Below are 54999 nucleotides of genomic sequence, written 5' to 3'. Positions count from 1 at the left end.
TTAGTAGTAATTGCCATACTTTAGGCCGTATAAAAAACAAGGGTATAAAAAGAGCATAATACAGCACTTCATAGTTTAAACTCCAGGTAACAAAATTTATGATTACAGGAACTTTGTAGTGCCAGTAAGGAGAAACATTTTGTAAGAAAAGAAGATTACCTACCAAAACAGAAAAACTAACATTATTTGCTATAATTAAACAAAGCAAAATAGCAATTAGGTAAACAGGATACAGCCTGATTAAACGTTTTTTGAAATATGATTTTATGTTGAGCTGACTATAATCATTACTAACAGCAATAACATAGCCTGATATACAAAAAAATACAAGTACTGATAAATAACCTGCACCTGCGTAACGTATAAATTCTGGCCAACGGAAATCTGTTATCAATAAATTATTAATTCCTACTCCGTGGGTTATTAAAACAAGTAATGCGCACAATCCCCGATATTGCTCAATTTGTTTACCATAAGTATGTTTTAAAAGTGGTGGCTGAATTCTTTTGTTGAAGAAAGCGGTCATTTACTTAAATTTAGTTTAGCTTTTTCAAGTCTTTCCAAACACATAGAAAAATTTCTTTTCGTGCTTTTTTTTTAATTGATAATTTATAGTTAATGTAATAATGACAATCATACAGTTAAGCACTGAAAAGTCTTCTGCAATAATACTGTAGTCTCAATGCCGTTTTCCAACCAAATATTTTTTTGATCAGTTCTATTTCTTTTCCTCCTAAAACCGGAATTGAACTTGTACCTCCCAAATCTTCAATAACTTTTAATATTTGGTTGGTTAAAGTTTTATCTACATTAAAAGCAATAATTGCTAAATCCATAGCACTATGAGCTAATGCTTTTTTTGCGACAGGATTGTTTGTTGCATTAAGTAAATGCTCTTTTTTTAATAAAAAAGATTTTAATTTTCCCTCAAGCGATTCTTTAGTTTTTACTGCTGATAAATTCTTGCTGTTTGTATATTTTCTATAGTAATTAAAGCAACTATCAGCGTAAATAATACCTTTACTGGCAAGTACTGCGCGGCAAAAATAATCACCGTCTTCATCAGGCAAATAAAACTCCGACCATTTACCAGCTTTTTTAATTATATCTGTTGGCGTTAACCAGGCACTGGTTTGAACCATCGAACCGCGATTGGTATCACCACCATATAAGTTGATCAAAAATTCTGCTGGGTTATCCGTATCAAACAAAAACGAATCTTCGTAAGCAGAAGGTAAAGCTTCATACGGGTTTTGATTGTCGAAAAAATGTACCGTGCTACAAACTGCTATTTTCTCCGGGTTTTGTAAAAGTAACTTTACTTGTTCTGCAATCTTATTTGGGCTTAATAAATCATCTGCGTCCAAAAATTGTATAAATGCTCCTTTTGCTTCCTGTAATCCTTTGTTTCGTGCTTTGCTTGCGCCTTGGTTCTGCTTAGATAAAATTACTATATGTTCGTTTTTAAACTGTTTGGCAATAGCTAAAGAATTGTCCGTCGAGCCATCGTCAATTATTATAATTTCTATATTCCGCCAGGTTTGATTTAATGCTGAAGTGATGGTTTTGGTAATATATTTCTCAGCATTATAAACCGGAATGATGATGGAAACTAAAGGTTCAGGCATGGGCGCGTAAGTTTGGTTTAAATAGCCTGATTAGTTTCTCCCGAATCCAAATAGCATAAAAAGGACTGATGGCAGCTATTAGCGAAACTACTTTGTTCTGGTCAGAAGGTGGTTTTGCGTTTAAATTATTTAAAAGCAGGATACATTTTTTTACGTAATTCCAATCTTGAAATGATCCTAAAATTGTCATACAATTCCAAAGTTGATTTGCAATCACCTGCGGATAATTATTACCTACTTTTTCTGATGCTTCTTTTAGCACATAAAAATTGGCATGTGCGCATTTAAGTTGATTACTTGCCGACATGCTTTCTATATGTTTATAATTAATGCCTGTAATCTCTGGCATGTAATCAAAACGATGACCTAAACGTGCCAGTTTTTGGTGGAAAGCATTATCTTCATTGTATAAAACATTTTCATCGGTATTAAATCCGCCAGCCGTTAAAAAACTTTTACGTTTATAAATGCCAAAATTAATTATACAACGTTCTATGGTATATTTTATCGGATCTTGGTGTAATGCTGTTAAATCATGATCAGCTTTGCCCAGCAACTTTTTAGTATGGTAATCAACATAATCAAAATTTAACAATAATATTTCAAAGTTTTCTCCCTGGTTTTCAATCCAAGTATTAACAACTTTGGTGAAGTTTGGCAGCAGATCATCGTCTGCATCATGAAAGTGGAGCCATTCGCTTTGTGCAATATTGGCTAATACATTTTTACCAAAAGCACAACCTTGGTTATTTGTGCCTTTAATTACGGTAGCACTATGTTCTTCTGCAACTTGCATAGTGTTATCTGTACTGCAATCATCATAAACTAAAATTTCATGGAAAGGAATGCTTTGCTTTTGTGCAGAAGTTAGCAACTGCGGTAAATATTTTTCAGCATTATAAGCCGGAATACAAAGTGCGACTCTCAATTAAACTTATTTAAAATTTTGTTTTTAATTCTTTTTAAGTTATACTTTAATAACAAGCTTAACTGTTGCAAATCCAATAGATCATCCAGCTTATGTTTTCTGTTTGAAGGCAAATAAACTTCATTCAAAAAATCATTACTTATTGTAGGAATAAATTTTTTTATAGTGTTAAAATAGTATTCCAAATGTGCTGGTATCAACTGCTTTGGCGATAGCGAATTACAAACAGTTTCTTTCCCGTTATTTGCGATTTGTTCATATTCTTTTTGATTTAGCGAAGCTACTTTATTCAATACTTCAGACAAGGCTTGTGCATCTTGTGCTGTATATTTAAAACCATTAACACCGTTTTCAATTAATTCTGATGCACCTGCACCATCAGAGCATATTGTTAAAGTTCCTGCTGATAAAAATTCTAAACAAGTAAAATTAAACATGTCCCAAGTAGAGGGAATTAATCCAAATTTGGCTTTAGCTTGTAAATTATGTATTTCTTGGTTTGGAACAGGTTTATTTGTTTTTATACTTATATTCCAATTGTCTGGATATTGTTTATTCAAATATTCATTCATACTGGCCCCATGTTTTTTGTAAGCCATATCTCGTCCATACCAATGTACTTCGGGCATTTTATCTTTTAAAATTTCGGCTGCATCACATAAAATTTGTGGGCCTTTCCATTGCTGGATACGGCCGGTAACTAAACCAAAAGTTGTTCGTTCTGAATAAGGAATGGTTTTGGTAACTTTAGAATAAACAGGATAAAGTTGTACCACCTCTTTATCCTGAATTTGTTTTTGCCAAAAAGCCTGGTTTGCTTTACTGTAAGTTTGTAATAAATTACATTTAGCAAAAAATAATAATTCAGTTTGTCTTACAAAATCTGATGCCAGTTGTTCTTCGGGTTTGTAATCATAATTGCTGATTTGCCCTGTGCTGCCATGCATTTTAATTGCCACAGGTTTGTTGTGATGTATTAACCAGGGAATAAAACCTAATCCAAAATCAGTACATTCTATTAGATCAAAATCTTCATCTTTTACCTGTTCCCACATAGCCCATGCCGCTGCTATGTTTTTTTGCAACTCTGGAAAAATACTAAACTTGCTAAATTTTTGAAGATATTGCTTGTATAAATCAGGCTTTAGATAACTTACTTCAATACCATTATTTGTGAAACTTTCTATACTTTGCGTATAACCGCTGCCAACCAATACTTTAATAGAAGTGCAATAAGGTTTTAATGCCGGAATAAGTTCCAGGTAATAGGTAGAAATCCCTCCGCCAGAATGAGGATAATATTCAGGAAGTATAAAAAGTATTTTCATTTCAACTTATTCAACCACAAATCCCATCACCACCAACTTCGACCAGTGCACCTCATCCTCCAAAAAACCCTGCGTAAAAGAAACAACACTTGCATTTGAATTGCACTTCAACTTTTCTGTTAACGCAGATCCTTTCAACCATTTTTGCAAGGGAAAAGAAAAGCCCATTTTTTGACGGTTCCAAATTTCTTCGGGCAATAAATCTTGGTAACTTTTGATCAGTAAACCTTTTAAAAGCTTTTTATCAAAACGCAATTTTGGATGAATACGGTTGACGGCAGTTAAAAATTCCTGGTCTAAAAAAGGCATCCTGATTTCGATGCCATGTTGCATGCTCATCGCATCAGCATCGCGCAGCAACTGGTTTTTCATGTAGATGTTTTGTTCTAAGTAAGATGCGAACATATCAGGGTTTTCTGGATTAAAATCAGGAAATTCCAATTGGTCTAATTTTTCCCATACTTCTTTTACCGGTATATTTAAGATGGCTGCAATTTGCTTCGGAGCAAAGTAACCGCGCAAAGCCAGGTAATATCCAAGTTGGGAGCGGAGGGATAAATAAGTTAACTTTTGATAGGCTGCTTTTGGCAAATATTGGAACAATTTTAAAGCGGCCTTTGGTAGTAATTGACGTAGTTTTTTGAATAGCCTTATTCTTTTAAAAGACGGGTAACCGCCAAACAATTCATCGCCGCCTAAGCCGGAAAGTACGGCTTTTAAACTTTGTTTTTTGGCTAATTTGGCAACCAGCCAGGTATTGATGCCGTCGGCAGAAGGCTGGTCCATTGCCTTAAAAATTTCGTTTGATTGTTCCAAGAAAGCTTGTTCGGTAATTTGTTTGGAAGAATGTTTGCTGCCTAACTTCTTCACCATAATTTGCTGAAACTTGGATTCGTCAAAATCCGCATCATCAAATGTCAAAGAAAGGGTGTACAAATCGGTTCCTTTAAATTTCGATGCTTCCAAAGCAACAATACTCGAATCAATCCCACCGCTTAAAAAAACGCCAATGGGCGCATCGGCAATTAAATGTCGGTTTATGGCTTCGTGTAATTTTTCGCAGATCAATTGTTTGGCTTCTTCCAAATTTGTAATTAAAGTTGAAGCTTTGGGTTGAAGATAAGTCTTGATTTCACAAGTTTCCGCTGCAACATCCCACTCCAAAAAACTTCCTTTTGGCAACATCAAAACCTGGTTTAAAATCGTCATCGGTTCTGGGATAAAACCAAAAGCTAAAAGCCAGATTTTCCAATCGGGATGATTTTGGTTGATACCAATTGCACGAAAAGCACGGATTTCCGAAGCAAAAAGCAGTTCCTTGTTTTTGATTTGATAGTACAAAGGCTTCATGCCGCTTTGATCTCGAACCAAAAAAACTTTATTTAAACTTCGATCAAACAAAGCAAAAGCAAACATGCCGTTAAAACGATGGAAAGCCTGCGTTCCCCAAACTTCATAAGCCGCCAAAATAACTTCCGTATCCGATTGGGTTTTGAACGGATAACCCAAATTTTGCAGTTCAACTTTCAGCTCCCGGTAGTTGTAAATTTCACCGTTAAAAGTGATGGTATAAGCTCCGGTTGCATTGGTCATTGGTTGGTTGGCATCTGTAGAAAGATCAATCAAAGTCAACCTTCGGTGGCCAAAGCAGATGCTGTTTTTATCACCTAAAAATTGGCCTTTTCCGTCCGGCCCGCCGTGTTGCATTGAAGCGCACATGCGGTCAACCAATTGGCGTTTTTCATTGGCAGAAGTATTTAAAGAAACCTGTCCAGCTATCCGGCACATTTTTGTTTTGCGTTGCCGGTTTGATACAGCTTCGCCGCGTCAGTTACATTTTCGTTTTGTAACTGCTTGATTTTAAGTTGATTTTACTGCTTACAGTTTATCTACCAAAGCAGCATGGGCATTCACCAAAATGGATTGCCCCAGGTTTTCCAACCGGATGATCAACTGTTTTTGCGATTTGTAACTCACCAATTCGCCGGTCAAACCAATCAGCGGACCAGCTTTGATCACTACTTTTTCGCCCGGAGAAATATGGTCCGAAGTAACTTCCAAATCCATTTCTGTGGATAAAAGCATTTGTATTTCATTGATCTGCTGGTCGGGCATGTTGGCAATTTTCCCGGAATGGTACAGAAAACGCGCAATGCCTTTGGTCATCAAAATTTCGGTTTGCTGTTTCTGAAAAATCCGCACAAACAGGTACGATTTAAACAGCGGCTCGCTTACCCATTTTTTGCGGTCGCTCCATTGTTTCAGCGTTTTTTGCAAGGGCAGATACGCTTCAATCCCTTTTTTCAGGAGCAAGTCGTAAGCCTGTTTTTCGGCTCTCGAATGTGTATAAACCGGGTACCATTTTGGCGATGCTTCTTTTAGCATAGTATTTTTTTGTTAAACGATCCTTTTAATCCAGCGGTTCAATTTCCACCAGCTTGGCGACGAGTCATCGGTGTAATAGCCCGAACTTGCATAGCCGTTGTAATCGTTGTAGTAATAGCCGCCCTGCTGGTTTTTGCTGCCCGAAGTGTAAATCCTGGAATGAAAATTTTCTTCGGAATAAGCATTGAGCAGGATGACCGTATTATTCAGTCCATATTTTCCCGTTAACTGCTGCGGAATTTCGGCCGCATGAAAAGACGATTTCCCGGCACGGATCACAAAAATATTAATGTCGCTGCCGCGGATAACCGGGATCGAATCCGAAACCAAACCAACCGGTGCGGTATCAATCATAATCACATCATAACGCAATTTCAGGTTTTCGATCAGCAAATTCAGGTTTGGGTGATGCAACAATTCCGAAGGGTTTGGCGGGACCGGGCCGGAAGGAATAAAATCAATATTTGCATAATCTGTTTTAAAAATAATTTGCTCTTGCTTAGCTTGCCCGGCCAGGTAATTACTCAAACCAACTTGGTTATCCTGATCGAAAACATAATGCAATTTAGAACGACGTAAATCGGCCGCAATTAAAACTACTTTTTTATCAATCAGCGCCAACGTGCTTGATAAATTTACAGCGATAAAAGACTTGCCTTCGCCCGCAACTTCCGAAGTAATGCAGATGACTTTGCTCAATTTATCCGGTGCCATAAAACTGAGATTGGTACGCACCGAACGCACAGATTCAGCAAAAATAGATTTAGGTTTTGCCAGCGATAAAATTTGCGTGTTGTTTTGGTCCAGCTTGTACGGAAACTTTCGGATCATGCCAATCACCGGCACATTGGTCAGGCTTTCAATCGTTTCTTTATCATAAATGTACGGGTTCAGCATCCGCAGTAATAAAATCAGGCCCAAACCCAAAAGCAAACCCAGCAAAATAGATTTTTGGTTGATGCTGCTTACATCCGGCGAAACCGGGTTAAAATTGGCTTGTGCCGGTTCGATCACCGTTGCGCCGGCCAAAATCGAAGAACGGCTAATCTGTGCTTCCAGTTTCTTTTCCGACAAAAACGAATACACTTTTTCGTTGATCTCAAAATCGCGTTTCAGGCTTACCATATCGCGCTCGGCGGTTGGGAGCGCGGCAACTTGTTGGTTTGCGGTCTGCAACTGGCTGTTTAAATAAGTCAAGGTCGAGCCGATGCGTTTTACAGAAGCATCAATGTTGGCCAACGCTGAATTGCGAACTTGTGCCAACTGGTTGTTTACTTCGTTTACCGGCTCAGAATTGTTGATATACGTTTTTTGCAAAGCCGATTTTTCCGTCAGCAGAGTATTGTAGCGCACCAGCAAACCGTTCAGCAGCGGGTCAACCGTTCCCTGCATGTTAAAATTTAAGTTGACTGCATTTTTTTCATTGCTGATTTGCTGCTTCAACTGGTTAATCGCAATCAGTTGGATGTTGAGCAATGATTTCTGCGATTCTACTTCCTGCACTTTGCCCAGCACTACCGAAGCCGAAGAACTCACATCAAAAACCTTTGCGCTTTTTTTATAGCTTTCTAATGATTTTTCGGACGATTTTACCTGTTTGGAAAGATAATCCAACTGGTTATCAATAAAGCTTATGATTTGCGAGGCCGACTGCATTTTGCGGTTTTTGTCGAAATCCAAATACTCTTTCATCAGCGCATTTAAAATATCGGCAGCAAATTGCGGGTTCGGATCCGTTTCTTCCAAACTTACTACGTTGGAATTTTTGATGATCTCGTTCACATTTAAACCGGCAGAAACGCGCGGATAAAAATCTTCGGGCGAATTAAATTTAAACTGATAAACCGAGTTTACTGCAAAACGCGTGTTGTTTGGATGGATGATAAAACTTGTTTTGCCGATGCTGATTGGTTTGTCGTAAGCATATGCTGTTTTTACCGCATGATTTTCAGTATTGTACGTAAGCGAGAATTTATCCGGATTGATGGCTTGAAAAGTGATCAGATCTTTATAAAGCGATGCGCTGTCTTCCTGCAATAGCTCGATCGCCAAAGGTTTGGCCGGATAGGTTTCGTATTTGCGGACACGGCCGGCGATAAAAAAACTTACCTTATAATCCAGATCTTTAACCGCATTAATAATCAAACCGCGGCTTTTGATCACGTAACTTTCGCTTTGCACTTTGGCAGCGGCGCGGTCGGCTGTGTTCATCACACTAACCAATTCCGAAATTTCTGATTTTTTTTCGTCAAACTTCATCACCGCACTTGTGGCATATTGCTTCGGCGTGTACCACAAATACAAACGGGCCAGGGCAAAGCAAAGCAAAACCGCAAAAGCAACCAGATACCATCGGCTTAAAACAACCCGGAACAAGCGCGCATAATTGATGCGGTCGTTCGGTTTTTGTAAATCGTTGGCCAGGGCTTCCTGCATTATTTTTTGGTAAGCGTGTAGATGATAAGTGCCGTGTTGAGAAAAACCAAAGCCGCCTGTACAATGCCCGAAACGTTTTGCATGGATTCGTTCCGAACCGTGCGTTTATTTTGGGAAACGTAAATAATATCGCCGTTTTGCAGGTTCAATTCCGGGTTGGCCAAAGTTTTAATGTTGTTCAAATCGGCCAGAATCACCTGCGGGTTTGCTTTATCCCCACGGATAATTTGTATCGTTTTTTCGTTTGCTTTGTCGGTCAGCCCGCCTGCTTCGCCAATCATATCTACCAGGTTCGTTTTATCTTTTAGCAACAAGTAATTGCCTTGTGTACGCACTTCGCCCAAAATAGTTACTTTTAGATTAATAATTTTAAGGTCAATAATAGGGTCTTTTAACAGGTTCGATTTATATAGTTCTTCGATTTTTCGGGCAGCCTGCAACTTGGTTAAACCGGCAATTGCAATTCGGCCTAAAACCGGCAACGCAACGGTACCGTCTTCCTCAACCTGATAATTTGGGGTTTGGGTTGCAGTGGCAGAACCGGTTTGCTCTTCGGCAATGTATTTTATATTTTGCAGGTTCCGGATTTGGAGCAAATCGCCGGGGCTGATTTTATAAGTTGGATAAGTTGTGTTCGGCACAGAGGCAACAGGTGGCGGCACATTGGTTTTAAATAAAGCATGTTGCTGCTTATAGGCACAGGAAGACAAAAAAAACAGGGCTAAAAACAGTATCGGCTTGAGATGGCAGGGAAATATTAATTTCATAAATATGCGGTTAAACTATTAGTTAAAATTTGTAATGGCAAATATTTTTAACAATATTATTTTTCTTTTTATATTTTGCTGAATGAAGGTCTCTGTTATCACGGTTTGCTACAACGCAGTTTTTACCATCGAATCCTCTATCCGTTCTGTGATAGAACAGGATTACGAAGATGTAGAGTATTTGGTTATAGATGGCGGGTCAAAAGATGGCACGGTTGACCTGATTAAAGCATATCTTCCCCATATCCATTACTTTATTTCTGAAGCCGACCATGGGATTTACGATGCTTTAAACAAAGGCATTGCAAAAGCAAGCGGCGATATTATAGGTGTGCTGCACGCCAACGACTGCTTTGCAGGGCTAAATACATTGCGCATTGTTGCCGATAATTTTAAGGAAAAACAGGTTGACGCCGTTTATGGAAACCTGGTTTTTTTGAACGAAAAGCAGCAAATCGTGCGTAAATGGCTGTCCAAACCCTGTAAACGCATTTTGCTCGAGCTTGGATGGATGCCGCCGCACCCGGCTTTGTTCATCAAAAAAGAGGTTTATAACCGCTTTGGCAATTACCGCCTGGATTTCGGCACAGCGGCAGATTATGAACTGATACTTAGATTTTTTTACCGCCATCGCATCAAAACCCACCATGTTGACCAGATTTTTATAAAAATGTTAACTGGCGGAATAAGTAACAAAAGCATTTTAAACCACGTAATAGGAAACATCAACGATTTTAAAGCGATGAAAATGCACCTGCTGCGTGCTCCTTTTATCACAATTATTTTAAAACCGTTGCAAAAAATATTTCAATTTAAAATATTATTTTAATTATAAATTAATAAAATAATATTACTTTAGAAAAATTTGTTGTGCCATGGTGTTTTCTGAGATTTTGTACCTGCTTGTAACAGCAGTTTCGGTTTTATTTGTGTTGGTGATTATGCCTTTGGTCATTCGGGTTGCCAACCGGTATCAGTTATTTGATGATCAGTCGCCTTCCCGAAAAGATCATGGTTATGGCGTGCCGCGTTTAGGCGGTGTGGCATTTTTTCTAAGTATTGTTTTTACCGGCCTGTTTTTTAAAATCGGAATTTATGAATCGCTCCCGATACCTTGTTTATATGCCGCAGGCGCTGTTTTATTTTTAGTTGGTTTTGTGGATGATTTGTCGGGTGTGGCTTGTTTTACAAAACTCATTTTTCAAATCATAGCAGGTTGTTTAATTACCGTTCCGGGAAATATCCGCATCAACAATTTACATGGTATTTTAAATATGCATCAATTGTCATACACAGAAAGTGTTGGTATTTCGATATTCATCATCGTGTTTATCATCAATTCTTTTAATTTGATTGATGGTATTGATGGGCTGGCCGGTACTTTGGGTGTAATCGCTGCGCTAACTTTTGGTTATTATTTTATGCGCACCGGCCATGTTGGTTTAGCGGCTTTAGCTTTGCTGGTGGCCGGTTCATTGATCCCGTTTTTAGCTTATAATTATTCGCCCACTAAAATATTTATGGGCGATTGCGGTTCTCTTTTTCTCGGTTTAAGCTGTGCTGTTTTTGCGTTAAAATTTATCACGATAAACGAAGCATCCGCGTTAAACAACACCCAAGCGGCGCCAGCGATAGCCGTTGCCGCTTTAATTGTGCCTTTGTTTGATACGTTTACCGTCGTTATCACCCGCATCTGCAACAAAAAATCCCCGTTTCGGGCAGACAGGAACCACATCCACCACCGCTTGTTGCGTTTAGGTTTAAACCATATGCAAACTACCGCTTTGCTGGCCTTGGTTACGCTTTTCTTTATCGGCTTTGCCCTGCTGCTCCGCCATGCCGACAGCCAGTTGCTGTTAATGCTTTTTGCAGCCATCATGCTTGCACTCAACTTGGTGGTAAACCTGCTGCTCAAGGCAAAAAACAAACAAGTGTTTTGGGTTAGTGCCGAATAAGTTAGCGCTTTGGTAAGCAGTTTTGATAACTTTGTGCCGATAAAAAAAGCATGAAGATGAAAATTGCTGTTAACGGTTTCGGGCGCATTGGCCGCGTTTTTTTAAGGAATATTTTAAGCCATCCGGATATTGAGGTGGTTGCCATTAATGATTTGGCAGATACCAAAACTTTGGCCCATCTTTTTAAATACGATTCCGTCCATCGTGGTTTTAAGGGCGAGGTTAGGTTTGATGAAAATCATCTAATCATCAACAACAAAAGCATCCGGGTTTTCCGCGAATCCGATCCGTTGCAACTGCCCTGGAAAACTTTGGAAATAGATTTGGTGATCGAATCAACCGGAAAATTTATCACCGAAGCCAAAGCAGCTTTGCATTTGCAGGCAGGGGCAAAGCAGGTGATCATTTCGGCTCCTTCTCCCGATAAAAATATCCCAACCGTCATTTTGGGTGTTAATGATGATACGGTTGATCTCAGTTCGCCCATTCTTTCCAACGCTTCCTGCACCACCAACAACGTGGCGCCGATGCTGAAAATTTTGGACGATAACTGGGAAGTGCAGGATGGCTACATCACCACCGTCCATTCCATGACTAGCGACCAAAACCTGCACGATGCGCCCCACAAAGATTTGCGCCGCGCACGTGCCGCTTCCAGTTCCATCATCCCCACTACAACCGGCGCGGCAAAAGCGGTAACCAATGTTTTTCCGCATTTGGAAGGCAAACTGGGCGGTGCCGGTATCCGAGTTCCGGTTTTAAACGGATCGTTAACGGATTTTACCTGCACGTTGAAAAAGCCGACAACGGTAAAAGAAATTAACGCCGCGTTTTTAAAAGCTTCGCAAGGCTTTCTCAAAAATATTTTAGAATATACCGAAGACCCGATTGTTTCTGTTGATATTTTGGATAACCCGCACAGTTGCATTTTTGATGCGCAGCTAACTTCCATTGTTGGCAGTTTAGTTAAAGTAGTGGGCTGGTACGATAACGAAATGGGCTACTCTAGCCGTTTGGCAGATTTGGTGGCGAAAATTGCCCTGCTAAAAGAAGTATATTAAACAAAAAAAGGGGCCGGAATTACCCGCGCCCCTTTCCGAATCACTGCAAAAAATAAAAGGCTTTATTCTCCGATTCAGGTTTATAATTGGTATTTGGTTTTCGATTAAAGCACCAAGCGTAATTTGGTTTGCGGGAATTCTTTGAACCGGAATTCCTGTTGAACCGGCGCTTCTTTTTGGATATGGATTTTATAATAAGCCATTCCTTTTTTGGTGATGGAAGCCGCAACTTTCAAATATTTGGTGTCGCTTATTTTTTTTGCCTGCATAAACAATTCAACATCGCCGTGCAGCTCAACCAAGCCTTTTTTGTACAACTCGTTTACCAAAACTGATTGGTATTTGCCGAAAAAGAAAGTAATGCTCCAGATCATAAAAGGGTTGATGATATCCGTGTTGCGGTCAGGAACCGGGTTGTTCAGGATCATTTTGATGATTTTATCGCGTAATGGAGTGATGGTAAACATAGCTTTTTCGTTTTGTTGTTCTGTTGAGGAATAGCCAATAAAAATGCCAAAGCGGTTTCGGCAAAACCAAAAAACCGGCGGATGCTTCTTTTACCACCTAAAAATTGGTGTGGTGCCAATACTTTTTTTCGTTCCGAAGAAACAACCCCCGTTCTGTTATATTTGGGCTTTTTATGCGTAGAAACAGCATTTCAAGCATAAAAACCAACACAAACAACCAAAAACATGATCAAATTTATACCGGTAAAAGAAGTATTGGCCATCAGGAACGAAGTGCTGCGCGAAGGAAAATTAACTTTGGACGAATGCCGTTTTCCATCCGACCAAAATGAAGGCGCGTTCCATCTGGGGAATTTTGAGGAAAATTTGCTCGTTTCCATCGCCTCGTTCCATCCACAAAATGTGGAAGGCCACATTGGCCAAGGTTATCAGTTGCGCGGTATGGCCACAATTCCGGCTTTTCAGGGAAAAGGAAAAGGCAACCAACTGCTTAATTTCGCCATTGTTTACCTTCGTGGGCAGCAAATCAATTACTTGTGGTGCAACGCGCGCAAAGTTGCGCTAAACTTTTATACCGGCATCGGTTTTGAAATTATTTCGGATGAGTTTGATGTTCCCGGCATCGGCCCGCACTACGTGATGTACCTTAAAATCCGCTGATACTGTTTTTATCGGCATAAAAACAGCATCGGCAAAAAGGCGTTGTTATCAGCGTAGCTAAACTTAACAGCAATTTTGTACTTTTCCAACCTTAACCCATCAACATGAAAACAATTGACCAGGCAAATTTTGCCAACAAAAAAGTTTTAGTCCGCGTAGATTTTAATGTCCCGCTGGATAAAGATTTTAATATTACCGACGATAACCGCATCACGGCCGCTTTGCCAACCATCAAAAAGATTTTGAAAGATGGCGGCGCGGTAATTCTGATGTCGCATTTGGGCAGGCCGAAAAACGGACCGACGGACGAGTTTTCGTTAAAACACATCGTTCCGCATTTGTCGGATTTATTGGGCCAGCAGGTAGAATTTGCCAATGATTGCATTGGCCAGGAAGCAACCGACAAAGCAAAAGCTTTGCAGCCAGGCGAAGTTTTATTGCTCGAAAACCTGCGTTTTTATAAAGAAGAAGAAAAAGGCGACGTTGAATTTGCCAAAAAACTGGCTGCCCTGGGCAATGTTTATGTAAACGATGCTTTCGGAACGGCGCACCGCGCGCATGCTTCCACTTCGGTTATTGCCCAGTTTTTCCCGGATGCCAAATACTTCGGCTACTTAATGGCTTCGGAACTGGAAAATGCAGAAAAAGTGTTGAACAACCCGGCAAGGCCGTTTACCGCAATAATGGGCGGCTCCAAAGTTTCGGACAAAATAAAACTGATTGAGCGTTTGCTGGACAAGGTGGACAATTTGATCATCGGCGGCGGCATGGCCTATACTTTTGCCAAAGCGGATGGCGGCAATATCGGTACTTCTCTGGTAGAAATGGATAAGTTGGATCTGGCCAAAAGCTTGCAGCAAAAAGCAAAAGACAAAGGCGTGAAGCTTTTTTTACCGGTTGATAATGTGGTTGCCGATGCTTTTGCCAACGATGCGAACACCAAAATTGCCAAAACCGGCCAGATTGAAGATAAATGGATGGGTTTGGACATCGGCCCGGAATCTGTGGAAGCGTTTTCCAAGGTGATTGAAGAAAGCAAAACCATTTTATGGAACGGGCCAATGGGCGTTTTTGAGATGGACAATTTTGACAAAGGCACCAAAGCCGTTGCCGAAGCGATTGTAAAAGCAACCAACCATGGCGCTTTCTCTTTGATTGGCGGCGGCGATTCGGCAGCGGCAATTTCTAAATTCAACCTCACTTCGCAAGTAAGTTACGTTTCTACCGGAGGCGGCGCTTTGCTGGAATATATGGAAGGCAAGGAGTTGCCGGGCGTAAAAGCAATTAATGATTGATGCTGTTTTTATCGGCATAAAAACAGTACCGAAAGCCTTTGCCAATTTTGGCAGAGGCCTTTTTGTTCGATTAGGGTGGGTGTTTTTTCTTATCTTCATAAAAAAATGTAGTTATGCCAGAAGTTATTATCAAGTATGAGGATCCTAAAACTTTGAAAGTTTTAGAAGATTTATCAAAGACAATGAACTTTGAGATTGAAACTTTCAACGAAGAAAACACAGAACGGCAAAAAGCAATTGATGCTATTGCCGTTCAAGCAGATAAAAATGCTGATATAAGTCAATCAGTTTCACCGAACCAGAAATCCGAGAAAGAATATTCCATTAATGGGGTTACCATGATTGCGGGCGATCCAAGTGTGGATATTACTGAACTGATAGAAGTATTTACCGGTCTGAATTTAGATGCTAAAAAGTTAAGAGAAGCATGGAAACGGCCAAGGTAATTTGTGATACAGATGTAATGATAGACTATTTAAATAACAATAGTGAAAGGCATTTCAATACAAAAAATTTGATTGAAAATTTTATTGGAACAGAAAATGTAGTTCTTTCAGCAGTTACAAAAATGGAACTTATTATCGGCGCAACTAATAAAAAAGATATGGAAAGGATCAACAAAAGTATTCTTCGATACACCATTGCTTTCATAAATAATGAAATATCACAGGTTGGTATCAGGCTTTTACAAGATTATAAATTGAGCCACGGACTTGCAATGCCTGATGCCTTAATCGCTGCAACATCTTTAGTTACTCAAATTCCGCTATTCACTTATAATGTGAAAGATTATAAATTTATTGATGGAATGGAACTTTTTGACCCTGGAAAAGGATAACCAAAGCATCGAACTCTTTTTCAATTGCGTTTAGTAACACCTTTGTTTCCATCAGAACAAATCCATAAAACGCAGCTTTTACAATAAATCCGTTTTATGAAAAAAATAGCCGCGATGCTTCTTTTATGCCTGTTTTTTAGGCAGGTTTCTGCGCAAGTAAATGCTGATTCTGTTTATGTAAAAGCCAACTACCAGAAGTTGGAATACCAGATCCCGATGCGCGACGGCAAAAAGCTGTTCACTTCAGTTTATGTGCCGAAAGATCAGTCCAAAAAATATCCGGTGATGATGGACCGAACGCCGTACAGCGTTGCACCTTACGGAGCCGATCAATACAAACGTTCTTTAGGCCCTTCTCCATTGTTTTTGCACGATGGTTATATTTTTGTTTATCAGGATGTGCGCGGTCGGTGGATGAGCGAAGGGATTTACGAAGAAATGACACCGGAAAAAGACACACATCCCACCAAAAACGATGTGGACGAAAGCACAGATACTTACGACACAATTGACTGGCTCCTCAAAAATATCCCGAACAACAACGGAAAAGTAGGCGTTTGGGGGATTTCTTATCCCGGTTTTTACACCACAACCGCTTTGCTGAGCCGTCATCCGGCCTTGGTTGCCGCTTCTCCGCAAGCACCAATTGCTGATTTGTACCGCGATGATGCTTTCCACAACGGCGCTTTTATGCTGGTGGCCAACTTTGGTTTTTATCCGGGTTTTACCAACCGGCAGGACGATAAACCAACGCAGCGGCAGGCAACAGAATTTATCGCCGGAACGGAAGACGGCTACGATTTTTTCCTGCGGATGGAAACGATGAAAAACTCGAACGCTTTGTATTATAAGGATACGATCCGTTTGTGGAACGAAATGCTGGACCACCCGGATTACGACCAGCATTGGAAAGACCGCAACGTATTGCCGCATTTAACCAACATTAAAACCGCGGTTTTGGTAACCGGTGGCTGGTACGATGCGGAAGATTTGTACGGGGCCATCAATACGTATAAAACTTTAGTTAAGAACAATCCAACAACGCCGGTTTATTTTGCCATGGGCCCCTGGGTACATGGTGGTTGGGCGAGAGGGAACGGCGATCATTTGGGCGATGTAGGTTTTGGCTCGGCAACGGCAGCTTTTTATCGGGAAAATATCGAGTTTAAATTTTTCAGTCATTGTTTAAAAGGAACGCCAATGGATTTGCAGCCGGTTTCTGTTTTTGAAACAGGTGCCAATCAATGGAAAACTTACAAAACCTGGCCGTCGAAAGAGGCGCAGGAAAAAAACCTGTATTTCTTGCCCAACGGAAAACTTTCTTTCGATCCGCCAAAAACCAATGCTTCTTTTAACAGCTATATTTCTGATCCGAACAAACCTGTCCCTTTTCTTAACAACACTTCGATGGACATGGACCGCGAATACATGACGGCCGACCAGCGTTTTGCCGCCGCCCGCCCGGATGTTTTAACTTATCAAACCGATGTTTTGAGCGAAGATTTAACTTTGGCCGGAAATATTTGGGCGAATTTAAAAGTTTCCACTACCGGAACCGATGCCGATTGGGTGGTAAAAGTGATTGATGTTTACCCGGATTCTACCAAGAATACTTCTTTTACCGGGCCAAATGTGCAGCTTGCACATTACGAGCAAATGGTGCGCAGCGAAGCCATGCGCGGCAAATACCGGAATAGTTTTTCTAAACCCGAACCTTTTATTCCTGGAAAAGTTACGCCGGTTAATTTTGAATTGCAGGATGTGTTGCATACCTTCAAAAAAGGCCATCGGATTATGGTGCAAGTGCAAAGTACCTGGTTTCCGTTGATAGACCGCAATCCACAAAAGTTTATGAATATTATGCAAGCGGAGCCGAAAGATTTTCAAAAAGCAACCATGAGGGTTTACACTTCAAAAGAGCAGCCGAGTTTTTTAAAGGTGCGGGTGATGTAGCCAAAGGGATTTTGGCCAATGAATTTATGCCGGTAAAAGAAGCATTAGATAAATCCCAACAATGCTTCTTTTATCAACCAAAATTTTATTTAAAAGCATATTTGATGCCCACACTTGGCGTTAAATTAAAAATTGGCCCGCGGAAAATTTCGATGCGTGGGTCAAGGTCAACACTAACCGCAATCGGCGAATCGGGGATTACATATTCTAAACCGATTACGCCATCGGCACCTAAAAGCAACGAAGAATTGTTGTAAACTTTGTAATCACCGTTGTAAACGCGGTAACCGCCGCTGCCCACGCCGCCAACGTGCCCACCAAAACCATAATAAAACTTTAGTTCGGCTACGTTAAAAGCCGGTTGGTGTTTCTCAATTAAACCCGTAAACACCACGCCTTTGGTGCGGAAACCCAAAACGCCTTCCAAAGCCGTTGTCGGGTCGGTAAAGTACTTGATGGAAACGCCGCTTTCGTAACTAAAACGCAAACCGGCAGCCGTTTGATAAGATTGTGCGCTGGCCGTTTTGCTGCAAAATAAAACGGCAGATATGAACAACAAACTGAGACAAATTTTTTTCATGCAAATTGATTTATTCGGCCCGGTTGTACTACCCGGCTTTCTGCAAAAATGAAAATTTTAGCAATACCAAAACGGTATTTTCAAAATATAATTCAACTTTAAAAATAGCAACAGCAATCGGTTGGCTGATTTTTATGCAGGAAATAGGTTATTTTTAGCAAAAATTAGAAGAGTTATGCGCATCAAAAAAATACCTGCTAAAAGAAGCATCAGGCTTTTCCTGGTGATCAATGCCGTTGTGTTTTTGTCTTCAGGCTGTGCAAAAGGGCAGTTGGGCAACAATAATGGCCAGGAATACCGAAACGGCATGGTGGTTTGCGCTTATCCGGATGCGGCAAAAGCAGGTTTGGCCGTGCTGAAAAAAGGCGGCAACGCGGTTGATGCGGCCATTGCTATCCAATTTGCTTTGGCTGTAACGCACCCAACAGCAGGCAACATTGGCGGCGGCGGTTTTATGGTTTACCGGTCGGGCAAAGGCGAAACCAATACATTGGATTACCGCGAAAAAGCTCCTGCCGCGGCCAGTGCCAACATGTATTTGGATTCGGCGGGAAATGTGATTGCCGATAAAAGTTTGCACACACACCAGGCTTCGGGCGTTCCTGGTTCGGTGGATGGCATGGCGGAAGCACACCGGAAATACGGTAAATTAAAATGGGCGGAGTTGGTTCAGTCGGCAATTGATCTGGCGGAAAACGGCTTTGTGCTGACAGAAAAATTGGCATCAAACTTAAACTTGATGCAGGACAACTTCCGCAAACTCAATCCCGGAAAAAATTATTATTTAAAAGAAGGCGGCTGGAAAGCGGGCGATAAAATGGTGCAGCAAGATTTGGGCGCCACGCTGGAACTGATCCGCGATAAAGGCCGCGCCGGTTTTTACGACGGCAAAATAGCTGACGAGCTGGTGGCCGAAATGAAAAGCGGGAACGGCCTCATCACCAAAACCGATCTGAAAAATTACCATTCGGTTTGGCGGAAAGCGATCACCGGAAATTATAAAGATTATAAAATCATCACGATGCCGCCGCCTTCCAGCGGCGGGATTGCGTTGCTGCAACTGCTGCGTTCGGTAGAGCCTTTTCCGCTGAAACGCTGGGGTTTCAACCAGGATTCGACGGTGCAGGTGATGGTGGAAGCCGAGCGCCGTGTGTATGCCGACCGTTCTAAATACCTCGGCGATCCTGATTTTTATAAAGTTCCGGTGGATAGTCTGCTTCAACCTAAATACACCGATGCCCGGATGAAAAGCTTTAACTGGAACCAGGCCACGCCAAGCAGTGCGATACAACCCGGAACATTTGTGGGCTACGAAAGCGACCAGACCACGCATTTGGTTGTGGTGGATAAAGAGGGAAATGCGGTTTCCATCACCACTACTTTAAACGGTTCTTTCGGTTCGGGCATCGTGGTAAAAGGCGCGGGTTTTTTGCTGAACAACGAAATGGACGATTTCAGTGCCAAGCCCGGCGTGCCCAATATGTTTGGCTTGATAGGAGGGAAGGCCAATTCGATCCAACCGGGCAAACGGATGTTGTCTTCCATGACGCCAACGATCTTAGAAAAAGGCGGCAAATTGTTTATGGTGGTTGGCACGCCGGGCGGTTCTACCATTATTACTTCTGTTTTCCAAACGATTTTAGATGTGGTTGAATTTGACCAAAGTATGCAGCGCGCCGTGGCTTCCAAACGTTTCCATCACCAATGGCTGCCCGATGATGTAAAGGCAGAAAAAGATGCTTTGGACAGTGCCACCATCCAAAAATTGGAACGCAAAGGCTATAAGATTATAGTTGATGGCCCGATTGGCCGCGTGGATGCGATCCTGAAAACGAAATGGGGCTATTACGAAGGCGGTGCCGACCCGAGGGGCGACGATACCAAGCTGGGCTGGTAATTTGTGATACTGTTTTTATGCCGATAAAAACAGTATCACCAGCACCAGCATCTGTTAAAATATGTTAAGCCGCGGTTTTTGCAGATTAAAACGATAAATTTGCATTTTACGCTGTTTTTGCACATGAAGAAGTTGTATGTTGTTTTCGCGTTGATGCTTGCCCTTTCGGCATGTAAAAAAGCGGCTATAGACAGGACGGCATATTTTGCGCAAATCGGTATAGACAGTAATAAAATCAGGGCTTACCTCATCGCCAACAATATACCGATAAAAAAAGTAGGCGATACGGTTGGCGTTTATTATCAGGTTTTGGATTCGGGCAATGTGGCCAGTTTGTACACACAATCAACCTTGGTTACGCTTGGTGCTTCGGCAAAAATATTAGGCGCAAAAGATACGCTGACTAAACCAAGCATTTTCCACCCGTCTTATACTTTGGGAAGTGTGATCCGTGGCTGGCAGGTAGGTATTCCGTTGATCAAAAAAAACGGCAGGATACGGCTTTTTGTGCCTTCGCGTTATGCTTATGGTATGTACGATCACCAAAACCCGTTTATTCCGGCCAATTCCTGTCTCGATTTTGATATTACATTATATAACGTTACCAATTAAAATTAAAAATTACTTATAATGAAGCAACTTGCTTTCGCCTTTTTATCCGTACTTGTTTTAGCCATGTTTTCTTGTAAAAAAGAATACGACACGATCCAAACTGTTGACAACAATTCCATACAAAGCTATATTTCTGCCAATGGTTTAAATATGGCCAAAGGTGATAGCGGCATTTACTATCAAATTATCAAGCCCGGCGATACTGGAAACCCGATAACCGATTCGGACATGATTTTTTACTCTTTTTCTATTAAAACTTTGGATGGAAAAGTTGTTTCGGCCGATACCGTTTTAAACCGCGTTAGCAATTACGCCGGCCTCAACCAGTTTAATTACCGTTACTATAACACAACTACATTTTCTCCAACCACCGCAGGTTTCCCGCTGCCTGTTGGTTTGCAGTTTGGGATTAAAAAATACCTGCAAAAGCGCAACGGCATTATCCGTATGCTTATCCCTTCCGGTCAGGCTTATGGTTTATCCGGTTATACGTTTCCGGATTTGCGGGTTAAAATCCCGGGAAATGAATCTTTGGACTATACCGTTTACCTTTATAACGTGGATAGTCAGTTGGCTTATGATACCATACAAATCAGAAACTACATCAAAAAAAACAACCTGACAGGGTTCCAAAAAACGCCTTCCGGTTTGTATTATAAAATCGTTGACCCCGGTTCCGGCAAAGACCAAATCTACATTTCTTCAACCGTAACACTTACTTATACCAAACGTTTGTTGTTGAGCCAGTCTGCGATAGAAACGCAGAGTTTAGCTGCCGCGCCCCTTTCGTCTTATATTTCTGGCTGGCAGGAAGGCCTGCAATTTTTAAATTCGGGCGGAAAGATCCGTTTGCTCGTCCCTTCCGGCCTGGCTTATGGCCCTACGCCGCAATCGGCTACCCCAAATACCAGAACTTATAACGTTCCGCCAAATTCTATCATGGATTTTGATGTGAACGTAACGGCAGTAACTAACTAATTTTAAGGCGATAAAAGAAGCATTGCCGTTAGTCATCCTGAATTTATTTCAGGATCCCTCTTCCAAGGTTTTAGCCTTTCTTGTGGGATGCCGAAACAAGTTCGGCATGACAAAAACAGAAACACACCAAATTTTAGGTGGTAAAAGAAGCATTGCATTAGTCATCCTGAAATTTTTTCAGGATCCCTCTTCTAAGTCAAAACCTTTCTTGTGGGATGCCGAAACAAGTTCGGCATGACAAAAACATGAACACAATGATTTTTAGGGGGTAAAAGAAGCATTGGTTTGTCATTCTGAACTTGTTTCAGAATCCCTCTTCTAAGTCAAAACTTTGCTTGTGAGATGCCGAAACAAGTTCGGCATGACAAAAACCTAATTTAGGTGATAAAAGAAGCATTGCCATAAACTTTATCCGTTCAAAGCTTTTTTAAACGCTGCCAAACACCGTTCCCGAGCTTCTTTATGGTCAACAATTGGTGCCGGGTATTTTTCCGGGTCTAAATATTCGGGCACCCATTTTTTAATGTATTCAAATTTTGGGTCGAAGCGTTTGGTTTGTGCTTCCGGGCTAAAAATCCTAAAAAACGGAGATGCATCGGCACCGGTCCCTGCTGCCCATTGCCAGCCGCCCACATTGCTGGCCAAGTCATAATCCAGCAGTTTTCGCCCAAAATAATGTTCGCCCCAACGCCAGTCAATCAATAAATGTTTGCATAAAAAGCTGGCCGTAACCATGCGCACACGGTTGTGCATCCAGCCTAACGCTTGCAATTGTCGCATCCCGGCATCCACAATCGGGTAGCCGGTTTCGCCTTTGCACCAGGCTTCAAACTCCTGCTCGTTGTTGCGCCATTGGATTTTATCAAATTCAGGCTTGTAAGCATGATTGGCAGTTTGCGGGAAATGCCAGATGATCATCGCATAAAAATCCCGCCAAATCAATTCATTCAGCCAGGTTTTTTCTATCTGTTTATTGGCTTCGGTTGCCAGTTCGCGGATGCTGACCGTGCCAAAGCGCAAATGTACGCTGATCCGTGAAGTGCCTGCCAATCCCGGAAAATCGCGCGTTTTGGCATAATCGGCAATGATGGATTTGTATTCATTTTTTGGGACTTGGATCGAACTGGCTTCAAAACCAATATCTTTTAATGCAGGAAAAGGAAGTTGGGTTTGATACAGGTTTTGCAGGTATTTTTCTACCGGATAAGGCTTCAGGTAAAAACCGTTCAGCTTTTCTTTCCATTTGCGAGAATAAGGTGTAAAAACAGTGTACGGGCTGCCATCCGGTTTCATCACTTCGTCCCGGTCAAAAATAACCTGGTCTTTATACGTACAAAATTTGCTTCCTTTAGCCGCTAAAATTTGGGCAATTTCGGTATCGCGCTCTTTGGCATAAGGTTCGTAATCGTGGTTGGTAAAAACAGTATCAATGTTATATTCATCCAAAATTTCATCAAATGCTTCTTTTGGCGAGGTATTTTTGATGAGCATCGAACTGCCCAGCCGCTTCAATTCCTCGTTCATGTTTACAAGCGACTGGTGGATAAACGTTACGCGCGCATCGTCTTTGTCTTCCAGCTTGTCCAAAATCTCGGTATCAAAAATGAACATCGGCAAAACCGGTTTGCCACTTTTGAGCGCATGGTAAAAACCGGCGTTATCGGCTAGCCTTAAATCTCTGCGGAACCAAAACAGGTTAATGCTTTTTTTATCAGGCATAAATTTCGCGGATAGCTTCTTTTATCGTTGGATATTTAAATACAAAACCGGCTTGTTCTGTTTTTGCTGCCGAAACTTTTGTGCTGGCCAAAACTACAGCGCTCATTTCGCCCAGGGCTAATTTTAAGGCAAAAGCAGGTACTTTGGGCAGCCATAATGGCCTGTTTAATTGTTTTGCCACAGTGATAGTTAGCTTGGCATTAGTTGCCGGGTTTGGCGCAACCATATTGTAAACACCGGTCAGCTCTTTTTCGATTCCAAAAACGTATAAGTCAATGGCGTCTTGCAAATGGATCCACGGAACCCATTGTTTGCCCGAACCGAGTATCGTGCCGAAACCAAATTTGATGGGCAAAGCCAATTGTTTTAAAGCACCGCCTTCATCGGTCAAAACTACGCCGGTCCTTAATTTCAGGATTTCTAAGCCTAAAGCTGCACCTTCGTCCACGGCTTTTTCCCAAGCTACACAACACTGGCCTAAAAAATCTTTTGCCGGAACTGAAGTTTCGGTTACCAATTCATTTCCGCAATCACCGTAAAATCCGGTTGCCGAAGCAGAAACCACTTTTTTTATTTGGTGCGGATGCTGTTTTAATAAATTGTAAATCAGTGCGATAGATTTAGTCCGGCTGCTGATGATTTCCCGTTTCCGCCCGTCCGTCCAGCGTTTATCGGCTACGCCCGCGCCTGCCAAATGGACGATCAAATCAACACCGATAATACAATCGGCATCAATGCTGCCTTTGGCCACATCCCACAAAAAGGTTTTCACTTTTGGGTTGTTGCCTGTTTTTCGGCTTAAATGGCTTACGGTATAGCCTTTTTCGAGTAAAAGGCTGGTCAGGTGTTTGCCAACCAGCCCGGTTCCGCCGGTAATTAAAATGTGCTTGCCCATTGGGCTGATTAACTTTTTTTGCAGGTTTAAGTTTGCCGGAAATGGAACTTTCATTTTTTAAACCAATGCTTCTTTTAGCACACAAAAACCTATATTACTATTGTAACGCAGATTTCTAAGTTTTTGTCATGCCGAACTTGTTTCGGCATCCCACAGGCAATTAACTTTAGTATTTATCCTGAGGGATCCTGAAACAAGTTCAGGATGACAGAGAAATGCTTCTTTTAGCACCTAAAAAAAGAGGGCAGGTAATTAAACCAGCCCTCTTTTTTGTTTTTAAACTTAAAACGAAGAACTACATTTTCATGGTAGTGTCTTTTTTCATTTTTTTCATTTTGCCCATTTTGCCATGATGTTTCATTTTGCTTTTTTTCATGGTGTCCTGAGACATGGAAGGAGTTCCTTTTACAGGAGCGGCATTTACAGTTAAACAAGTGGCAACCATCATTGCACCGGCCATCATCATTGCTTTAAGAGCTGAGATTTTCATAGTTTTAATTATTAGTTTTTAGTTTAGCATAAATATAGAAACATCTACTTCAATATGTTCAACATTTTAAAAAATATTTTTAAACAGGCCATTATTTAGCTCCTGTTTAAATTATGGCATAAAATTTTACAATGCTTCTTTTATGCCTATAAATTTGGTGTGCACGTGTACCTTACTAAAACAAAAACCACAAAAAGACAATGATTTTTAGGTGGTAAAAGAAGCATTGAAAATAAGTTTAACAAAATATAAACAAGCCCTTAATATTTATATGAAAGAATTTTTAGAAGCCGCTTATGCCGAAGCTGCGGCCGGTTTTGCCGAAGGCGGCATCCCGATTGGTTCTGTGCTGGTGCACCAAGGCAAAATTATTGGCCGCGGCCACAATCGCCGGGTACAAAAAGGCAGCGCAATATTGCACGGAGAAATGGATGCTTTAGAAAATGCAGGCCGCTTGCCCGCAGCCGTTTACCGCGAGTGCGAACTGTACACCACGCTTTCGCCCTGCCCCATGTGTTCTGGCACTATTTTGCTGTACGGCATTCCAAAAGTCATCATCGGCGAAAACAAAACGTTCATGGGCGAAGAAGAACTGCTGCGTTCGCGCGGGGTGGAAGTGGTTGTTGCCGATGATGCAGCCTGCTACCAGTTGATGCAAACTTTTATCGAAAAAAGCCCGGAACTTTGGAACGAAGATATCGGGGTTTGATCAGCAGATGCTTCTTTTATCTGCCTAAATTTTGCAAACAACAAAGCACAAAAAAAGCCTCATTAAAAAAATGAAGCTTTTTTTGCCGGTAAAAGAAGCATTAGCTTTTTGCCGCGTCGCGCAATGCTTTTACTTCGTTGTGTGCCGATAAAATGCCTTGGTTTTGGCTATTGATGGTGCTGCTGATATTAGAGTCCCAGGTAATATCGGTATCTGCCAAAGCTTCTTTATAAGCTTTTTTGGCTACGTCTTCGCCATATTCGCAATCTGCCAAAATAGAGTGGCGGTCTTTTCCGGTAAAAGTAGATTTAACATCCATCCAGGCATGGTAAAACTTGCCTGCTGTTGTAGTGGCATCTGTTGGCGTGCCTCCCAAAGAGGTAACCAATGCTTCCAACTCTGTTGCGTTTTTTTGGCTTTGGGCGATGTAGCCGGAAAACAGGGATTTCAAATCGGCATCTTGTGTGCCTTCCAAACCTTTTTGATAACCTACCACGCGGTCGTTGTTAATTTTGATCAAGTCATTTAAAGCAGATATTTGGTTTTCTGCTGATTTTGTAGCTGCCATAGTTTTAAAGTTTTTATTGGTAACAAGATTTTAAAAGTAAAGTTTTGAAAAAATTTGGAGAACATGATTTGTATGTGATGCTTCTTTTACCGGCATAAAATCAGGGTGTTAAGCAGAAATCAAACTTAAGTAACAATAATGCTTTTGTACAAACAAAAAAGGATTTCTTGCTCTTCTTGATAAGGTAAAACCAAATCTTAAAACAGTCAGTTTATTACTGAAATCAGGTCAATAAAAGCAGTACTCAATCTATCAAATCATTTACAAGTGCCGAAAAAATAATCGTATAGCAATCAAATGGAAAATAAAAATCAGCAAAACAGAAAAGAAACCAACAAAAAATTGCAGGATTTGGAGCAGGATACTTCTTATGCCGACGGCAAGTTTTTGACAACCAATCAGGGCTTAAAAGTAAACGACGACCACAACTCCCTGAAAGCAGGTGAGCGCGGCCCCACACTTTTAGAAGATTTTATCCTTCGGGAAAAGATCACCCATTTTGACCACGAACGCATTCCGGAAAGAGTAGTGCACGCCCGGGGAGCCGGTGCGCATGGCTATTTTCAGGCGTATGAAAACTCGATGGCGCAATACACCAAAGCCGCTTTTTTAACTGATTCGTCACGCCAAACACCCATTTTCGCCCGTTTTTCTACCGTTGGCGGTTCGCGCGGCTCCACGGATTTAGCCCGCGATGTACGCGGTTTTGCCGTTAAATTTTATACCGAAGAAGGCATTTATGATTTTGTGGGAAACAATATGCCTGTGTTTTTTATCCAGGACGCCATCAACTTTCCGGATCTGATCCATGCCGTAAAACCCGAGCCGCACAATGAAATCCCGCAGGCTTCCTCTGCGCATGATACTTTTTATGATTTTATTTCGCTGATGCCCGAGTCTATGCACATGCTGATGTGGCTGTTGAGCGACCGTGCCATTCCGCGCAGTTTGCGGATGATGGAAGGTTTTGGTGTGCATACTTTCCGTTTGATCAATGAAGAGGGCAAAGCAACGTTTGTAAAATTTCATTGGAAACCTTTGCAAGGCGTGTTTTCTGTTGCCTGGGACGAAGCACAGAAAATTTCGGGCAAAAACCCCGACTTCCACCGCCAGGATTTGTGGGAAGCAATAGAAAACGGGGATTTCCCGGAATGGGAGCTGGGCGTGCAGTTGATCTCTGAAGAAGACGAGCACAAATTTGATTTTGATATTTTAGATTCGACCAAAATTGTGCCCGAAGAATTGGTTCCGGTACAACGCATCGGCAAAATGGTATTGAACCGAAACCCTGACAGTTATTTTGCCGAAACAGAGCAGGTTGCTTTTCACCTGGGCCACATTGTCCCCGGGATGGATTTCACCAACGACCCGCTGCTGCAAGGCCGTTTGTTCTCTTATACCGATACCCAATTAACGCGTTTAGGCAGCCCCAATTTTCATGAAATCCCGATCAACCGTTCTATCGCACCGGTTGTAAACAACCAGCGCGACGGGCATATGCGCCAGGTGATCAACAGCGGGCGTACAGCTTATGAACCAAATAAAATTGCGGATGGTTACCCTAAACAGGCAAAAATTTCCGAAGGCGGTTTTACTTCTTACCAGGAACGCATTGATGCCAAAAAAATCCGTGCACGCAGTGATAGTTTTCGCGACCATTTCAGCCAGGCCACTTTGTTTTTCAACAGCATGTCTGAAGTAGAGCAAAACCATATTATTGATGCTTTGCGTTTTGAACTGGGCAAAGTAAAGCTGGAAGAAATCCGGATGCGCATGCTGGGTTTGTTATCACAGATTGATGCAACTTTGGTAAGTAAAGTGGCCGAAGGTTTGGGGATGGCCGTTCCTTCAAAGCCGGAATCGCCGATGAATTTTAGCCATGGTGCAGATGCAGACCCGGCACAATCAGAATCTGTAAAAGGCAAATCGTCTATCAAAAAGTCGGAAGCTTTAAGCATGGCCAAAGTGGTCAGCAAAAGCATCAAAACACGCCAAATAGCTGTTTTAGCGGCCAACGGCGTAGATGGCGATGCTTTAAATACGATGAAATCTGCCTTAAAAGCAGCAGGCGCGACGGTGAAAATCATTGCCCCAAAATTGGGCACAATCAAAGACAGCAAAGGCAATGCAATCCATGTGGACGAAAGTTTTCTGGTTGCTGCTTCTGTTTTGTTTGATGCAGTTTATATTCCCGGTGGAAAAGACAGCATTGCAGCTTTGGAAAAAGAAGGGGATGCTTTTCATTTTGTGGACGAAGCCTACCGCCATTGCAAACCCATTGCGGCCGACAAAGAAGCCATCGAACTGTTGAAAGGTTCTTACCTCGGCAAAAAAGTATTGTCCGGCACGCCTGATGAATCAAGGTTGGTAAGCAAAGGCTTGGTGTTTAACCAACCGCCTGCTACATTTATTGATGCCATTAGCAAGCACCGTTTCTGGGAACGGGAAAAACCGGAAGAGAAATTTCCGGCTTAAACTGATAAGTTGAGATACTGTTTTTATCGGTATAAAATCCGCGTGGCTGTTATGGCAACGCGGATTTTTTGTTGGTAAAAGAAGTATTCGCTGAGATTTGTCATGCCGAAATTTTTTCGGTATCTCATCAGAAAGGTTACAAATTGGAAGAGGGATCCTGAAACGAGTTCAGGATGACTAACGCCAATGCTTCTTTTATCGCCCAAAAATCAGAGTATTTAGGTTTTTGTCATGCCGAACATGTTTCGGCATCCCACAAGAAAGGTAGTTTTTAGAATATCAGGAGGGATCTTGAAACAAGTTCAGGATGACTAAAGGCAATGCTTCTTTTACCACTTAAAAGTTGGTGTGTTTATGTTTTTGTCATGCCGAAATTTTTTCGGCATCCCACAAGAAAGGTTTTGACTTAGAAGAGGGATCCTGAAATAAATTCAGGATGACAATACTTCTTTTACCACCTAAAAGTTGGTGTATTTATGTTTTCGTCATGCCGAACTTGTTTCGGCATCCCACAAGAAAGGGTAGTTTTTAGAATATCAGGAGGGATCCTGAAACAAGTTCAGGATGACAAGTAAATAAGTACTATAATTACTAAATTAGCTTTATGAACAAACAAGGCCATGTTTATATTATGTCTAACCAATACCGAACTACTTTTTACATCGGTGTAACCAGTGATTTGGAAGCAAGGGTTTGGCAGCATAGTAATGGCGAAGGTTCTGTTTTTACCAAAAAATACCGTTGTTTTGATTTAATTTATTATGAATACTTCCCCTTTATTTTAGATGCAATTGATCGGGAAAAACAACTGAAGAATTGGCACCGTCCATGGAAAATAGCTTTGATCGAATCTGTAAATCCAACAATGAGAGATTTAAAGGATGAAATTAAGACCTGACGTATTTTATTAGGCTAACCACTATATAACCCTAAAAGGTTTTTGTCATCCTGAACTTGTTTCAGGATCCCTCTTCCAAGGTCGTAACCTTTCTTGTGGGATGCCGAAACAAGTTCGGCATGACAAAAAAAATCATGTCTTAATTAATTAACGTGGGTTTTTGTGTGATAAAAGAAGTATTCGATAACCGAACTAATTAGTCATCCTGAATTTGTTTCAAGATTTCCCTTTCAAGGTCGTAACCTTTATAGTGGGATGCCGAAACAAGTTCGGCATGACAAAAACCAAAAAAAACCGCGTTACCATTTAGTAACGCGGGTTTTTATATGGTAAAAGAAGCATCCGTTATTTACGCTTCCAAGGCTTCCAGTTCCTGTTCTTTAACTTTAATCTTTTCTTTTTTACCAAACAACCTGTTCTTCAAATTTACGCGGATGAGGTACATACAAGGAACTAGGATCAGGGTGATGATGGTTGCAAAACCCAATCCGAAGATCATCGTCCAAGCCAACGGTCCCCAGAAAGCCACATTATCGCCACCGAAGTAAATATGCGGCTGGAAATGGGTAAACAAACCAACAAAGTCAATATTTAAACCTACGGCCAAAGGTATCAAACCTAAGATAGCGGCAGTAGCAGTCAGCAATACCGGTGTCATCCGGGTATGGCCGGCTTCTACCACGGCATCGTGTACACTGGTGCCTTGCTCTATCAGCATATCGGTAAACTCGACCAGCAAAATTCCGTTCCGTACCACCACGCCTGCCAGTGCAATAATCCCGATACCGGTCATTACAATTGCCATCGTCATCCCGAAAATACTTACCCCAAGCAATACACCAATGATACTAAAGAAAATTTCGCTAATGATGATCAAGGTTTTGCCAATAGAATTAAACTGGATCATCAGGATGATCAGGATCAAACCAAAGGAAGTGGCCAAAGCACCGCCCAAAAAGGTAACGGCTTCCATTTGGTCTTCCTGGCCGCCGCCCTGTCGGATGATCACGTCGTCAGGTTTTTTAAAGTTGTCAATTGCTTTTAAAATATTGGCGTTTACTTCGTTGGCATTATAAGGTTTGATCACACTTGAACCCAAAGTTAATACCCTGCGTTGCTGCTTGCGTTTAATATTGCTGTACGTATCAGTGTAACGGACATTTGTAAAAGCGGAAATAGGCACCTGCCGGATGATACCGCCCGAACCCATATCGCGGTAAGTGATTTTCATATTGCGTATTTCGTCAATATTGCCGCGCTGGTTTTGCAATGCCCGCACTTTGATTTGGTAGTCATCTTCTTTGGTATTCCTGAAATCGCCTGCTTTTGCCCCAAACACGGCCGTACCTAATGCCTGGCTGATTTGTGCTGTGTTTAAACCTTCCCGGTTTGCCCTTTCGCGGTCAATATCAAACACAATTTCAGGCTTGTCATTTTGCACATCGGCAGTTAGGTTTTCAATACCCGCGATGTTTTGTTTTGCAATAAAGTTTTTTAAATGGTTACTGGTTTTGACCAAGGTGTCCAGGTTATCGCCAATAATTTCGATACTGATATCTTTTTGAACAGGCGGTCCACTGTTTTCCTGTGCCACGGCAATTTTAACGCCCGGAATACCTTGTACAGCGTTGCGGATGTTTGTTAAAACCTGTTTGGTGTCCTTGCCGTTGCGCTTGCCGTACTCCACAAAGGCAACGGTTATTTTACCTTTGTTTTCATAATCGCCCTGGTCTTCATCCGTTGGGTCGGTTACGCCTTTGGTAACGTTGGAAATGATAGATGAAACGATGTTTTTATCAGGCTCAACTACCTGTGCCACACGCTGCTCCAGCTTTTTGGTAACTTCATTTGTAGTAGCCTGATCTGTACCAATGGGCATGGTGATGTAAACGTAAGCAAAATTAGGATCGCCCGACGGGAAAAATACCGGTGTTTTGCCTAACACCACCATGAGCACAATAGCCAGTACAAATAAACCAAACGTTCCTAATAAAACGGTTACTGGCCTACGCACAGCACGTTCCAACCATTTGGCATACCAGGCCTGGAAACGCGGCCAAACATTGTTTTGGAACCGGTCTATCACTTTTAACAAAAAGAAGTGGTTGAACAGGTATAAAACAATCATCACAACCATAAAATTACCAAAACCAAAATTGATAAAATAGCCAACTGCAGTAGCTATGGCCAAGTAAATAAGCGTGCGCCTAACGCTTTTATCAAATGTAGGATGATCGTGTTCGCCTTCGATATGCGGTTTCATAAAATCAACCGCAAAAACAGGGTTCATGATATAAGCCACCACCAAAGAAGCCAGCAAAGTGATGATTAAAGTAATAGGCAAAAAGAACATAAAATGGCCTATCAAACTATTCCAGAAAGCTAAGGGAATAAAAGGTGCCAGTGTAGTCATTGTTCCTGAAAAAACCGGCAAGAAAACTTCGCCTGCCGCTATTTTCGCTGCTTCTTTTATCGGTACTTTTCCGTTGTCAAAAATACGGTGTGTGTTTTCGATCACCACAATGGCATCATCCACAACAATACCTAAAGCAAGCAGGAACGAAAACAGCACGATCATGTTTAGCGTAAACCCGATTGCCGGCATTACTAAAAACGCAATGAAGCAGGATAATGGCACCGATAACGCAACAAAAATAGCGTTGGTTGTTCCCATAAAAAACATCAGGATAAGGGTAACCAATATAAAACCAATAATGATGGTGTTGATCAAATCATTAAGGGTTGTACGGGTTTTGTCGGATTGATCGCCGGTTACGGTAATATTTAAGCCTTTCGGGAAAACAGTTTTTTCTTTTAGCTTGATTAACGCGTTGATCTTGTCCGATGCCTGGATTAAATTTTCTCCCGCTCTTTTGCTTACATTTAAAGTAATTACGTTTTTAAACTTCGGGTTATCGTTCGTTTTCAAACGGGCATAACTTTCTTGCTCTAAAAATGAATCTTTTATTTCGGCAATGTCGCGTAGATAAACGGTTTGGCCTTTTGGGTTCCTGATGGCCATGTCAGCTACTTCGGCCGCATTTTTAAAATCCTGTTTGATGTCTATGCTGCGGCGCACACCATCTGTTTTTACAGTGCCTGCGGTGGTTAAAATATTTTCTGAACCGATTGCCTGGATGATATCGCCAAAACTAACCTGTGCCGCGGCCATCTTGTTCAAGTCAACATTCACCTGGATTTCGGGTGTCAAGGCGCCTACTTCGTCAACTTTTGAAATTTCCTTGTAGCCTTCTATTTCATCTTTCAAAAGATCGGCATATTCCTTTAAGCGTTTCAAATCATAATCGCCAGAAATGTTGATGTATAAAATAGGCAAATCCGCAACGTTGATATCTGATATAACAGATTCTTTTAGGTTGTCGTCATTCTGCGGCAAATCCTGTTTGGCTTTGTCCACCGCATCTTTTACATCAATTTTAGCATCTTTGATCTTGATGTTCGCCTGAAATTCCGCGGTGATAATTGATACGTTTTGAACCGAGTTGGACGTAACTTTTTTCAGCCCTTTCAAGGATTTTAATTGTTTTTCAATTTGCCTCGTTACCAGGTTCTCGATGTTTTGCGGCGATTGGCCGGCAAACGTGGTGGTAACAAATACTTTTGATTGCGCAATATCCGGGAAGTTTTCTTTCGGTAAATTGTTATAACTGATCAGCCCTAAAACCGTGATCAAAAAGATGAGCACGTAAATAGCCGTTTTGTTGTCAATGGCCCAGCTTGAGGGCGCAAATTCTTTTTTGAGATCTTTCATAATTAACAGATCAAGTGGTAAAATATATTAAGAGCCTGTTTAAGTTTTATTCAGTTTATTTCTATGCTTCTTTTAGCACATAAAAATCATTGAGTTTATTATACTTTTTTGTATCGGTGCAGCATTTAAAAACAGAATTTACTGGCATAAAAGAAGCATTGTAAATTTTAATGGTAAAAGTTTAAACAGGCTCTAATTGGCAGCGTTCAAAACTTTGATTTTATCGCCATCTTCTATGTCTTCTGCGCCTGCTGTAATCAACTGGTCGCCGGCATTCAGGCCTGATATTATTTCAGACTGGCCGCCGTAAGTAGCGCCAACTTTCACGGTTTTGCGTTTGGCCGTTCCGCTGTTGTTTACAAACACATAATCGCCGTCTTCTGATTTTTGGATGGCTTTGATCGGGACTGTAATGGCATTGGATTTAGAATAATCGGCAATTTTTAAAATCGCAGTCATGTTTGGGCGAAGCGTTTTGCGTGCAGGCAATTTGATCTCGACTGCAAAACTGCGCGAAGTCGGGTCAATAGCTTTGGCCGCAAAAGTTACTTTGGTTACCAGCGAATCGTTGGCATCCGGCACTACAATTTTTACATTGTTGCCCGTTCCAACACTTGCAGAATACGATTCAGGCACATCTGCCTTAACTTTTAAATTATCGGCATTAACAATACGGATGCCGGTTGTACCGGGCTGTGCAACCTGGCCCAGTTTCAAATCCATCTGGTCAATCGTTCCGCTGATTGGGGAAGTAATGCGGTACAATCTTGATTGCTCGTTTAATGCTGCCACTTGTTTTTGGGCACTTTGCAAATTGGTTTGCGCTTGTAAAAACTGTACTTCAGTACCGATTTTCTGGTCCCAAAGGTTTTTTTGGCGCTGAAATAAAGTATTCAAAAGAGATACCTGCGCTTGTGCCTGGGCAATTTGCTGTTTTAAAACACTGTTGTCCAACTGTGCCAACACCTGCCCTCTGGATACATGCTGGCCAACCCGCACATTAATAGCGATTATTGTTCCTGGCGCTTGCGGATAAGCCGTAACATTATCCTGCGCATCAATTTTACCTTGTATCTGTACGTAGTTGGTAAAATGGCCCGGTTTAACCTCAACCGTACTTACCTCTGCGGATTTGGTAGAATCTGTACCGCCAACTTCGGTTTGCAGTTTTGTAATTTTTGAATTTATTTCTGCCTGTTGTTTTTGCAGGTCGGCCAGTTCTGTTTTTTTATCTTTTGGCTTATTAGAACATGCTGCTAAAAACAGCATGGCGGCTATGTAAAGTATTTTTTTCATGGTATGGTATAATTGTATATCTAAGTAGGTTTTTTATTTAATTCTGCCGTAGGCTCTGTCCAGGTCAACTTTGCTTACCAGGGCATCATATAAGCCTTGGATGTAGTCATTGTCTGCCGTTTCGAGCGCCGTTTGTGCCTGGGTAACTTCAATACTTGAGCCTACGCCCTGCTGGTATTTTATTTTTGATACACGCAGTACTTCTTCGGCTAGCTCACGGCTTTTTTTCTGGTTGTTTAATGTTTGTAAGCCGTTGATAAAAACAATTTTAGCTTGGCTTGCCTGTAAACTTAATGCGTTCTTAAGGTTATCTAAGTTGTTTCTATTTTTTTGTACAGTAATTTGTGCTTGCCTGATTTGATTTATACGCTGTCCGCCAGTGTAAATTGGCAAACTAAGTGATAGGCCAATATAAGTAGTAGGAAAAGTAGTTCCGAATAAATTACCAAAATTATTATTTTGATAAGCCAATGCCGTACTTCCGTTAGCACTTAATTTAGGCAGATATTGACTTTTTAAGCGTTTTACATCGTACTCTGTCAACCGCAAATTGCTTTCCAATAAACCGTATTCAATCCGGTTACGGTAAAATGTAGTGTCAACATTCAGTTCTGCCAGGTTATCATTAAGGTTAACGTCTGCCAGCTTATCTTTCAACGTTAAGTCGAATTCAATCGGCATCCCCATTTGAAACTTCAATAGCTGATAATTTAATGCCAGTAAACGAACTGTGTTTTCCCTGTTGGTAACCAGATTATTATATTGAACAGTAATCCTGTCAACATCTATCTTCTCTACAAAACCCTGTTTGTTTTGGGCTACAGTTTGCTCAACTTGTTGTTTAAGTTGATTAATGTTGGCATCCAATAACCGGATTTGCTCATTGCTCACCAAAACCTGATAGTAAGCTTTAGTTACATTTACATCAGTTTGGATTTTTGTACGGGTATAACTGCGGTCAAAAAGTTCTTTGTAGGTTCGTCTCGCTTGTAACCCAACAAAGTAACTGGCATCAAATATAATTTGATTTAGCGTCAAGCCCAGGTTTGAATTATATTTTTGGGTAAAATTTACAGCTTGAAATCCACCGGCACCGTCAGGAACAGTAGTTATTGTGTTGCCTGTACCGTTTTTTACTTTATTATCTATCAATACACCATAAACTGCAGGTGTTATAAAATTAGGGAATAAAATTACCGGTGTTTTTAAATAGTCTTGAAAAGATGCTGCACCATTGATTTGGGGCAATCCTTGGGCTGTTGTTTCTTTTACTCTATACACAGCACTTTTAACATCCAATTTCGCATTGAGGATCGAGTCTTGATGTTCATAAGCATAGTTCACACAATCGGCTATGCTAAAATTGTAGGTTTGATTAGGTGCCTGCGTTTGAGCAAACAAATGAAAACTGGTCAAAAAACAAATCAGCAGGGTAGTAATTTTTTTCATTTAATGAGGTTGGGTAAGGTGCTCTAATTTTTTGTAGTTTACAACTTATTTAATTGTTGATACTGTTTTTATGCTGGTCCAATAACTGGTGGCCTTTCAACGTGCAAACGCCATAATTAAAATGTTCCAGCAACTGGTACTGTACTTTCCAGGTACTAAAGTGTGCAACCGGAAAAATGGTGTGGTTAAAGCCCATTTCTACTTGTTGGACCCGCATTTTCGCTAAAATTTTTACGTCCAAATCAGGCCGGATAAAACCTTGTTCCATGCCTTTGGTTAAAAGTTCTTCCAAGGTTTTGATCAAAACATCCGATTTAAACTTTTGAAATTCGCCCCAGGCTTCGGGGTGGTATTTTTGCATATCATGGATCACCACCGGGTTGATCCTCGAAAATATTTCTTCCGAACATTTCATCATGTTAATCATTTCTTCAATTACATTGACCGAACTTTGTATGATCAATTTCATCTGGCATTCATCCTCGTCCAGTTTTTTTTTAACCAGTGCAATCACCAACTCATTTTTATCATTAAAATAATGGTAAATAGTTTTTTTGGACATGCCTAAATGTTTAGCTATATCGTCCATCGTTACACTTTTTATCCCGGCCTGTAAAAAAAGTTCGTTGCCGCCTTGTATAATCCGATCTAATTGACTTAATGACATGATGGAGCAAAACTAAAGAAACATTTTTAGGTTCCAAAGTTTCCTTTTCATTTTACCTGTTGCTGACACTGTTCTTCTTCTTTTCGGCTTTTACGGCAATGCTTCTTTTATGGCCTAAAAATTAGTTTTTTTATTTTGATTATGAAAACCTGCTTGCAAAATGTTTCCATTAGTCTAAATTAAACCGGTAATGTTACTTAGAGCCTGTTTAAATTTATATCATAAATTTTACAATGCTTCTTTTATGCCTATAAAATTGGTGTGTACGGATATTTTACGGGTACAAAAAGACAATGATTTTTATGTGGTAAAAGAAGCATGGCAAATAAATTTAACAAAATTTAAACATGCTCTTAGGTTTATAAATTATTTAAACCTTGCATCAAAATTTGGAGCAGCAGTTTCTTTTGTGCATAAATAGTTTCCAATTGCACCGCATCGGGGAAAAATGCTTGCCTTTGCTTATCAGAAGAATGTTGAACGCTGTCTAACGATTTAAAAACCAGTTCGATGATTTCCTGCAGGTCATGTGTTTCGGCAAAAGCATCGCTCACCTGCTTGCGGTAAAGTGCGGTCAACAGGTTAATTTCGGTTTGATGGATTTCGCGTAAAACGTTCCAAATCACATCCGGGATGTTTTGCTGGTTTAACCTAAAATAATCGAAGAAATTATAATGGGAAGAAATCGTCCGGTGGATCCTTTGCAGGATAAAATAAAATGCTTCGTTTATCGTGCAATTTTGGTCAACTTTATGCTGAAGCGCCAGGAGGTATTCGGCAGAAAGTTTTCGGATAACGCCGGTATAAAGCTGGCTTTTGTCCGGGAAATAATAATACAGCAAGGCTTTCGACATCAACAAATCGCTGGCCAGATCATGCATGGTGGTTTTAGAATAACCCAATTGCGAAAACCGTTTGTAGGCAGCATCCAAAATTTGGTTTTTCTTGATTTCCTGCGGATCAGCAACGTTTTCCATGCAATTATTTTAAACAATAAAACTCTTTTGGCAGCAGCCAAAAGAGCTAAAAAAGCACCATACTGTTTTTATCGGTATAAATTTTGTATCAATATTCCAACAAAACATGCGGCCGGAAAGTATCTGTCCGCACTTCTGCTTTCAATTCATGCAAAATATTGTACAAACCAAAATTTGTACGGTTAACGTAGATAAAATGTTTCACGCCGCGCGCTTGTTTAAACTCCGGCATCCGTGCAATTTTTTCGCCGAAGGAATACAAACGGTCGAAAAAATCAGATTGGCTGAAATCGAAACTGTCGGTCATATAAGGTTTGGCAAAAAGCCCGATCATCTCTTTGTACGCCTGGTAATAAAACTCAATTTGCTGCGGATTGTCTTTCGGCAAAATCATTTCCAACTGTCGGAAGGCTTTGATCGTTTCTTCTTTATTCTGCAGCAAATCCGAAGACGTGGTAGAGAAAAAAGGATAATAAAAATCGTCGGGCATTTCTTTGATGCAGCCAAAATCAATCACGCCCAGTTTCCCTTCCGGCGTAATCATAAAATTTCCCGGATGCGGATCAGCATGAACCGCACGTAATTCGTGCTGCTGGAAATTGTAAAAATCCCACAACGCCTGGCCAATCAAATTCCGCTCTTCCTGCGATGGGTTGGTTTGTAGGTATTCTTTCAGATGCTTGCCTTCCAGCCAACTCATTGTAATAATTCGTTTTTTTGAAAGTTCCGGGTAATAAGTCGGGAAAACCACGTTTTTTAAACCGGCACAAGCCTGCGTAAACTCGATGGAACGGCGCACTTCCAGTTCGTAATCGGTTTCTTCCAGCAAACGTTCTTCCACTTCGCGCATGTAAATATCCAGTTCCTTTTCGCTCATGCCCAACAGGCGGAAAGCAAAAGGCTTAACGAGTTTTAAATCCGAAGAAATAGAATCGCCAACGCCCGGGTATTGTATTTTTACGGCCAGCTTTTGCCCGTTCAGTTCTGCTTCATGTACTTGTCCGATGGAAGCCGCATTGGTAGATTTTAGGTTGAACTTGTCAAAAATCTGGTCTGGCGATTTCCCAAAATACTTCCTAAAAGTCTGCACAATCAGTGGGCCCGAAAGCGGCGGCGCATTGTATTGCGATTGCGAAAATTTATCCACGTAAGCTGTTGGCAAAATATTTTTGTCCATGCTTAGCATCTGCGCCACTTTTAACGCCGAACCTTTCAATTCACTTAATGATTCGTAAATATCTGCCGCATTATCTTCATTCAGCTCATCGTTGTTCAGGTTTGGGTTGAACAGTTTTTTAGAATAATGCTTCACATAATTGCCGCCAATCTTAAAACCCGTTTTTACAAACTTGGCTGATCGTTGTACTTTGGAAGTTGGTATGCTATTTTGTTCTTTATTTTCTTCGCTCATGCTGTTTTTATCAGTATAAAATTGGTGTGGTTTTTAGAGCGGAGAGCGGGGAAAGAGGAGCGGCGGCAAATCGATACAAGCTATATTTTCGCTACGTCTTCGCTCTTTTTTCTTCACTCGCTCTTTTTTTTATTTGGGCGTGCCCGGCTTGGGCCGGTCGGGCTATCCGCTGCAAGTCCTCGCTTCGCTGTGGGCTTTCCGCTGCTATCCCTCACGCTCTTTCTGGCGCAGCACTATCCTTTGTGCTAACTGCATCCGCTTTTTCCGGCTTTGATGCTTTATCCCAACAGGATTTTGGAAATACACTTTCCCGTTTGTTTACATATTCTTTTAATTGTTCAAAACTCATGTCTTGAATATCAAGACTAATTTTATCGCGGATGCTTCTTAACTCTTCAACGTAAGATATTTTGTTTTCAATTTTCGTTTTCATATTCTAAAATTTCACGAGGTGATCGAATTTCTAAAAGCCGGTGGCCGTTTTTATAATTGACAGAATTGTAACCACGGATGCGATTTACGTTTACAATATGTTTGAAGTTCCAACTAACTAAAATATCTGCATGATTAAGGGTTGCTAAAGCAATATGAACACAGTCTGAAATACTTGTTTTTCCAACAACTTTTTCATCAATGTATTGCGCTGCTAAATTATTTGCCTCTTCAGAAATTTCAATAAATTCTATATTAGCTTCACTAAGTTTTAAGGGTAAATTCCTAACTTCTTTTCGAGCTGGAGAAAGTTCTCTTGCTGTTAGTTCAGAATAAATAACCTTATATCTTCCCTCAACAATTTTATCAAACAACATCTTAGTCCAAACTTCAAACTCAGCATCAAAATAACCGCCAAATACAGAAGTGTCAAGATAAAGCCGCTCCATTAAAACTTCATCTTCTCCTTAAACCCGCCGTTTTTCACCAAAAACTTGCCATAATCCAGCAAATTGTCAACCGGCGAACGTTGAAACAAATCAAACGTAACGTTGACGCCTTTTTCAATCGCTTCATCCGTTCTTTCAAAACCTTTGGATTCATCGTTCACCCAAAAATTCAACACAAAACCAAACTGGATCCACAAAGCATCTTTATAACGGTTAGCCAAAAATTTACGGTCGGCCAGTTCGCCAGTTTCGATGCCTTCCTGCAAAATCTGTACGCTGAAGTTTTCAAATTCTTCTTTCAAACCCGTCCAGATTTTTGGCGTGCCCATACCTTTTGCTGAACGTTTACTGCTGAAAACGGCAAAGCTTCTTTTGCCTTTCAACAACTCGAAAAAGCTGTAAAAAAACGACAAAGCCTTTTCGCGCGATGAATATTGCGGCCAAACTTCCTGGGTTTTAATTTCGGCGATGGTTTTTAAGGCGAGGTCTGTCCAGATGCTTTGCTCCAAACCTTCAAAAGAACCAAAATGCTGGTAAAATTCTTCTTCTGAAAACTCGTGCTTTTTGGCAAAAATATAAACGGATTTAGGCTGCTCGCCTTCTGTTAAAACATAATTAATATAATCGTTCTGGATTTTTTCTGTTGCTACCATAATTTTTATCGGATAAAAGAAGTATGTAAAATGAAAGTATTAAGTTACGGACAATTTTGCTGCCAAAGCCGCTCGCCGCAAGGTTTGATGTTGGGCTGACAAATGCGGCTTCACCAAAAAATAGGTGGTAAAAGAAGCATTACGTTTATCCTATTTAACGTCCAATTCCTCCGGAAATTTCTCCGGCTTGGCATAACTTAAACGCGCCAGTTTTTTGGTGGTGTGATAAGAATCCAAACCGGAAGCGGTAACAGAACCGGCTTTTTCCAAATCAACAAAACCGTCTTCTGCAACAAACGCCTCGTCAACCTTTACCCATTTAATTTCGCCGATGATGATGCTGGTTTCGTTTAAGGTTACCGGCATAATTTCCTTCAATTCCAAACCTATGGACAAAGAAGATTCGGCAACATAAGGCGCTCTAAAACCTTCTACATAAGCTTCGGTAAAACCACAATGTTTAAACTCCGAATTGCCGGAAGGATAACGCGCACTTGCCTGATGTGCCTCCTTGTAAAAATCGGCCAGCACATTGTTCAACGTATAAAAACCGGTTGTTTTGATGTTTTTCAGCGTATCGTGTTGCGGGCCGGGCGGGCGTGCAACCATGCCAACCAGGGGCGGATTGGCGCCCAAATGAAAGATCGAGCTAAAAACAGAAAGGTTGGTATTTCCGGCTTCATCAACCGTGCCCAGCAATTGCAAACTTTTAAATCCGCCCAAACTGTTGATAAACATGGCGCGAAACTGCTTTTCCATCTGCATCAACGCATCGTAATCGTAAATCATTTTAAAGCGGTTTTAAAGACGACAGGCCGCCATCAATACCAATAATTTGTCCCGTAATCCACGAACTTTCATCCGATAATAAAAACCTGGCGGCGTTGGCCATATCGTCCGGCTGCCCGTATTTTCCCAACGGATGCCTTTTTGCCGAAGCTTCCTGCTTTTCTTCCGTATTTAATAAGTGTTGTGCAAGCGGCGTATTGGTGAGCGATGGCGCAATTGCATTGACGCGGATTTTGCTCGATACAAATTCTGCCGCCAAAGAAACTGCCAAACTTTCAATCGCACCTTTTGAAGCTGCAATGCTGGTGTGGTAACTCATTCCGGTTCGCGCTGCAACCGTGCTGAACAAAACCACCGAAGCCATTTCTGCATTTTTTAAAGCCCGGAGCGATTGCTGCACCAGTGTTACCGCGCCCAGAACATTCAGCGTAAAATCATTCAAAAAATCTTCGCGCTGCAAACGCTGAAAAGGTTTTAGGTTGATAGAACCAACCGAATAAACCAAACCGTGGATTTTATCGGGCAATTGGCCGGCAAAAGCAGTATCCGCAGTGGTAAAATCATGCGGGATATGCGTTACGCCTTCCGGCAGTTCCGTTCCTGCATTCCTCGAAACCACAAAAACTTTGGCGCCTGCCGCAACCAATTGCTTTACCAATGCCAATCCGATGCCCGAACTTCCGCCGGCAACAACCATATTTTTTTGTTCAAAACCCATACTTCTTTTATCGGCTAAATTTTGTTAGCAGTTGTTAAGTAACATAACTTGTATTTGTTTGTTCGTTAATTACTTAAAGCCTGTTTAAATTATATTCAATTTATTTTACATGCTTCTTTTATCACCTAAAAATTGGTAAGGACTTAGTTTTTGATTGAGCTAAATTGATGCAACCAATTTTTATAGTGTAAAAGAAGCATTGTATTTTTTATGGTATAATTTAACAGGCTCTTAGCTTTCCCGCAGTTAAATTAAAATAAACATGCCCGAAACCAAAAAGCACACCAAAGCCAACCTGCCCGTTAAAATTTGTTCGCATTGCCAACGGCCTTTTGCGTGGCGAAAAAAGTGGGAGAAATGTTGGGAAGAAGTAAAATATTGCAGCGAACGTTGCCGCCGCTCTAAATAAAGATCATTAAAAATAACCATTTTATGCTTAATTTGTACTGATATTATGGCAGGCGGTAAAGTAATTTTAGTTTGGTTTAGAAACGATTTACGGATTAACGATAACGAGGTTTTAACAGAAGCCGTAAACAAAGCGGATGCTGTTTTGCCAGTTTATTGTTTTGATCCGTTTTATTACCGTGTTACTTCTTTTGGCACACAAAAAACAGGAAACTTCAGGGCTCGTTTTATCAACGAATCTGTGGCCGATTTACGCCAATCGTTAAAAAATTTAGGCGGTGAATTGCTAATCCGCGTTGGCGATCCGGCCATGATCATTCCCGAACTGGCGCAGCAATACCAGGTTTCCGAAGTTTACCATCACCGCGAAGTAGCTTTTGAAGAAACCAGTATTTCGGCCAAAGTAGAAGCTGCGTTGTGGAAACTGAAGCTGAATTTGAAGCATTTTATCGGCCACACATTGTACAACAAAGAAGATCTGCCGTTCCCGATCAAAGATATTCCGGACGCTTTTACCACTTTCCGCAAAAAAGTAGAACGTGATAGTCAGGTTCGGCTTTGTGCCGTATCTCCAACAAAAATAAAAACGCCCGAAATTACCGATGCAGGCGAAATACCAACTTTGGCCGATTTAGGTTTGACCGAACCTTTTGATGACGAGCGCGCCGTGATGCGTTTTGTGGGCGGAGAAACGGAAGGTTTAAAACGGTTGTATAATTTTTCCGGGACAGAAAATCAGGATAAAGTAACTCAGGTTAGCCCTGCTTTAGGTGCCGATTTTGCCAATACCATGTCGGTTTGGTTGTCCATGGGCTGTATTTCCCCGCGGCAAATTTACTGGGAAGTGCAGCAATACGAAAAGGCTAACGGCAGCAATGCCCTAACTCACGCCATTGTGCTGGAGTTGCTGTGGCGCGATTATTACCGGTTCATGTTTAAAAAGCATGGCGACCAGTTTTTTCAGAAAGAAGGCTTTAAAGGCCAGGCTCCGCCAGAAGCTGCCAACCAGGACGAACTTTTTGAAAAATGGAAAACCGGGCAAACCGGCGTTCCTTTTATTGATGCCGTAATGCGCGAAATAAATGCAACAGGCTATACCAGCATCCGCGGCAGGCAAAATGCAGCCAGCTTTTTAGCAAAAGATTTGCAGGTAAACTGGACTTGCGGTGCCGCTTATTTTGAAGAAAAACTGATTGATTACAGCCCGGCAACCAATTGGGGAAACTGGGCCGCGATTGCCGGTGTAGGCAATGACCCTAAGGAAAACCGAAGCTTGAATGTAATTAAACAAGCCGGCGAAATTGACCCGAAAGGGCAATACGTAAAACTTTGGGTTCCGGAATTAAGTGTCATTTCCGGCAAGCAAATCCATACGCCATTCTTTTTAACGCCTGCGGAATTGGCAGTTTACGGGATTCAATTGGGTGTTGATTATCCGAAGTTGATTATCGAACCTAAATGGCAAAAGCTGGCGGATAAGAATGCGAGTATTTTTTGAGGGAAATTTATGTCTTTCGGTAATTGCAAGTTTAACATTATTTCTGTCGACGTCAATAATGTACAAAGTTGAAATTTTCATTTTCGGTTAAAATTTATTAATTTGCAAAAATTGTTAGCAAAATAGTCAGCAATGGAAATCTTTGGTTCAGACAATCATAAAATCATTCACAGTGACGTATTAAAAGCATTGGAGACGCAAGTTTCGGATAATTCGGTTGACTTAATATTTGCAGACCCTCCTTACAATATAGGTAAAAACTTTAATGGCCACATTGAGAAATGGACTACAGAAGAAGATTATTTGATGTGGTGCTATAAATGGATTGACCTTTGCATAAAAAAACTCAAGCCTAACGGTAGTTTTTATGTAATGACTGCTACACAGTTTATGCCCTTTTTTGACATTTATATTCGTAAAAAAATGAATATTTTATCAAGGGTAATTTGGAGTTATGACAGTTCTGGCGTTCAGGCGAAAAATTATTATGGTTCTATGTATGAACCAATCTTGTTTTGTGTAAAAGATAAAAGTAATTATACATTTAACGCAAGTGATATTTTGGTTGAAGCTAAAACGGGTGCTAAAAGAAAATTAATTGACTATCGCAAAGCTGTTCCAACAGTGTATAACACAGAAAAAGTTCCAGGAAATGTTTGGGAATTTGCAAGAGTTCGTTATCGCATGGACGAATACGAAAACCATCCTACTCAAAAGCCAATTGCTTTATTAGAAAGAATTATCAAGGCAAGTTCTAACAAAGGTGATTTGGTGATGGATCCTTTTTCAGGAACTTTCACAACTTGTGCTGTTGCAAAAGATTTAGAAAGGAATTGCATTGGTATTGAATTACAAGACGAGTATGTAAAAATTGGTTTAAGAAGATTACATTTAGCCGAAGAATATAAAGGTGAAAAGCTTCAAAAAGAAATAAGAACTTTTGAAACTGAAAAAATTGTAACAAGCAATAACTTAAAATTATTTGAAGAACCTGATGGAACACACATTTACGGTTAATATAAAATCAATCTTAAACAATAAGTTTGGAACTGATGCAGATGAAATATTTAGAAATAGCAACTTAATTCAATACATAAATTTCAAAACTCGATCGGCAAATAAAGGCTCAAAAGCTCGTTCAAGTTTTGCTAATCTTTATGCTATCTATGTGTTAGCTGAAGATTATATTGATAACGGTTTTGACCAGAAAAATACTTACTCTAATTATGAAGGAGCAATTTATAATAAATTATTTACTCGTCAGAGGCAACTTCCATTTGGTGGAAGTCTTCAAAACCATGCTTTAGATAACCGCATGAATGCAGAATTTAAAAAATATTTTCCAACATCAGATATTATCCCAATTTTAAGAAAACTTGATACAAACAGATATTGGATAAATGAAAATTTACTAAAAGTAAAAGTAGGTAAGAGAGAATATAATTTAGCTTCTGTTATCATTGAAATCATTGATGCTTACACCAGAACTAAACAAGATGCTTTTCAACGTTTTATTAAAGCATGTGAAGAATTACAAGAAATTGAAAGTTCAAAACCTGAAAAAGTTATAAATTTTATTAACGGTTTGCTTGAACCAAATGTTGACGCAAGACTTTTTGAAATTGTGAGTTATTCTATTTTAAAATTTTATTACCATGAACAAAACGTTTTTTGGGGCTTTGAATATGATAATCTGGCGAAAGAAAATTTAAAACTTTACAAGACAGGAAGAACAAATGCAAACGATGGTGGAATTGACTTTGTAATGAAACCGCTGGGTCGCTTTTTTCAAGTAACAGAAACCCTTGATTTCAAAAAATACTTTCTTGATATTGATAAAATTCAAAAATTTCCAATAACTTTTGTAATTAAATCAAGCGAAGAAATTGTTGAACTTTTAAACAAAATAAAAGCTAACGCAAACAAAATATATTTAGTGAATGCAATTGTTGAAAAGTATATGAATTGCATAGAAGAAATAATTAATATTCCTATCTTAAATCAACGTTTTCGCGACACGATCCAATTAGGGTATCTCAATCAAGTTCTTAACGAAATTATCTCTCAAAGTAAAGTAGAGTTTAACTACACTGACACGGAAGAACTTGACGACGACGAATAAAATATCACATAACATTGGCTTGGCAAAAAATCAGCTACGGAAGAAGTTATAACAGTTTTTGTTTTCCTATCTTGCTTCCGCTGCAAAAATTATGAACCATCACCCAAACCACTTTCTCACAATACTTCTTTTACCCATATAAAATTGGTGAAAACTTTACGATTAATTCTCGGCGACCAGCTCATCAGCACGCATTCCTGGTTTCAACAACAAGAAGGCGAAACGGTTTACGTGCTGATGGAAATGATGCAAGAACAAACGTACGTAAAGCACCACGTTCAAAAAATCCTGGCGTTTTTTGCGGCCATGCGCAATTTTGCGCACCAGTTGCAAAAGGCCGGGCACGAAGTGGTTTACCTCAAATTGGACGATCCGGAAAACGCGCAAACGCTGAACGGCAATCTCCAAAAAATCATTGATAAAAGAAGCATCGAGCGGTTTGAATATTTGCTGCCGGACGAATACCGGCTGGACGAGCAGTTAAAAACGTTTTGTAAATCCTTACCTATTCCCACCAAAGCTTACGATACCGAACATTTTTTTACCTCGCGGGAAGAAGTCGGCGATTTTTTCTCCGGCAAAAACCAGTTGATTATGGAGGGCTTTTACCGGCACATGCGGCAAAAGCACGACCTGTTGATGAACGGAAACGAACCGGTTGGCGGCTTGTGGAATTTCGATCACGACAACCGGAACCGCTTTGACCATAAAGTTGCTTTGCCCGAACCTTTGGTTTTTGAACATAATCTAAGCGAGATTAAAGCGATGATTGACCGGCTTAAAGTTCCGTATTTTGGAAATGTGGAAGCTGGAAAAGTGAACCTGCCGCTTTCCCGGAAAGAAGGTTTAAGGCTGATTGATTACTTCTGCCAAAACCTGTTGCCGCATTTTGGCACGTACGAAGATGCGATGTTGCAGGAACATAAATCGCTTTTCCACTCGCGTTTGTCGTTTGCGTTAAATGTGAAATTGATCTCACCAAAAGAAGTAATCAGTCAGGCAATTTTGACCTGGCAGCAAAACCAAAAAGAAATCAGTTTGCCGCAAATAGAAGGTTTTACACGACAGATTTTAGGCTGGCGCGAATACATGCGCGGCTTGTACTGGGCGAAAATGCCAGACTTTGCAGAGAAGAATTTCTTTAACCATCAGGCCAAACTGCCGCAATGGTTTTGGAACGGCGAAACCAAAATGAACTGTTTAAAACATTGCATCGGCCAGTCGTTGGATTTGGCCTGGGCGCACCACATCCAGCGTTTGATGGTGATCGGGAATTTTGCCTTGCTTTCGGGTTCAAATCCACACGAAGTGGACGACTGGTACTTGGGCGTTTACATTGATGCGATGCAATGGGTGCAACTGCCCAACACGCACGGCATGAGCCAGTTTGCCGATGGCGGCATCGTTGGCACCAAACCGTACGTGGCTTCGGCGGCCTACATCAACAAAATGAGCAATTATTGCGGCAACTGTTTTTATGACCCCAAAAAAAAGTACGGCGAAAAAGCCTGCCCCTACAACAGTTTGTATTGGGATTTTTTCTCCCGGAACGAACATTTGCTATCCAATAACCAGCGCTTAAAAATGATTTACGGCAACCTGCACCGCTTAAAACCGGATGATTTGGAAAAGATTTTGGAGCAGGCCGCGGTTTATAAAAATCAGGTTGATGAGCTGTAATTTTAGGTGATAAAAGAAGTATGCTGATTAAACTTAACGTTCTTTTTCCTTGATGAAAAAGAACCAAAAAATCAAGACAAACCCGATCCCTCCGGGCGTTTTGTCCGGCCTTCCCGCACCTGGGCTGAGACCTGCCGCTTCGAACTACATAGCGGACAAAAAATAGCTGGTAAAAGAAGCATTTGACAAACACAGTTAGCGGCAAGAAAGGGAAGCTTGCAAGGTGATCGCCCAGGAGCGTAGGGCTGAATGCCGCCCAGAGGCGATCTGGAATTCTTGATTTTTGGTTCTTTTGATCAAGCAAAAGAACGCACAAAGAAAATAAATACTGTTTTTACCGATACTTTTTCATCAACCCCAAATAAATCAGAGCTATCTTTCAATCAGAAGCAACTTAGAAAAATTGTAATCACAAGTAAACAAATCTATTTTGCTTTTTCCAAGGAAAGTTAAATAGGTTTGTTTCTCTATTAAATTCTTACTTTTGTAACGTTTCACTGATTGGATTTTCCATGAATACTTTTTCGTACCTAAACAACGCTAACGCAGCGTACATAGATTCACTTTATCAAAGTTACCAGCAAGACCCCGAATCGGTTGACTTTGGCTGGCAAAAATTTTTCGAAGGGTTTGATTTCGGCCACACTGAACAGGCAGAGCCATCAACGGATGCAACGGCTGCCTCAAACCAGGCAGACAGCACTCATTTTCTGAAAGAAATCAATGTGCTGAACATGATTGACGGTTACCGTACCCGCGGGCATTTGTTCACCAAAACCAATCCCGTTCGCGAACGGCGCAAGTACAAACCGGGCAAAGAACTGGCAACTTTTGGCTTGAGCGATGCCGATCTGGATACCGTTTTTAACGCCGGTGTAGAAGTTGGTTTAGGGCCTGCAAAACTGCGCGACATCCGCGATTTGCTGGAGCAAACGTATTGCCAGTCTATCGGTGCCGAATACCGCTACCTGCGCGACCCGGATAAAATCACCTGGTTTGAAGAAAGGATGGAAAGAAGCCGCAACACGCCGCATTTTTCTGTTGATGAAAAAAAACAATTGTTAAAAAAGCTGAACGAAGCGGTTGTTTTTGAAAGCTTTTTGGGAACCAAATTTTTGGGGCAAAAACGCTTTTCGCTGGAAGGCGCGGAATCGTTAATCCCGGCTTTGGATTCTGTGATCGAAAAAGGATCGAAACTTGGCATCGAAGAATTTGTGATCGGCATGGCGCACCGCGGGCGTTTAAACGTACTGGTCAACATCCTCAAAAAATCATACAAGAGCATTTTCTCGGAATTTGAAGGAAAAGGTTTCGACGAGCACGAATCTTTCAGCGGCGACGTAAAATACCATTTGGGTTTTTCTACCGATGTAGAAACTTCAAACGGAAAAACGGTGCATTTAAGCCTTTGCCCAAATCCCTCTCATCTGGAAGCGGTTGACCCGGTTGTAGAAGGTTTAACGCGATCTAAAATAGATTTTAAATATGGCGGCGACGACAAACGCATTGCACCAATTTTAATCCATGGCGATGCTTCGGTTGCCGGCCAGGGCATCATTTATGAAGTTTTGCAGATGTCTAAACTGGAAGGTTACCGCACCGGCGGAACGGTTCATTTGGTCATTAATAACCAAATTGGCTTCACCACTAATTATAAAGATGCGCGTTCCAGCACGTATTGCACAGATATTGCCAAAACGGTTTTGTCTCCGGTTTTTCACGTAAACGGCGATGACGTGGAGGCTTTAACTTATGCCATCAACTTGGCAATGGAATACCGGCAGGCTTTCCATAAAGATGTTTTTATTGATATTTTGTGTTACCGAAGGTTTGGCCACAATGAATCCGACGAGCCAAAATTTACACAGCCGCTTTTATATAAAGCAATTGAACAGCACCCAAACCCAAAAGAAATTTACAACCAAAAACTGGTTGCCGAAGGAAGCGTGGATGCAGATTATGCCAAGTCTTTGGAAAAGGATTTCCGCGCGATGTTGCAGGAAAAACTGAACGAATCTAAATCCGACGAGCAGTTTTCGGAAGTAAAACCCGTGTTTGCCGGTGCCTGGAAAGGGCTGCGCCTGGCTACGGATAAAGACTTTTTAACTTCTCCGGATACGGCTGTAAGCACAGAAGAATTTGAAATGATCGGCAAAAAAATTACAGAATTGCCGCCAGGAAAACAGTTTTTTAAAAAGATTGAAAAGCTGTTTCAGGACCGCCAGAAAATGGTGAACGAAACCAAAACTTTTGATTGGGCCATGGGCGAACTGATGGCTTACGGCACTTTGCTGTATGAAGGACACGTTGTCCGTTTAAGCGGGGAAGACGTTAAGCGCGGAACTTTCTCTCACCGACATGCTGTTTTGACCCTGGAAGATTCGGAAGAAGAATATGTTCCGCTAAGAAACATTTCCCCTAACCAGGCACCATTTTATATTTACAATTCGCACCTTTCAGAATATGGCGTTTTAGGTTTTGATTACGGTTACGCCTTGGCCAACCCGAACGCTTTAACCATTTGGGAAGCACAATTTGGCGATTTTGCAAACGGTGCCCAAATCATTATAGATCAATACATTGCCAGTGCCGAAACCAAATGGCAGCGCGGTAATGGTTTGGTGCTGTTGTTGCCGCATGGCTACGAAGGGCAAGGCCCGGAACATTCCTCCGCCAGGATGGAGCGTTTTTTAGAGCTTTGTGCCGAGAACAACATCCAGGTTGCGGATTGTACTACGCCAGCTAACTTCTTCCATATCTTGCGCCGCCAGTTAAAAGACGAATTTCGTAAACCGTTAGTGGTTTTCACCCCAAAAAGTTTGTTGCGAAACTCGCAATGCGTTTCAAATATCAGGGAGTTTACGGAAGGAAAATTCCAGGAAGTAATTGACGACAAGTTTGTAGATGCAGCCGAAGTAAAACGTGTGTTGTTTTGTACCGGGAAAATTTATTACGATTTGTTGGAAAAACAGCAAACCGATCAGCGTAAAGATGTGGCCATTGTTCGGTTGGAACAGTTGTACCCAACGCCAATCGTTCAAATGCAAAAAATCAAAGCCAAATACAACCAGGCCGAAAGTTGGATCTGGGTTCAGGAAGAACCGGAAAACATGGGCGCCTGGCCATATTTATGCCGTAAATTGCGCCATACCGAGCTGGAATTTGATGTAATTTCGCGTAAGGAAGGCAGCAGCACCGCAACCGGATACGCCAAACAACACACGGCACAACAGTTGTACATTGTAAGCAAAGCTTTTGAAGCGCCAGCCGGAAAAGCGGTGAAACAGGAAGTAGAAGAAACAACAGCAGACATGGCAAACGCCGGGGCTGATTAAACATAAAAATTTTTATAAAAATATGAGTTTAGAGATCAAAGTTCCGCCGGTAGGCGAATCCATTTCTGAGGTTACCTTATCCAACTGGGTAAAAAACGATGGCGACCATGTAGAAATGGACGATGTAATTGCCGAGCTGGAATCAGACAAAGCTACGTTTGAATTAACTGCCGAAGCAGCCGGGACACTTAGGACCACCGCCAAAGAAGGCGATGTACTGGCAATTGGCGCTGTGGTTTGCAGCATTGATTCTGGTAATGGTGAAACCGTTGCTGCACCTGTTGCCGAAAAAGTATCGGTAAAAGAAGCATCGGCAGAAACCAAAAAAACAGTGGCTGCGGAAACGGCAGCAACGCCGAAAGCGGAACCTGCAAAGGCAGAAAATTCAGCTTCAACAGAAATTGAAATCCATATCCCGCCGGTGGGCGAATCCATCCAGGAAGTTACCTTAACCAACTGGATTAAAAAAGACGGCGAGCAGGTTGAAATGGACGAACCGATTGCCGAACTGGAATCGGACAAAGCCACTTTTGAACTGAACGCCGAAAGTGCAGGAACACTGCAAACTTTGGTAAAAGAAGGCGATGTTTTGCCAATCGGGACTTTGGTAGCTAAAATCAAAGCCGGTGCCGGTGCGCCGCAGACTGAAAAAACACCGGTAAAAGAAGTATCAGAACACGCAGAAATTTCAGCAGACGGTGTCGATCAACCTAAAACTTATGCTTCCGGTGTTCCTTCGCCAGCGGCAGCAAAAATTTTGGCAGAAAAAGGATTGGATCCAAAGAACATCAACGGAAATGGTGTTGCCGGAAGGATCACGAAAGAAGATGCCTTGAAAGCAGAAGCTTCAAAACCGGCTGCAAAAACCGAAAGCAAACCGGCTGCTCCGGCTCCGGCAAAACCTGTTGTTCAGGCACAACCAGCAGTTGCAGGAAGTCGGGGAGAGCGTCGTGAAAAAATGTCTTCCCTTCGTAAAACCGTTGCAAAACGTTTGGTTTCCGTAAAAAATGAAACGGCCATGCTCACTACTTTTAATGAGGTAGATATGCAGCCGATTATGGAACTGCGCGCCAAATACAAAGACAAATTCAAAGAAAAATACAACGTTGGTTTGGGCTTTATGTCGTTCTTTACCAAAGCCGTAACCGAAGCTTTGAAAGACTGGCCGGCCGTTGGCGCACGCATTGAAGGCGAGGAAGTGGTTTACAGTGATTTTGCCGATATTTCCATCGCGGTTTCTGCGCCAAAAGGTTTGGTTGTTCCGATCATTCGAAATGCGGATGCCATGAGTTTGGCAGAAATCGAAAAAGCGATTGTGGCACTGGCTGGCAAAGCACGTGAAAACAAATTAACCATTGACGAAATGACTGGCGGAACTTTTACCATTACCAACGGCGGTGTTTTTGGTTCGATGTTGTCCACGCCAATCATCAACTCGCCGCAATCTGCCATTTTAGGAATGCACAATATTATTGAGCGGCCGGTTGCCGTAAACGGACAAGTGGTCATCCGCCCGATGATGTACCTGGCTTTGTCTTACGATCACCGGATTGTGGACGGACGGGAATCGGTAAGTTTCTTAGTTCGCGTAAAACAATTGCTGGAAGACCCGGCAAGATTACTGCTTGGCGTATAGAATAAAATTTTAACAATGATCAAAGAGGCCCGAAAAATTTGGGCCTCTTTTTATATATGCTTCTTTTATCGGCAAAAAATTAGTGAAATACTTTATTATATTTCCTGCCGTGTAAAAGTTATGCGTAAAAGCAGTTAAGCAAGTTTATCATAAATATTCCCCAAATAATTATATATAATTGTTAAATTGACACCCTCAAACCTAAGTTAAATATGAATAGACTTCAAACTCCGGATTACGCGGTATTCCTGATTTACTTTTTAATTGTAGCCTTGTATGGTTGGTGGGTTTACCAACGCAAAAAAACGGCTGTTTCTTCTTCTAAAGATTATTTTCTGGCCGAAGGTTCTTTAACCTGGTGGGCGATCGGATCTTCGTTAATTGCTTCCAATATTTCTGCCGAACAATTTATCGGCATGAGCGGTTCTGGCTTCAAAATGGGACTGGCCATTTCCTCTTACGAATTTATGGCTGCCTTAACGCTCGTTATTGTCGCCATATTTTTTATACCGGTTTACCTCAAAAATAAAATTTTTACGATGCCGCAGTTTTTGAGCCAGCGGTATAACGGAACAGTAGCCATGATTATGGCAATCTTCTGGCTGTTGCTGTACATTGTGGTTAATTTAATGTCTATACTATATCTTGGCGCGCTGGCTATCAGCGGTATATCCGGTTTTAATGTGGTTTTGTGTATCATACTGCTGGCTGTATTTTCTATCGTGATTGCTTTGGGTGGAATGAAAGTAATAGGCTATACCGATGTGATCCAGGTTTTCTTTCTGATCCTGGGCGGCTTGGTTGCTTCTTACATCGCCTTAAATTTAGTAAGCGAAAAAGCAGGGACAACAGGGGTTTTTAACGGACTTAGACTGTTGACTACCGAAGCGGGGGACCACTTCCACATGATCTTTAAAAGAGACAACCCTAACTATATGGATTTGCCCGGCCTTTCTGTCTTGCTGGGTGGTATGTGGATCACCAACTTAAACTATTGGGGCTGCAACCAATACATTACGCAGCGTGCTTTGGGTGCCGATTTAAAAACGGCCCGTGGTGGTTTGTTATTCGCTGCTTTCCTTAAAATTTTGATGCCGGTTATCGTGGTTATTCCCGGAATCGCGGCTTATGTATTGTACCAAAAAGGCATGTTCCATCAAGAAATGCTGACTTCAACAGGTGCTACCGATGTCAATAAAGCTTATCCGGCCATCTTAAATTTGTTGCCAATTGGGATGAAAGGTTTGGCTTTTGCAGCCTTAACTGCAGCGATTGTTGCCTCGTTAGCCGGAAAAGCCAACAGTATCGCCACTATTTTTACCTTGGATATTTATAAAAAAGTGATCCGCCCAAATGCGAGCGAAGGCAACCTGGTTTTACTTGGAAAATTCGCTGTAGTGGTTGCCATGGTGTTGGGCGTGATTTTATCTTTATTAATTGGTAATAATTTAATGGGCGAAGGCAAGCAGGGTTTCCAATACATCCAGGAATATACAGGCTTTGTTTCGCCGGGCATTTTTGCCATGTTTTTACTGGGTTTCTTCTGGCGGAAAACAACTTCCAATGCCGCTTTATTTGCTACGATTGGCGGTTTTGCTTTGTCGGTTTTCTTCAAGTTCCTGCCGCAATTTGCCGATTTGCATTTCTTGGCCTCAACAGGTTTTTCAAAAGATAACGGACAAGGCATTTACGAAATCCCTTTCTTAGACCGTATGAGTTTTGTGTTCATCATTTGTATCATCGGCATGTACATCATCAGCATGATCGAAAACAGCAAAGGTTTGCGCGTAAATGCTTTGGAAGTAGATACCAAAATGTTCCGCGTTACGCCTGCTTTTACCGCCGGAAGTTTGATTATCTGCGGAATTTTGGTTGCTATTTATTCTGTTTTTTGGTAAGGGCAATACTTCTTTTATCGGCATAAATTTAAGCCTCCTGATTTGTTTCGGGAGGCTTTTTTGATTGCAAATTGCAACAGCTATATTGTTATAGGCCAAATTTTGAAATGGACAATTAATATTGAAAACCCTTCCATTTAGAAGTTGAACTTGTTTAAACTTATTCTTTTGTGCTTTACACGATGCTTCTTTTATCGCCTAAAAATTGGTGGGCATTTGTTTTGATTTGTTTAGGCTGATGCAGACACCAATTTTTATGGGGTAAAAGAAGCATCAGCCAAAAAAAG

The 54999-nt window shown here is 41.2% G+C and carries 48 protein-coding genes; 23 read left to right on the top strand and 25 right to left on the bottom strand.

Annotated features, from left to right (window positions below; all coding sequences use genetic code 11):
- The 8 genes from V5804_RS13005 to V5804_RS12970 form a co-directional block, all read right to left on the bottom strand.
- Nucleotides 1–526, bottom strand: a 526-nt coding sequence (locus V5804_RS13005) for an acyltransferase family protein (RefSeq protein ID WP_369591827.1), incomplete at its 3' end; no start/stop codon positions are given.
- 115 nt (nucleotides 527–641) lie between these two features.
- Nucleotides 642–1628, bottom strand: coding sequence for a glycosyltransferase family 2 protein (locus V5804_RS13000; protein ID WP_369591826.1), 987 nt, complete (start codon nucleotides 1626–1628; stop codon nucleotides 642–644).
- Nucleotides 1621–2556, bottom strand: a complete 936-nt coding sequence (locus V5804_RS12995; protein WP_369591825.1) for a glycosyltransferase family 2 protein — start codon at nucleotides 2554–2556, stop codon at nucleotides 1621–1623. Before V5804_RS12995 ends, V5804_RS13000 begins: the two co-directional genes overlap by 8 nt.
- Nucleotides 2553–3884 (bottom strand): glycosyltransferase family 4 protein, encoded by a 1332-nt coding sequence (locus tag V5804_RS12990; RefSeq protein ID WP_369591824.1) that lies wholly within the window; start codon nucleotides 3882–3884, stop codon nucleotides 2553–2555. Before V5804_RS12990 ends, V5804_RS12995 begins: the two co-directional genes overlap by 4 nt.
- A gap of 6 nt (nucleotides 3885–3890) precedes the next feature.
- Nucleotides 3891–5672 (bottom strand): asparagine synthase (glutamine-hydrolyzing), encoded by a 1782-nt coding sequence (gene asnB, locus V5804_RS12985; protein ID WP_369591823.1) that lies wholly within the window; start codon nucleotides 5670–5672, stop codon nucleotides 3891–3893.
- 90 nt (nucleotides 5673–5762) lie between these two features.
- Entirely contained in the window at nucleotides 5763–6269 is a 507-nt protein-coding gene (locus V5804_RS12980; protein WP_369591822.1) for a UpxY family transcription antiterminator, read from the bottom strand.
- A 12-nt stretch (nucleotides 6270–6281) separates the two neighbouring features.
- Nucleotides 6282–8705 (bottom strand): GumC family protein, encoded by a 2424-nt coding sequence (locus V5804_RS12975; RefSeq protein ID WP_369591821.1) that lies wholly within the window; start codon nucleotides 8703–8705, stop codon nucleotides 6282–6284.
- Nucleotides 8705–9472, bottom strand: coding sequence for a polysaccharide biosynthesis/export family protein (locus V5804_RS12970; protein ID WP_369591820.1), 768 nt, complete (start codon nucleotides 9470–9472; stop codon nucleotides 8705–8707). The genes V5804_RS12975 and V5804_RS12970 overlap by 1 nt, the downstream gene beginning before the upstream one ends.
- An 82-nt stretch (nucleotides 9473–9554) precedes the next feature.
- On the opposite strand from V5804_RS12970, the gene V5804_RS12965 reads away from it, so the two are divergent.
- Genes V5804_RS12965 through gap form a run of 3 tightly spaced genes read left to right on the top strand, consistent with a single transcriptional unit; the run spans nucleotide 9555 to nucleotide 12488 of the window.
- A complete protein-coding gene (locus tag V5804_RS12965; RefSeq protein ID WP_369591819.1) occupies nucleotides 9555–10301 on the top strand; it encodes a glycosyltransferase family 2 protein in 747 nt (248 codons plus the stop codon).
- Nucleotides 10302–10347: 46 nt separating this feature from the next.
- Nucleotides 10348–11427 (top strand): glycosyltransferase family 4 protein, encoded by a 1080-nt coding sequence (locus V5804_RS12960; RefSeq protein WP_369591818.1) that lies wholly within the window; start codon nucleotides 10348–10350, stop codon nucleotides 11425–11427.
- Between the two features lie 56 nt (nucleotides 11428–11483).
- Nucleotides 11484–12488, top strand: coding sequence for a type I glyceraldehyde-3-phosphate dehydrogenase (gap, locus tag V5804_RS12955; RefSeq protein WP_369591828.1), 1005 nt, complete (start codon nucleotides 11484–11486; stop codon nucleotides 12486–12488).
- Nucleotides 12489–12592: 104 nt separating this feature from the next.
- Here gap and V5804_RS12950 read toward each other — a convergent pair whose 3' ends face one another.
- Entirely contained in the window at nucleotides 12593–12955 is a 363-nt protein-coding gene (locus tag V5804_RS12950) for a hypothetical protein (RefSeq protein WP_369591817.1), read from the bottom strand.
- A 225-nt stretch (nucleotides 12956–13180) separates the two neighbouring features.
- Here V5804_RS12950 and V5804_RS12945 point away from each other — a divergent pair, with 225 nt between their 5' ends.
- The 5 genes from V5804_RS12945 (at nucleotide 13181) to V5804_RS12925 (ending at nucleotide 17701) form a co-directional block, all read left to right on the top strand.
- Nucleotides 13181–13615: a GNAT family N-acetyltransferase gene (locus V5804_RS12945; protein ID WP_369591816.1), complete on the top strand. Its 435-nt coding sequence runs from the start codon at nucleotides 13181–13183 to the stop codon at nucleotides 13613–13615.
- A gap of 104 nt (nucleotides 13616–13719) precedes the next feature.
- On the top strand, nucleotides 13720–14910 hold the full coding sequence (gene pgk / locus V5804_RS12940; protein WP_369591815.1) for a phosphoglycerate kinase: 1191 nt from the start codon (nucleotides 13720–13722) through the stop codon (nucleotides 14908–14910).
- A 113-nt stretch (nucleotides 14911–15023) separates the two neighbouring features.
- Nucleotides 15024–15356, top strand: coding sequence for a hypothetical protein (locus V5804_RS12935; RefSeq protein WP_369591814.1), 333 nt, complete (start codon nucleotides 15024–15026; stop codon nucleotides 15354–15356).
- Nucleotides 15338–15748 carry a type II toxin-antitoxin system VapC family toxin gene (locus V5804_RS12930; protein ID WP_369591813.1) on the top strand — a complete coding sequence of 137 codons (411 nt, stop codon included), beginning with the start codon at nucleotides 15338–15340 and terminating at the stop codon, nucleotides 15746–15748. The genes V5804_RS12935 and V5804_RS12930 overlap by 19 nt, the downstream gene beginning before the upstream one ends.
- Before the next feature lie 96 nt (nucleotides 15749–15844).
- Nucleotides 15845–17701: a CocE/NonD family hydrolase gene (locus tag V5804_RS12925; RefSeq protein WP_369591812.1), complete on the top strand. Its 1857-nt coding sequence runs from the start codon at nucleotides 15845–15847 to the stop codon at nucleotides 17699–17701.
- Nucleotides 17702–17786: 85 nt separating this feature from the next.
- On the opposite strand, the gene V5804_RS12920 is transcribed toward V5804_RS12925, so the two are convergent.
- Nucleotides 17787–18281, bottom strand: a complete 495-nt coding sequence (locus tag V5804_RS12920; RefSeq protein WP_369591811.1) for a hypothetical protein — start codon at nucleotides 18279–18281, stop codon at nucleotides 17787–17789.
- Between the two features lie 175 nt (nucleotides 18282–18456).
- On the opposite strand from V5804_RS12920, the gene ggt reads away from it, so the two are divergent.
- The 4 genes from ggt (at nucleotide 18457) to V5804_RS12900 (ending at nucleotide 22006) form a co-directional block, all read left to right on the top strand.
- Nucleotides 18457–20178 carry a gamma-glutamyltransferase gene (ggt, locus tag V5804_RS12915; RefSeq protein ID WP_369591810.1) on the top strand — a complete coding sequence of 574 codons (1722 nt, stop codon included), beginning with the start codon at nucleotides 18457–18459 and terminating at the stop codon, nucleotides 20176–20178.
- A 78-nt stretch (nucleotides 20179–20256) separates the two neighbouring features.
- Nucleotides 20257–20790: an FKBP-type peptidyl-prolyl cis-trans isomerase gene (locus V5804_RS12910; RefSeq protein ID WP_369591809.1), complete on the top strand. Its 534-nt coding sequence runs from the start codon at nucleotides 20257–20259 to the stop codon at nucleotides 20788–20790.
- An 18-nt stretch (nucleotides 20791–20808) separates the two neighbouring features.
- Nucleotides 20809–21768, top strand: coding sequence for an FKBP-type peptidyl-prolyl cis-trans isomerase (locus V5804_RS12905; RefSeq protein ID WP_369591808.1), 960 nt, complete (start codon nucleotides 20809–20811; stop codon nucleotides 21766–21768).
- A gap of 106 nt (nucleotides 21769–21874) precedes the next feature.
- Complete coding sequence (locus tag V5804_RS12900) at nucleotides 21875–22006, top strand: hypothetical protein (RefSeq protein ID WP_369591807.1); 132 nt, start codon at nucleotides 21875–21877, stop codon at nucleotides 22004–22006.
- Between the two features lie 170 nt (nucleotides 22007–22176).
- Here the strand turns inward: V5804_RS12900 and V5804_RS12895 are convergent, their stop codons facing one another.
- The 3 genes from V5804_RS12895 to V5804_RS12885 all read right to left on the bottom strand — a co-directional run bounded on the left by V5804_RS12895 (nucleotide 22177) and on the right by V5804_RS12885 (nucleotide 24872).
- Nucleotides 22177–23487 (bottom strand): deoxyribodipyrimidine photo-lyase, encoded by a 1311-nt coding sequence (locus V5804_RS12895; RefSeq protein WP_369591806.1) that lies wholly within the window; start codon nucleotides 23485–23487, stop codon nucleotides 22177–22179.
- Nucleotides 23480–24436: a TIGR01777 family oxidoreductase gene (locus V5804_RS12890; protein WP_369591805.1), complete on the bottom strand. Its 957-nt coding sequence runs from the start codon at nucleotides 24434–24436 to the stop codon at nucleotides 23480–23482. The genes V5804_RS12895 and V5804_RS12890 overlap by 8 nt, the downstream gene beginning before the upstream one ends.
- A gap of 241 nt (nucleotides 24437–24677) precedes the next feature.
- Nucleotides 24678–24872 carry a hypothetical protein gene (locus tag V5804_RS12885; protein ID WP_369591804.1) on the bottom strand — a complete coding sequence of 65 codons (195 nt, stop codon included), beginning with the start codon at nucleotides 24870–24872 and terminating at the stop codon, nucleotides 24678–24680.
- Nucleotides 24873–25143: 271 nt separating this feature from the next.
- Between V5804_RS12885 and V5804_RS12880 the strand changes: the two genes are divergently transcribed.
- Nucleotides 25144–25581, top strand: coding sequence for a nucleoside deaminase (locus V5804_RS12880; RefSeq protein ID WP_369591803.1), 438 nt, complete (start codon nucleotides 25144–25146; stop codon nucleotides 25579–25581).
- 100 nt (nucleotides 25582–25681) lie between these two features.
- Here V5804_RS12880 and V5804_RS12875 read toward each other — a convergent pair whose 3' ends face one another.
- Complete coding sequence (locus tag V5804_RS12875; RefSeq protein ID WP_369591802.1) at nucleotides 25682–26149, bottom strand: PA2169 family four-helix-bundle protein; 468 nt, start codon at nucleotides 26147–26149, stop codon at nucleotides 25682–25684.
- Nucleotides 26150–26446: 297 nt separating this feature from the next.
- Between V5804_RS12875 and V5804_RS12870 the strand changes: the two genes are divergently transcribed.
- Both V5804_RS12870 and V5804_RS12865 read left to right on the top strand, forming a co-directional pair.
- The gene (locus tag V5804_RS12870) at nucleotides 26447–28624 is read left to right on the top strand and encodes a catalase (protein WP_369591801.1); all 2178 of its coding nucleotides are present in this window, start codon (nucleotides 26447–26449) and stop codon (nucleotides 28622–28624) included.
- 604 nt (nucleotides 28625–29228) lie between these two features.
- Entirely contained in the window at nucleotides 29229–29522 is a 294-nt protein-coding gene (locus V5804_RS12865; protein WP_369591800.1) for a GIY-YIG nuclease family protein, read from the top strand.
- 349 nt (nucleotides 29523–29871) lie between these two features.
- Here V5804_RS12865 and V5804_RS12860 read toward each other — a convergent pair whose 3' ends face one another.
- The 11 genes from V5804_RS12860 to V5804_RS12810 form a co-directional block, all read right to left on the bottom strand.
- Nucleotides 29872–33294, bottom strand: a complete 3423-nt coding sequence (locus tag V5804_RS12860) for an efflux RND transporter permease subunit (protein WP_369591799.1) — start codon at nucleotides 33292–33294, stop codon at nucleotides 29872–29874.
- Nucleotides 33295–33486: 192 nt separating this feature from the next.
- Nucleotides 33487–34590: an efflux RND transporter periplasmic adaptor subunit gene (locus V5804_RS12855; protein ID WP_369591798.1), complete on the bottom strand. Its 1104-nt coding sequence runs from the start codon at nucleotides 34588–34590 to the stop codon at nucleotides 33487–33489.
- 33 nt (nucleotides 34591–34623) lie between these two features.
- Nucleotides 34624–36039 carry a TolC family protein gene (locus tag V5804_RS12850; protein ID WP_369591797.1) on the bottom strand — a complete coding sequence of 472 codons (1416 nt, stop codon included), beginning with the start codon at nucleotides 36037–36039 and terminating at the stop codon, nucleotides 34624–34626.
- 49 nt (nucleotides 36040–36088) lie between these two features.
- Nucleotides 36089–36706, bottom strand: a complete 618-nt coding sequence (locus tag V5804_RS12845; RefSeq protein WP_369591796.1) for a TetR/AcrR family transcriptional regulator — start codon at nucleotides 36704–36706, stop codon at nucleotides 36089–36091.
- A 359-nt stretch (nucleotides 36707–37065) separates the two neighbouring features.
- On the bottom strand, nucleotides 37066–37683 hold the full coding sequence (locus V5804_RS12840; protein ID WP_369591795.1) for a TetR/AcrR family transcriptional regulator: 618 nt from the start codon (nucleotides 37681–37683) through the stop codon (nucleotides 37066–37068).
- A gap of 88 nt (nucleotides 37684–37771) precedes the next feature.
- Nucleotides 37772–39094, bottom strand: coding sequence for an ABC1 kinase family protein (locus tag V5804_RS12835; RefSeq protein ID WP_369591794.1), 1323 nt, complete (start codon nucleotides 39092–39094; stop codon nucleotides 37772–37774).
- Nucleotides 39095–39305: 211 nt separating this feature from the next.
- Nucleotides 39306–39527 (bottom strand): hypothetical protein, encoded by a 222-nt coding sequence (locus V5804_RS12830; RefSeq protein ID WP_369591793.1) that lies wholly within the window; start codon nucleotides 39525–39527, stop codon nucleotides 39306–39308.
- Nucleotides 39511–39975, bottom strand: a complete 465-nt coding sequence (locus V5804_RS12825) for a PIN domain protein (protein ID WP_369591792.1) — start codon at nucleotides 39973–39975, stop codon at nucleotides 39511–39513. The genes V5804_RS12830 and V5804_RS12825 overlap by 17 nt, the downstream gene beginning before the upstream one ends.
- Nucleotides 39975–40628 carry a TetR family transcriptional regulator C-terminal domain-containing protein gene (locus V5804_RS12820; RefSeq protein WP_369591791.1) on the bottom strand — a complete coding sequence of 218 codons (654 nt, stop codon included), beginning with the start codon at nucleotides 40626–40628 and terminating at the stop codon, nucleotides 39975–39977. Before V5804_RS12820 ends, V5804_RS12825 begins: the two co-directional genes overlap by 1 nt.
- A 150-nt stretch (nucleotides 40629–40778) precedes the next feature.
- On the bottom strand, nucleotides 40779–41417 hold the full coding sequence (locus V5804_RS12815) for a flavin reductase family protein (protein ID WP_369591790.1): 639 nt from the start codon (nucleotides 41415–41417) through the stop codon (nucleotides 40779–40781).
- Nucleotide 41418: 1 nt separating this feature from the next.
- Nucleotides 41419–42135, bottom strand: coding sequence for an SDR family NAD(P)-dependent oxidoreductase (locus V5804_RS12810; RefSeq protein ID WP_369591789.1), 717 nt, complete (start codon nucleotides 42133–42135; stop codon nucleotides 41419–41421).
- Nucleotides 42136–42397: 262 nt separating this feature from the next.
- On the opposite strand from V5804_RS12810, the gene V5804_RS12805 reads away from it, so the two are divergent.
- The 8 genes from V5804_RS12805 to V5804_RS12770 all read left to right on the top strand — a co-directional run bounded on the left by V5804_RS12805 (nucleotide 42398) and on the right by V5804_RS12770 (nucleotide 54712).
- The gene (locus V5804_RS12805) at nucleotides 42398–42544 is read left to right on the top strand and encodes a DUF2256 domain-containing protein (RefSeq protein ID WP_369591788.1); all 147 of its coding nucleotides are present in this window, start codon (nucleotides 42398–42400) and stop codon (nucleotides 42542–42544) included.
- A 45-nt stretch (nucleotides 42545–42589) separates the two neighbouring features.
- Nucleotides 42590–44041 carry a DASH family cryptochrome gene (locus tag V5804_RS12800; RefSeq protein WP_369591787.1) on the top strand — a complete coding sequence of 484 codons (1452 nt, stop codon included), beginning with the start codon at nucleotides 42590–42592 and terminating at the stop codon, nucleotides 44039–44041.
- Between the two features lie 132 nt (nucleotides 44042–44173).
- Nucleotides 44174–45058, top strand: coding sequence for an adenine-specific DNA-methyltransferase (gene yhdJ / locus V5804_RS12795; protein WP_369591786.1), 885 nt, complete (start codon nucleotides 44174–44176; stop codon nucleotides 45056–45058).
- Nucleotides 45036–46163 carry a hypothetical protein gene (locus V5804_RS12790; RefSeq protein WP_369591785.1) on the top strand — a complete coding sequence of 376 codons (1128 nt, stop codon included), beginning with the start codon at nucleotides 45036–45038 and terminating at the stop codon, nucleotides 46161–46163. Before yhdJ ends, V5804_RS12790 begins: the two co-directional genes overlap by 23 nt.
- A gap of 147 nt (nucleotides 46164–46310) precedes the next feature.
- A complete protein-coding gene (locus V5804_RS12785) occupies nucleotides 46311–47843 on the top strand; it encodes a cryptochrome/photolyase family protein (protein ID WP_369591784.1) in 1533 nt (510 codons plus the stop codon).
- A gap of 512 nt (nucleotides 47844–48355) precedes the next feature.
- Nucleotides 48356–51178, top strand: a complete 2823-nt coding sequence (locus V5804_RS12780; RefSeq protein WP_369591783.1) for a 2-oxoglutarate dehydrogenase E1 component — start codon at nucleotides 48356–48358, stop codon at nucleotides 51176–51178.
- A gap of 22 nt (nucleotides 51179–51200) precedes the next feature.
- On the top strand, nucleotides 51201–52814 hold the full coding sequence (gene odhB / locus V5804_RS12775; protein ID WP_369591782.1) for a 2-oxoglutarate dehydrogenase complex dihydrolipoyllysine-residue succinyltransferase: 1614 nt from the start codon (nucleotides 51201–51203) through the stop codon (nucleotides 52812–52814).
- 212 nt (nucleotides 52815–53026) lie between these two features.
- Nucleotides 53027–54712 (top strand): sodium/sugar symporter, encoded by a 1686-nt coding sequence (locus tag V5804_RS12770; RefSeq protein WP_369591781.1) that lies wholly within the window; start codon nucleotides 53027–53029, stop codon nucleotides 54710–54712.
- Nucleotides 54713–54999: the final 287 nt, after the last annotated feature.

It is taken from the genome of Mucilaginibacter sp., assembly GCF_041088075.1.
In the GTDB taxonomy this organism is placed as follows: Bacteria; Bacteroidota; Bacteroidia; order Sphingobacteriales; family Sphingobacteriaceae; genus Mucilaginibacter_A.
Note: the sequence above shows the minus strand (reverse complement) of the source record. Positions and strands in the feature narration are given on the sequence as shown.

Bases quoted from the DNA above. Each gene is read 5' to 3' on its own strand.
- V5804_RS12990 (WP_369591824.1), bottom strand. From the start codon at position 3,884: ATGAAAATACTTTTTATACTTCCTGAATATTATCCTCATTCTGGCGGA.
- V5804_RS12850 (WP_369591797.1), bottom strand. From the start codon at position 36,039: ATGAAAAAAATTACTACCCTGCTGATTTGTTTTTTGACCAGTTTTCAT.
- odhB (WP_369591782.1), top strand. From the start codon at position 51,201: ATGAGTTTAGAGATCAAAGTTCCGCCGGTAGGCGAATCCATTTCTGAG.
- V5804_RS12810 (WP_369591789.1), bottom strand. From the start codon at position 42,135: ATGGGTTTTGAACAAAAAAATATGGTTGTTGCCGGCGGAAGTTCGGGC.
- V5804_RS12870 (WP_369591801.1), top strand. From the start codon at position 26,447: ATGGAAAATAAAAATCAGCAAAACAGAAAAGAAACCAACAAAAAATTG.
- gap (WP_369591828.1), top strand. From the start codon at position 11,484: ATGAAAATTGCTGTTAACGGTTTCGGGCGCATTGGCCGCGTTTTTTTA.
- asnB (WP_369591823.1), bottom strand. From the start codon at position 5,672: ATGTGCCGGATAGCTGGACAGGTTTCTTTAAATACTTCTGCCAATGAA.
- V5804_RS12895 (WP_369591806.1), bottom strand. From the start codon at position 23,487: ATGCCTGATAAAAAAAGCATTAACCTGTTTTGGTTCCGCAGAGATTTA.
- V5804_RS12790 (WP_369591785.1), top strand. From the start codon at position 45,036: ATGGAACACACATTTACGGTTAATATAAAATCAATCTTAAACAATAAG.
- V5804_RS12865 (WP_369591800.1), top strand. From the start codon at position 29,229: ATGAACAAACAAGGCCATGTTTATATTATGTCTAACCAATACCGAACT.
- V5804_RS12835 (WP_369591794.1), bottom strand. From the start codon at position 39,094: ATGAGCGAAGAAAATAAAGAACAAAATAGCATACCAACTTCCAAAGTA.
- V5804_RS12885 (WP_369591804.1), bottom strand. From the start codon at position 24,872: ATGAAAATCTCAGCTCTTAAAGCAATGATGATGGCCGGTGCAATGATG.
- V5804_RS12935 (WP_369591814.1), top strand. From the start codon at position 15,024: ATGCCAGAAGTTATTATCAAGTATGAGGATCCTAAAACTTTGAAAGTT.
- V5804_RS12970 (WP_369591820.1), bottom strand. From the start codon at position 9,472: ATGAAATTAATATTTCCCTGCCATCTCAAGCCGATACTGTTTTTAGCC.
- V5804_RS12770 (WP_369591781.1), top strand. From the start codon at position 53,027: ATGAATAGACTTCAAACTCCGGATTACGCGGTATTCCTGATTTACTTT.
- V5804_RS12825 (WP_369591792.1), bottom strand. From the start codon at position 39,975: ATGGAGCGGCTTTATCTTGACACTTCTGTATTTGGCGGTTATTTTGAT.
- V5804_RS12805 (WP_369591788.1), top strand. From the start codon at position 42,398: ATGCCCGAAACCAAAAAGCACACCAAAGCCAACCTGCCCGTTAAAATT.
- V5804_RS12900 (WP_369591807.1), top strand. From the start codon at position 21,875: ATGACAAAAACAGAAACACACCAAATTTTAGGTGGTAAAAGAAGCATT.
- V5804_RS12925 (WP_369591812.1), top strand. From the start codon at position 15,845: ATGAAAAAAATAGCCGCGATGCTTCTTTTATGCCTGTTTTTTAGGCAG.
- V5804_RS12975 (WP_369591821.1), bottom strand. From the start codon at position 8,705: ATGCAGGAAGCCCTGGCCAACGATTTACAAAAACCGAACGACCGCATC.
- V5804_RS12880 (WP_369591803.1), top strand. From the start codon at position 25,144: ATGAAAGAATTTTTAGAAGCCGCTTATGCCGAAGCTGCGGCCGGTTTT.
- V5804_RS12840 (WP_369591795.1), bottom strand. From the start codon at position 37,683: ATGGAAAACGTTGCTGATCCGCAGGAAATCAAGAAAAACCAAATTTTG.
- V5804_RS12930 (WP_369591813.1), top strand. From the start codon at position 15,338: ATGGAAACGGCCAAGGTAATTTGTGATACAGATGTAATGATAGACTAT.
- V5804_RS12920 (WP_369591811.1), bottom strand. From the start codon at position 18,281: ATGAAAAAAATTTGTCTCAGTTTGTTGTTCATATCTGCCGTTTTATTT.
- V5804_RS12905 (WP_369591808.1), top strand. From the start codon at position 20,809: ATGAAGCAACTTGCTTTCGCCTTTTTATCCGTACTTGTTTTAGCCATG.
- V5804_RS12890 (WP_369591805.1), bottom strand. From the start codon at position 24,436: ATGAAAGTTCCATTTCCGGCAAACTTAAACCTGCAAAAAAAGTTAATC.
- V5804_RS12950 (WP_369591817.1), bottom strand. From the start codon at position 12,955: ATGTTTACCATCACTCCATTACGCGATAAAATCATCAAAATGATCCTG.
- V5804_RS12800 (WP_369591787.1), top strand. From the start codon at position 42,590: ATGGCAGGCGGTAAAGTAATTTTAGTTTGGTTTAGAAACGATTTACGG.
- V5804_RS12965 (WP_369591819.1), top strand. From the start codon at position 9,555: ATGAAGGTCTCTGTTATCACGGTTTGCTACAACGCAGTTTTTACCATC.
- V5804_RS13000 (WP_369591826.1), bottom strand. From the start codon at position 1,628: ATGCCTGAACCTTTAGTTTCCATCATCATTCCGGTTTATAATGCTGAG.
- V5804_RS12855 (WP_369591798.1), bottom strand. From the start codon at position 34,590: ATGAAAAAAATACTTTACATAGCCGCCATGCTGTTTTTAGCAGCATGT.
- V5804_RS12945 (WP_369591816.1), top strand. From the start codon at position 13,181: ATGATCAAATTTATACCGGTAAAAGAAGTATTGGCCATCAGGAACGAA.
- ggt (WP_369591810.1), top strand. From the start codon at position 18,457: ATGCGCATCAAAAAAATACCTGCTAAAAGAAGCATCAGGCTTTTCCTG.
- yhdJ (WP_369591786.1), top strand. From the start codon at position 44,174: ATGGAAATCTTTGGTTCAGACAATCATAAAATCATTCACAGTGACGTA.
- pgk (WP_369591815.1), top strand. From the start codon at position 13,720: ATGAAAACAATTGACCAGGCAAATTTTGCCAACAAAAAAGTTTTAGTC.
- V5804_RS12860 (WP_369591799.1), bottom strand. From the start codon at position 33,294: ATGAAAGATCTCAAAAAAGAATTTGCGCCCTCAAGCTGGGCCATTGAC.
- V5804_RS12875 (WP_369591802.1), bottom strand. From the start codon at position 26,149: ATGGCAGCTACAAAATCAGCAGAAAACCAAATATCTGCTTTAAATGAC.
- V5804_RS12820 (WP_369591791.1), bottom strand. From the start codon at position 40,628: ATGGTAGCAACAGAAAAAATCCAGAACGATTATATTAATTATGTTTTA.
- V5804_RS12815 (WP_369591790.1), bottom strand. From the start codon at position 41,417: ATGATTTACGATTACGATGCGTTGATGCAGATGGAAAAGCAGTTTCGC.
- V5804_RS12830 (WP_369591793.1), bottom strand. From the start codon at position 39,527: ATGAAAACGAAAATTGAAAACAAAATATCTTACGTTGAAGAGTTAAGA.
- V5804_RS12960 (WP_369591818.1), top strand. From the start codon at position 10,348: ATGGTGTTTTCTGAGATTTTGTACCTGCTTGTAACAGCAGTTTCGGTT.
- V5804_RS12980 (WP_369591822.1), bottom strand. From the start codon at position 6,269: ATGCTAAAAGAAGCATCGCCAAAATGGTACCCGGTTTATACACATTCG.
- V5804_RS12845 (WP_369591796.1), bottom strand. From the start codon at position 36,706: ATGTCATTAAGTCAATTAGATCGGATTATACAAGGCGGCAACGAACTT.
- V5804_RS12780 (WP_369591783.1), top strand. From the start codon at position 48,356: ATGAATACTTTTTCGTACCTAAACAACGCTAACGCAGCGTACATAGAT.